We start from the raw sequence: 55,510 nt of genomic DNA, 5'->3' as shown, positions 1-55,510 counted from the left end.
GAGCGCCGACACCGCCGACGACCCCGCGGGCGCCGCCGTATGACGCGGATCCAGCTGGTCTGCACGGATCTGGACGGGGTGCTGCTCACCAGTGCCGGTGGCCTCAGCCACGACACCAGGAAGGCGCTGGCCGACGCCCGCGCCGCCGGCCTCCAGGTCATGGTCGCCACCGGGCGGCCCACCCGGGACGCTCTGGACTGGGCCCTGGAGGCCGGACTCCAGGGCCTGCTCGCCTGCAGCAACGGCGCGGTGATCTGGGACACCCGCACCCAGCGGGTGCTGTTCGACCACTGCTTCACCACCGACCAGCTCAGGCAGGTCTTCGCCTGGGCCGAACGGTCGGTGCGAGGCGGTGTCCTGGGCCTCGACACCGAGCACGAGCTGGTGCTGCAACCCGGTTTCGCCGACCTGGTGCCCGGCTGCTGGCCCCACACCGTCTCGGCCGACCTCATCGGCCGCGCCACTCGCGGCAACCGCGCGGTCAAGGTGCTCCTGGCCCACCCCGAGCTGTCGGCGCCCCGCCTCGCCGACGCGTTCGCCGGCGAGGCGGTCACCGGGCTGCGGGCCACCTTCTCGACCGCGCACTTCCTGGAGATCTCGCCGGAGCACGCGAACAAGGGCGAGGCCCTGCGCTGGGCGGCCGCGCACCGGCGCATCCCCCTCACGGCCACGGCCGCCGTCGGGGACATGCCCAACGACCTTCCCATGCTCCGCGAGGCCGGCCTGCCCGCGGCCGTCGCCAACGCGCACCCCGAGGTCAAGGCGGCCGCCCGTATCCTGCTGCCCAGCAACGACGACGACGGCGTGGCCTCGCTGATCCACGCCATCCTGCGCTGACCGCTTCTGGAGACGCCGATGCCGCAGCTGGAATGGGTGCCAGAGCGTGCTCGAGTCGTTCATGCGTATCACCAACCGGGCCACGAACGGGCTCCGGGTCACCGTCATCGGCTACGGAGCCTGCGGACGCGGCGTCGCCGGCAACTTCGGCCGGGCGCGCGCCCGCGTTTCCGTGCTCGACTCCGGGCCTCGCCCGCTGGGCAACTCGGTGGAATCGATGGATCTCGGGTTCACCCTCCAGGCCCGCTGCCTGGAGGCCATCGCGCCCGGGCTCGTGCCGGCCGGGCAGTGCGTCGTCCCTGTGCCCCCTGAGATCGACGCCAAGGTGGCGCACGCCTACGTAGCCCTCGCCAACGGGGCCCTCGCCAACGGGGCCCTCGCCAACGGGGCCCTCGCCAACGGGGCGAGATGACGTGTTTCAGGGGTGCGGAAGTTCGGCTGTTCGTGCTCGCCCAGGCCACGCCGAGTCCGCTCCAGAGCCGGGAGGCCCGTACGGCGCCGTCGGAGTAGCTGATCACGTCCGCGGCGAAGAGCTCTTCGAGTGCGGTCATGTCGCCGGAGCGGGCGGCGGCGACGAAGGCGGTGAGGAGGCGGCGTTGTTCGGCTTGGGTGACGGGGGTGCGGCGGGCGATGAGGACGCGTTTGCGGGCTCTGCTGACGAGTTGGCGTACGGCGGGTTCGTTGAGTTCGAGGATGTCGGCGATCTGCCGGTAGGGGTAGTCGAACGCCTCGCGTAGCACGTAGGCGGCGCGTTCGGTGGGGGAGAGGCGTTCCAGGAGGAGCAGGACGGCGAACTCCAGGGCTTCGGCGCGTTCGGCGCCGAGGTAGGGGTCGGCGGCGGTGTCGACGGGTTCGGGCAGCCAGGGGCCGAGGTAGGTTTCGCGGCGGACGCGGGCGGACTGGGTGGCGTTGATCGCCAGCCGGGTGGTCGTGGTGGCCAGGAACGCGGCGGGGTCGTCGACGGTGGCGCGGTCGTAGGCCTGCCAGCGCAGCCAGACGTCCTGGACGAGGTCTTCGGCTTCGGTGACGCTGGACAGCATCCGGTACGCGATCCCGAACAGGCGTGGTCGCACACCGGCGAACACCGCCGCCGCCTGCTCCAGATCGGCCACCGCCATCGCCCCCTGCTCCGGCGTCCCCCTCGCCGGAAGTGCGATTCCTCGACTGCTACCCCCCGGACAGCGGGGACAGGCCGGTGGCCAGGTACAGGCCAGGAAGATTCTTCCTGTCACAAATCGCGGCACTACCCGGTCTTGCTCCCGTAACGGCTTTCCATAGACGCTGTCAAAGGAGCACCATGCACTCGCCAGAGCACCGGATCGCCACGTCCGTCCTGGTCATCGGCACGGGAGGAGCCGGGCTGCGGGCGGCCATCGAGCTCGCCGAGCGCGGGGTCGGCGTCCTCGCGGTGGGCAAACGGCCGAAGACCGACGCGCACACCTCCCTCGCGGCAGGCGGCATCAACGCGGCGCTGGCCACGATGGACCCCGAGGACAGCTGGCAGCAGCACGCGGCCGACACCCTCAAGGAGAGCTATCTCCTCGCCCATCCGCAGACGGTGCAGATCGTCACCGAGGGGGCGGCGCAGGGTATCGAGGACCTCGAACGCTGGGGCATGCCGTTCGCGCGCGAACAGGACGGGCGCATCTCGCAGCGCTTCTTCGGCGCCCACACCTACCGGCGCACCGCCTACGCCGGCGACTACACCGGGCTGGAGATCCAGCGCACCCTGATCAACCGCGCGGCGCAGCTCGATGTCCCCATCCTCGACACCGTGTACATCACGCGCATTCTCGTCCGCGACAACGCGGTCTTCGGCGCGTACGGGTTCGATCTGACCGATGGCAGCCGTTACGTCATCCATGCCGACGCGGTGATCCTGGCCGCCGGGGGCCACACCCGGATCTGGCGGCGTACCTCCTCGCGCAGGGACGAGAACACCGGCGACTCCTTCCGCCTCGCCGTCCTGGCCGGCTGCCGCATCCGCGACGCCGAGCTGGTGCAGTTCCACCCCTCCGGTCTCATCGCGCCCGAGAACGCGGCCGGCACCCTCGTCTCCGAAGCCGCCCGGGGCGAGGGCGGAATCCTGCGCAACCAGCTCGGCGAGCGGTTCATGTCCAGGTACGACCCGGAGCGGATGGAGCTGTCCACGCGCGACCGCATCGCCCTGGCCGCGTACACGGAGATCAAAGAAGGCCGCGGGACCCCGGACGGCGGCGTCTGGCTGGATGTGTCGCATCTGCCACGCAAGACGATCATGACGCGGTTGCCGCGCGTCTACCAGACGCTCCTGGAACTGCAGATGCTCGACATCACCAAGGACCCGATCGAGATCGCGCCGACCGCGCACTACTCGATGGGCGGCGTCTGGGTGCGGCCCGAGGACCACGGCACCGGGGTAGACGGCCTGTACGCGATCGGGGAGGCGGCCAGCGGCCTGCACGGCGCCAACCGCCTGGGCGGCAACTCGCTCATCGAGCTCCTCGTCTTCGGCCGCATCGTCGGTCAGACGGCGGCCGAGTACTCCGCGGGCCTCGACGCCCAGCGCCGCTCGGCCGAGGCGCTCGACGCGGCACAGGCCGAGGTGGACGACCTCCTGGCCGCTGACGGCCCCGAGAACGTACGCGCGCTGCAGCGGGCCCTGCGCGACATCATGACGGAGCACGCCGGCGTGGTGCGCGACGAGGGCGGCCTGCGCAAGGGCCTGGCCGAACTGGCCGCGGCGGAGGCGCGCATCGCCGACGTCGGCGTGCATCCGGACCTGGCCGGCTTCCAGGACCTGGCCCACGCCTTCGACCTGAAGTCCGCGGCGCTGGCCGCCCGCGCGACGATCGAGACCGCCCTCGAACGTCGCGAGACCCGCGGCTGCCACAACCGCTCCGACTACCCCGAGCTCGACCCCGCGCTGCAGGTCAACCTGGTGTGGTCCGGTCCCGGATCGGTGGCCAGGGAGGCCATCCCGCCCGTTCCCGCCGAGATCGCGGCGCTCATGCGCGAGGTCTCAACCGCCGGAAAACTCGTCGAATAGCACCGTGCGGCCTTGACGAGGTCTTCATCCAGAAAAAAGGAAAAGATTTCACGGCTGCTGTCACAAGCCTCAAGGCTGCCCTGTCTTAGCTGACGACCGGTCGGCACATGGGTGCCCCGGCGGAGAAATAAGGGGGCACCAATGAAGGTCGTCGTGGTCGGCGGGACCGGTCTGATCGGGTCGAAGGTGGTGGCCATGCTGGGGGAGCACGGTCACGAGGCGGTGGCGGCGGCGCCGAGCACCGGTGTCAACACGCTGACCGGTGAGGGGCTGGCGGAGGTGCTGGCGGGCGCGCAGGTGGTGGTCGACGTGTCGAACTCGCCGTCGTTCGAGCCCGCGGCGGTGATGGAGTTCTTCGAGACCTCCACGGGCAACCTGCTGGCCGCGGAGGCGGCGGCCGGGGTCGGTCATCATGTCGCGCTGTCGGTGGTGGGCACGGAACGGATGCCCGACAACGGCTATTTCGCGGCGAAGATCGCTCAGGAGCAGTTGATCGAGAAGTCGGGGATCCCGTTCTCGCTCGTGCACGCGACGCAGTTCTTCGAGTTCGTACGCGCCATCGCGGAGGAGGCCACGGACGGCGACACGGTGCGGATCGCGCCGGTGCGGTTCCAGCCCATCGCGGGTGAGGAGGTCGCCCAGGCGGTCGGCCGGGTCGCGGTGGGGCAGCCGCTGAACGGCCGGGTCGAGGTGGGCGGTCCCGACGACGTCCGGATGGACGAGTTCTTCCGCGATGCCCTGGCCGCCTGGGGTGATGCGCGCACGGTGGTCGCCGACCCGCAGGCCCGCTACTACGGCAGCGTGCCGGGCGAGCGGACGCTGGTGCCCGGTGAGGACGCGATCCTCGGCACCGTCCACTACCTCGACTGGGCCCGCCGGAACGCCGCCGGCAAGTAGTGCGGCCCAGGCAAGAGGGGTTGTTCCAGGTGCGGCGGCGACGCGGCGACCAACGGGCCCGGCCGTCATGCCCGGCCTCCGGCCCGAGCCTCGACGACTGCCATGACGGCGACCGGACGGCCGGCGGGCGACGCACGCGCCCGCGACGGGACAGGAGTTACGCAGTGACCGCATCGGCGATGGTCGCCGAGTTCGATGATGTCGCCGGCTGGACCGCCGACGCCGTCGAGCAGCTGGGGGAGCGGCACGCCATCCCGGCCGCCTGCCGCGGCAGCGCGAGTCCGGCGGCACTGGCCTGGCTGGCCGAGGCGTGCGAGCTGTCGGCCGGCATCACGCTGCTGGACGTGGGCGCGGGCGCCGGCGGGCCGGCGGCCTGGGCCGCGGAGCGGTTCGGGGTCCGGCCGATCCTGCTGGAGCCGATGCCGGCCGCGCGCCGGGCCGCCGCCCGGCTGTTCGGGCTGCCGGTCGTCGCGGGGGACGGGCGACGGATTCCGCTCCGTACGAGGTCGGCCGACGCCGCCTGGTGTCTGGGGGTGCTGTGCACCGTACAGGACAAGGCCTCGGTGCTCGGCGAGATCCACCGGGTGCTGAAGCCCGGCGCCTCGCTGGGGCTGCTGGTGGTCGTCGCCCGGGGCCCGCAGCTCCTTCCGGTGCCGGACGGCAACCACTTCCCCACCCAGAGGGAGCTTCTCGGGCTGCTCGCCGGCGCGGGATTCGAGATCGTCGAGCAGATCGACCAGCCCGGCGGGGCGCCGCGGTCCTGGTCGCGCCGCGCCGAGCAGGTCGCCGCGATGATCGCGACCCGCCACCGGGCCGAGCCCGCGTACGCGCTGGCGGCTGACCAGGGTGAGCGCTTCACCCGCCTGTTCGCCTCCGGCCAGATCGCTGTACGGCTGATCCACGCGGTCAGCCGGTCTTCCGGACATCCACTCAAGCCACGCATGGAGGAAAGATGAGCGTTCCCAGCGGCGAGGACGACTTCCTGTACGAGCTCCAGATCGAGGTCGAGACCGAGGTGACCCTGGTCGAGTCGAGCCATCCGGAGGAGGTCGCCGAGCTGCCGGTCACCGAGTGGCTGTTCGACCCGACGGACGCCGAGCGCGAGGAGATCGGCCTGCGGGGCCTGCTCGACGCGGTCGAGGCGCTGGAGGACGACTCCCGGCCCGGCGATCACGTCGCGTGACAGGCCCCCTTCCGGCAACCGAGTCAGGACACCGATGAAACACCTGGAACCCCAGCGAACCCGGATCGACACCCTCCAAAGCCTCCGCGAGCACCTGCAGTGGGCGATCGAGCTGGAACACGCGACCCTGCCGCCGTACCTGTGCGCGCTGTACTCGCTCGACCCGGAGCGCAACCCCGAAGCCGTCGAGGTCGTGGGCAGCGTCTTCGTCGAGGAGATGCTGCACCTGGCGCTGGCCGCCAACCTGCTCAACGCCGTCGGCGGCCGTCCGCGACTGGACACGCCGGGGATGCTGCCGCCGCACCCCCGGCCGCTGCCCCACGGCTCGCTGGAGCTGTCCCTGGTGCCCTTCGGGCCGGAAGCCCTCGAGATGTTCCTGCGGATCGAACAACCGGCACCGCCCGGCGCCCCGGCCGAAGCCGACGGCTACGAGACGATCGGCCAGTTCTACGCCGCCATCGAGGAGGGCCTGCGCCACCTGTGCGAACGGCTCGGCGAACGGGCGGTCTTCACCGGCGACCCGGCCCGCCAGGTGAGCGCCGACCACTTCCGCCACACCGCCGGGAACCTGGTCGAGGTCGGTGACCTCGCCTCGGCGCTGGCGGCGCTGGAGGAGATCGTCGAGCAGGGCGAGGGCACCGCCCGCGGCGGCGTCTGGGACGGCGACCAGGACGTCTTCCACCCCGAACGCCAGGAAGTCGGACACTACTACCGCTTCCAGGAGCTCAAGCTCGGCCGCCGCTACCAGCGGGGCGACACCCCCCAGTCCGGGCCCACCGGCGAGACGATCTGGGTGGACCCGACCGGCGTACGTCCGATGCGCCACAATCCGCGGCTGTCCGACCACGAGCCGGGCAGCGCGATCAGGACCGCGCAGGAAGAGTTCAACCACACCTACTGCGCGGTCCTGCACCTGCTCGAACGGGCGTTCAACGGCAGCCCGAAGCTGCTCGGGGCCGCCACCGGCACCATGTACGCGCTCAAGGCCCAGGCCCGGGCCCTGATGGGAATGCCCGACGGAGACGGCACCACGGCCGGCCCGACCTTCGAGTACGTGCCGCCCGAGCTGCGCCGGTGGAGCGTCGGCGACCGGCAGCGGATCGTCGTGCTGCGCGACGGCCCGTACGTCGTGTACGGCGGCGTCCCCCTCAGACGCAAGCGCAAGATCGTCTCTGCCGAGAACAACGACGCGCTGACCTGGAAGACCGGCGAGCCCCTGGAGACCGAGGACACCTACGCGCTGTGCCGCTGCGGTCACTCTTCGTCGAAGCCGTTCTGCGACGGGACCCACGCCGTGATCGGGTTCGACGGCACGGAGAGCGCGGTCATGCGGCCGTACAAGGAGCTGCAGCACGTGCACGACGGGGTGGGCATCTCGGCCCGGCGGGTGGGGGAGCTGTGCGTCCATGCCGCCTTCTGCATCGGGCGCACCAGGCCGATCGCCGCGATGCTCGCCGACACCGGCGACAGCGACGTGCGCTCCACCGTCATGGGCCGCATCGACCACTGCCCCTCCGGCTCCTACAGCTACGCCCTGGAGCGCGGCGGCGAGACGATCGAGCCCGACCTGCCGCAGGCGATCTCGGTCCTGGAGGAAGAGGACGGGCTGGCGAGCGCGCTGTGGGTCACCGGCAAGGTGCCGGTCGTGCGGTCGGACGGCCGGCCGCTGGAGGCCCGCAACCGGATGACGCTGTGCCGTTGCGGCCATTCCGGCAACAAGCCGTTGTGCGACGGCACCCACCGGGAGATCGGCTTCCGCGAGGAACCCCGGCCCACCGAACTGAACGCAGGGAAGGTCCACTCATGAGCGAGCAGCCTGTCATCGTCCTGGTCGGCCATTCGTACGGCGGCATGGTGATCACGGAGACGGCGGCCGGCAACCCGGCCGTCCAGGCCCTGATCTACGTGGCCGCGTTCGCTCCCGAGCCGGGCGAGAGCGCGTTCCTGCTGTCGGGCAAGTTCGAGGGCAGCACCCTCGGCGGCGCGCTGGAGGCCTACCCGGTCGGCTCCGGCGGCAACGAGTTCCGCATCGCCGCGGACAAGTTCCACCACCAGTTCTGCGCCGACGTGGACGCCAGGGAGGCCGCGCTGATGGCCGCGACCCAGCGGCCGGTCACCGAACGGGCGCTCACCGACGTGCCGGTGACGAGCGAGCCGGGCTGGCGTACAAAGCCGTCGTGGTTCGTCCACGGCGAGCGCGACCTCAACATCCCGGCCGCGGCGCTGCGCTTCATGGCCGAACGGGCCGGGTCGCGGGGGACCCGCGAGGTCGCCGGGGCCTCGCACGCGATCGCGGCGTCCCAGCCTGACGCCGTGACCGCCGCCGTCGGCCACGTACGGGGCTGAACGGGGCTCGCCCGGCCGGGGGACGGATCGATGTGGAGAGCGAAGGCGTGGGGGAATCATGCAAGTGGGATCACTGAAACAGGCAAACGCACTCGAACGGGCCGCGTCCGCCTTCGTCGAGCTGCGCCCGCGGCTGTTCGGCATCGCCTATCGGATGCTCGGCAGCGCGGTGGAAGCCGAGGACGTCCTTCAGGAAGTCTGGTTGCGCTGGCAGAACACCGACCGCTCGACCGTCGAGAACCCTCCGGCCTTCCTGGCGTTGATCACCACCCGCCTGGCCATCAACGTCGCCCAGTCCGCCCGTTCGCGGCGCGAGGCCTATATCGGGCCCTGGCTTCCCGAACCGGTGGACACCAGCATGGACCCGACGCTGGGCGCCGAACGGGGTGAAGCGCTCGAACTCGCCTTCCTGCTGCTGCTCGAGAGGCTCACCCCCACCGAGCGGGCCGCGTACGTGCTGCGCGAGGCCTTCGTCTACCCCTATCCGCAGATCGCGGAGATCCTGCAGGTCAGCACGGTCAACGCGCGCCAGCTCGTGAGCCGCGCCCGGAAACGGCTGACCGCCGCACGGCGCGAGCCCATCGACAAGACGGAGCATCGGCGCCTCCTGGCGGTCTTCCTCGACGCCGCCCAGACGGGGAACATCGCCGCCCTCGAAGACCTCTTCGCCGAGGACGTCGTCAGCTCCTCCGACGGCAACGGCATCCGAGGGGCGGCGCGCTTCCCCCTGCTGGGCAGCCGCCGCGTGGCGAAGTTCCTGGCCGCGTACGCGCCGAGGTTCTGGCCAGGCGCCAAACTGACCTGGGTCGAGGTGAACGGGCGCGCCGGTGTGCTCGTCCCCCGCAACCGCACCGACGTCACCCTGCTCACCATCGAGGCCTCGCCGGAAGGCATCCACCACGTCATGTGGATCGTCAACCCGGCCAAACTCGGCGCCTACGACCGCTCACGAGGGGATTAGACGTTCGGCTTCTGTGGGGTGTCACAACTTGAGCGGCTGTCCTGTCTTAACTGCCGACTCCGAAAGAACAGAGGACATCGTGCGGACGACCTCGTTGCCCGGCGGCCACGCCGGCACCTTCACAGCATGGACACAGGCCTGCTCTCCTGGCCGTGAGGGTGGCCGGACATGACCGACGTGAGCGCCGGGACGCTGGCGGAGATGCTCGACGAGCGGCAGCACCTGCTCGAGATCGCCTTGTGGATGTTCGGCTCGGAGAGCACGGCTGACCGGATCGTCCAGGAGACCTATCGCCGCTGGTACGCCCTCGACGACGAGGAACGCGCCGGCATCGCGGTGCCGCGCGCCTGGCTGACGCGGGTCGCCGGAGGCATCTGCCTGGAACTGCTCGCCGCCCCCGGCCCCCTGCCCGGACCGGGTACGCCCGGAGCGCCGTCCCCCGCCCCGGCACCCCGTCCCCAGCCCGCCAGGCGCCCGGCACACCAGCAGGCCAGGCCGGACCAGGGGATGCTCGTCCGGCACGACCGGGTCGCGCGCCGCTTCGCCGCGGCCTGCGACCTGGGGGACACGGCGGCGCTGCGGGCGGTCCTGGCCGCGGACGCGATCGTCGTCAGCGACGGTGGCGGCAAACTGCGCGCCCCCGTACGCCCCACCTACGGCGCGGACGCGGTCGCCCGGTTCGTCACGTCCTTGCTGGCCGGCCGGCCCGGCACCGAGGTGGCCGTCGAGTCCGTGAACGGCCGGACGGGCCTGGTGCTGCGCCAGGCGGGCCGGGCCGTGGCGGTGGTCGGAGTGAGCGTCGCCGAAGCCGAGATCACCGCGGTGTGGATCGTCCTGAACCCCGACAAGTTGCAGCGCTGGCACCGCCCATGACCAGCATGCCCTCACCTCAGGCGCCTCAGGCGTCGCTGAAAGGCGGACCGGTGAACGAACCGATGCTGTCCACGGAGCACGACTACAGCGGCTCCACGTTCAAACCCCTCTATGTCACGCGCGTCGCCGTCAGCGGCGGCAGCTCCGCCCACGGCCGGGCCACCGGCCGGGCCCGCTCCGCCGACGGCACCCTCGACCTGCAGCTGCGGATGCCCGAGGAACTCGGCGGCGACAACCCCGGCCCGAACCCCGAGCAGCTCTTCGCCGCCGGATACGCCGCCTGCTTCCACGGCGCCCTCAGCCTGCTGGCCCGCCGGCACCTCCTCGACCCCGCGTCGATCACCGTGGAGGCGAGCGTGGCCTTCGGTCGCGACCCGGCCGACGGCGGCTACCGGCTGAGCGCCGACCTCGTCGTGACCTGGCCCGGAGCCGACCCCGACCGGGTCACCCCGCTGCTCGCCCAGGCCACCGCGCTGTGCCCGTACGCCAAGATGACCCGCCAGGGCATCCCCGCCACCATCAACCTCGCCACCCCCTGATCCCCTGGGGCGGACAGCGACGACGTGATCTTTGCGGGTGGCCGCTCATGCTGCTATCTTGTCCAACGCAAGACACGTTCGTGACAACAGGAACTCTTCGAGGGAGGTGAGGTTAAATGACCGTCGTGGTGATGGCTGCCATCTGCGGCACTCGGTCCATCCTCACGTCCCCGGGCCTTGGCTGACCTTTCGAGGCGCCTTCCCTGGCACGGATGCGGCATGTCCCATCCGCCGAGGCCCCTTTTCTGCAAAGGGTTCCATTCCGTTGTCATTCGAGCATTCCTTTGACGATGGCCTGTCCGCGTACGGTTGGGACGCAGGGCTCGAACAGTCCTTCGCCTCCCACCGCTCCGCGAGGCTCATTCCCGCCCGCGTGGTCGGCGTCGATCGCGGCGCCTGCGACGTCATCACCGAAACCGGCCCGCTCCGGGCCCGCCTTTCGCTCCCGGCGGTGGCGGATCCGGTCGAGTCCCCGTGCACGGGCGACTGGGCGGCGCTGCGGCCCGGCCCCACGCCCGAGCTGGTCGCGCTGCTGCCACGGCGCGGTGTCATCGTCCGGTCATCGGCGTCGCGTACCTCCTACGGCCAGGCCCTGGCCGCCAACGTCGACACGGCGGTCGTGGCCGTCTCACTCGGCGGCACGCTGAATCCGAGCCGGATCGAGCGGCTGCTGGCGCTGGCGTGGGAGAGCGGCGCCCAGCCCGTGATCGTCCTGACCAAGGCCGACCAGTCGGCCGATCCCGGCGAGGCGGTGACCGCCATCACCGAGCTTGCCCCGGGGGTGGAGATCATCGCCACCAGCGCCGCCACCGGCCAGGGCATGGACGCGCTCACCGCGGCGCTCACCGGCACCGTGGTCCTGCTCGGCCCCTCCGGAGCGGGCAAGTCCACGCTGGGCAACGCGCTGCTGGGCACCGAGGTCCTGGAGACCGGCGACGTACGCGCGCAAGACGGCAAGGGCCGCCACACCACGGTCCGCCGCAGTCTGGTCCCGCTTCCCGGCGGCGGCGTGCTGATCGACACCCCCGGTCTGCGCGGCGTCGGCCTCCTGGACGCCGACGAGGGCCTGCAGCAGGTCTTCGCCGACATCGAGGAGCTCGCCCAGCAGTGCCGCTTCGGCGACTGCGACCACGACTCCGAGCCCGGCTGCGCGGTCCAGGCGGCCATCGCCTCAGGTGATCTGAGCGAACGCCGCCTCGACAGCTACCGCAAGCTCCAGCGCGAGAACGCCTGGGCCAGCTCCCGCAGCGACGCGCGCCTGCGCGCCCAGCACGACGATCGCAAGAAGGCGATCACCCGCTCGCTGCGTGAGACCTACGCCTTCCGGGACCGGCAGCGCCGGTCGTGACCCGGGCAGCGGGCCGCGGCCCGCTGCCCTCTCTTCCGCTGAAGGAACATCTGGCACAGTGCCCGATTTCAACGATGACGCGATCGTCAACGCGTTCTACGACCTGCATCGCGACCTGCCCCGCCAGGGGCCCGGCTCGGATGCCACCACACAGCGGCCGCTGACCTTGGCCGGCCTGCTGCCCGACCGGCCCAGGACGCTGGATCTGGGCTGCGGTCCAGACCGCGCCGCACTGCTGCCGGCCCCCGGCGGCGTCCTGCGTACCGCCACCACCAGCCCCACGACCACTCCCATGACGAGAGACGAGAACACCATGTCGCACACCTGGATCACCCGCGCCGAGACCCCGCAGGACATCCCCGCGATCCGCGCGGTCGCCCTCGGCGCCTTCCCCACGCCGCTGGAGGCCGACCTCATCGAGGCGCTGCGCGTCGATGAGGCCTGGTCGCCCGAGCTGTCCATCGTCGCCCAGGCCCCCGACGGCACCGTGGCCGGGTACGCGCTGCTCACCCGCTGCCACGTCGACGCCGCTCCGGCCCTGGCGCTGGGCCCGTGCGCGGTCCTGCCGGAGTACCAGAAGACCGGCGCCGGCTCGGCCGCCATCCGCGCCGGTCTCCAGGCCGCACGCGACAAGGGCGAGAACCTCGTCCTCGTGCTCGGCCACCCCGAGTACTACCCGCGCTTCGGCTTCACCCCGGCCTCGGCGTACGGGATCCGCCCCTCCTTCGAGGTGCCCGACGAGGCGATGATGGCCCTCGTCTTCGACGACACCATCGCGGTGCCCAGCGGCACCATCGTCTACCCCGCGCCCTTCGGCGTCTGACGCTCACCGAGCCTGCCCGGGACGAACCGCGTCCCGGGCAGGCCCCGCTCCGCTCTCGGCGAATCCGCTGCGCTGTCAGTGAACCCGGCTGGGTGCTCGGCGTTCGCGGTGATTGGGTGTCGGAATGGAGATCTTGGTTTTGGGGGGAACGGCCTGGCTGGGCCGGGAGCTGTCGCGGCAGGCGATCGAGCGCGGCCATCAGGTGACGTGCCTGGCGCGCGGCGAGAGCGGCCAGGTGGCGGAGGGAGCGAGGCTGGTGGCCGCCGACCGGCGCGATCCTTCGGCGTACGAGCCGCTGCTCGACCGGGAATGGGACGCCGTCATCGAGGTGTCATGGCAGCCGGGCTTCGTCCGCGAGGCCCTGCACGCGCTGGGCGACCGGGCCCGGCACTGGGCCTACGTCTCCTCCGTCAGCGCCTACGCCTCCCATGCCGCACCGGATGCCGACGAGTCCACGGCCCTGCTCCCCGCGACCGATCGCGACGAGGTCGACCGCGACCTGTACGGCGAGGCGAAGGCCGCCTGCGAGCTGGCGTCCACGGCGGCCGTGGGCGAGCGCCTGCTCATCGCCCGCGCCGGCCTCATCGGCGGCCCGGGCGATCACAGCGGACGCACCGGCTACTGGGCGGCCCGTGCCGCCCGCGACCGGCAGGGGCCGATGCTGGTGCCCGACGCGCCGCACCTGCCGACCCAGGCGATCGACGCACGCGACCTGGCAGCCTGGCTGCTGGACGCCGGCGAGAAGGGCGTCGCCGGCACCTTCGACGCCGTCGGGCCGGTCGTTCCGTTCGGGGAGTGGATCGAGTTGTCCCGTGCCGCCGGCGGGCACACCGGCCCGGTGGTCACCGCCGAGTCGGCATGGCTGCTGGCGAACGGCGTGGCCGAGTGGATGGGGCCCGAGTCGTTGCCGATGTGGCTGGTCGAGCCGGGCTGGGAAGGGTTCGCGTCCCGGACCGGGGCCGCGGCGCATGCCGCGGGGCTGCGCCATCGTCCCCGGGCCGAGATGCTGGCCGACACGCTGGACTGGGAGCGCGAGCAGGGGCTGGAGCGCGGCCGGCGCGCCGGCCTCAGCGCCCAGCGCGAGCGCGAACTGCTCGACGCCCTCGGCTGACGGCCCGCGCGGGCCGGGGTTCCACCGCGGGTTGAAACTCTCCCGCCGCCCGGCCCAGCACCGTCACCCGGCAGGCGGCGCAAACTCTCCGGAACCGGTTCAACGACAGCCTTGAAGCCATGAGTGCTGACGACTACGAACCGATATCCGGGCAAACTCACACTGCGGCGGGGCTGCCGGGTCCGATGATCGTGCTGGCCGGCGGGGTGCTCGTCGGTGCGATCAACATCTACCTCGCGGCGAGCCTGCTGCCCACCGCGGTGGCCGACCTCGGCGGCGCGGGCTTCTACGCCTGGAACATGACCATCTACCTCGTCGCCATGGTGATCGCGACGATGCTCGCCGGCCGGTTCCTGTCCCGGTGGGGGAACGTCGGCGCGTACCTGCTGGGCTTCGCCGTCTTCACGGCGGGTTCGCTGGCCTGCGCGCTGAGCCCGGCGATGGCGGTGCTGCTGGCCTCGCGCGGCGTCCAGGGGTTCGGGGCGGGGCTGCTGTCCGGGCTGGGGTTCGCCGTCATCCGGTCGGCGCTGCCGCCCCGGCTCTGGACGCGCGGCACCGCGCTGATGTCGGCGATGTACGGCGTCGGCAACTTCGCCGGTCCGGCGCTCGGCGGCCTGTTCGCCCAGCTGGGCTCGTGGCGGCTGGCGTTCGCGGTGATGGCGGCGGTCTCGGCGGTGTGCGGCGCGCTCGTGCCCCGCGTGCTGCCGGGACGCGGACATGACCGGGACCTGCGCCCGCCGGTCCCGGTCGTGTCCCTGCTGCTGGTCATGGCGGCCGCCGGGGCCGTGAGCGTGGCGGGGGTGCTGGCGGGCACGCTCGCGAAGGCGGCCGGCATCGGGGCGGCGGTGCTGCTGATGGCCGGGTTCGTCATCCATGAGCGGGGCAGTGACCTGCGGGTCTTCCCGCAGGCGACGTACCGGAGCGGTTCGTCGTTGAAGTGGGTCTATCTGACGCTGGGGCTGCTGGCCTGCGGGGTCGCGGCCGAGTCGTTCCTGCCGCTGTTCGGCCAGCGGCTGGCCGGGCTGGCGCCGCTGGTGGCGGGGTTCTTCGCCGCGGCCATCTCGTTGGGCTGGTCGCTCACCCAGATCGGCAGCGCGTCGGTGACGGGCGGGCGCGCGGTGCGCCGGCTGCGCGTGCTCGGCCCGGTGCTGCTGGCCGCGGGCCTGCTCGTCCAGGGGTTGCTGCAGCGCGAGGAGACGCCGCTGTGGCTGGTGGCGGTGTGGGTGCCGGTGCTGTTCGTGGCCGGTGCGGGCATCGGGCTGGCCTATCCGCACCTGTCGGTGACCGCGATGTCCAGCACGCGGGATCCGGAGGAGGGCAGGCGGGCGGCCGCCGGGATCGCCACGGTGACGAGTCTGTCGATCGCGTTCGGCACGGCGGTGGCGGGCGTCCTGGTCAACCTGGGCGGCGCGTCGATGCTCGACTCGGCGCGGTACGTGTTGTTCGGGCTCGCGCTCTTGTGCGCGCTCGGCGCCCTGACCGCACACGCGGCCAACCGGACGGACCCCGCGCTCGCCGCCGATCGCGATTGACGCTGCCGTGGGCGGCGTTCTTACCCGATGACATCCGTAGCGCTTCTCCTCCGGGCCGCGTCCGCGGCGAGAATCTCCGACAAATCGCTTGAGGTTCCACCGGGTGGAAGGTGCAGATTCGAGTCATGAACGACGCGACGGGTCTTTACACGATCGGGCAGCTGGCCCGGCGTACGGGGCTGCAGGCGCGCACGATCCGCTTCTGGTCCGATCGCGGCGTCGTCCCCCCTGTCCAGAGGTCGGGGGGCGGCTACCGGCTCTATGACGCGGAGGCGGTCGCGCGGCTGGACCTGGTCCGGACGCTTCGCGATCTCGGGCTTGGTCTCGACGCCGTCCAGCAGGTGCTGGAGCAGCGGGCCACGCTGAGCGACGTGGCGGACCTGCACGTCAAAGCGCTCGACGCCGAGATCCGCACCCTGAACGTACGCCGGTCCGTCCTGCGCGTGCTCGCCAACCGTGACAGCTCTACCAAGGAGATCGCATTGATCAACGCGCTGGCCCGACTGTCGGCACGGGAACGTCAGCAGATCATCGACGATTTCGTCGACCGCGCGTTCGCCGGCGTCGTCGACGAGGACGCCGCGCTGGTCGCGGGCTGGATGCGCGACCTGCCGCCGGACCTGCCCGAGGACCCCACCTCCGAACAGATCAACGCGTGGGTGGAACTGGCCGAACTGGTGGGCGACGACGGCTTCCGGCAGACGGTCCGAGGGATGGTTCTCAGCGGCGAGGACGACAACCGCCTGGAGTACGGCCTCAACCTCCGGCCCTTGGTCCTGGAGCACGCGGGCACCGCTCTGTCGCGCGGCATCGCGCCGGAATCGGCCGGGGCACGACCGATCCTGAAGCGGATCGTCCCCGACGACCTTCCCGCCGAGGAAACCGCCGCTCTGATCATGTGGCTGAACATGGTCGCCGAGCCCCGAGTGGAGCGGTACTGGCAGCTCCTGAGCATCCTCAAGGGCCAGAAACCGTCCCCACCGGCGGTCCCGGCCTTCGCATGGGTGCTGGCCGCGCTGCGCGCCCACCGCTGATCCGTCCGGCACCTCCTTTCGCCGCATCCACAAGGGGACAGCGCCGACCGCTCCGGTGCCGGGACCTCCGTTCACAGCAGCAGCGTGGCGAGATCTTCCCATTGACGCAGGGGCGGCCGGTCCGGTGTGGCCGTGAGCACGTGCAGGCTGACGTGATCCGCGCCGGCCTCGAGGTGCTGGCCGACGCGGCGGGCGACGTCCTCGGGGCCGCCGGTCGCCACCAGCGCGTCGACCAGCCGTTCGTCCAGTGACTCGGGGTCGTCGAAGCCCAGATCGCGCAGCGGCGTGAGCCGGTTGGGCAGGCCGGCGGCCGCGTGGGCGCGGGCCAGCTCGGCCGCGCGGGGCCGAGACGGGTCGAGAACGGCGAGCTGGGTGACCGCGAGCAGCGCCCGCGGCCCGAGCAGGCCGCGGGCGTGGCGGGTGTGGGCGACCGGCATGCCCAGCGGGTGGGCGCCCGCGGCTCGTTCGGCGGCGAGCTGGAGCATCTTCGGGCCCAGCGCGGCCAGGACCCGGGGCCCCGCCGGGACCGGCGGGCCGAACGGGGCGGCGTCCATCGCGTCCAGGTAGGCGCGCATGGTCGCGACCGGCGGGCCGAAGCGATGGCCGCGCACGTCGGTGACCAGGGCGGGGTGGCCGACGCCGAGGCCGAGCAGGAACCGCCCGGGGAACGCCTCGGCGAGGGTGCGCTGCGCGGCCGCGGTGGTGACGGCGTCGCGGGCGTAGATGCCGGCGGCGCCGGTGGCGACGACGGTCCGCCGGGTGAGCGACAGCAGCAGGGCCGCCTGCGCCATGGCCTCGCGGCCGGTCGTCTCGGGGAACCACAGCGCCGGGTAGCCGAGGTCCTCGACGGCCGCGGCAGCTTCGCGCAGGACGGGGGCCGGGTGGCGGTCCAGTTCGCCCGCCCAGATGCCGACCTGTCCGAGTTCGGGTGCGGTCATCGGGCGCTCTGGGCGGTCAGGAAGCCGTCGATCGCGGCCGCTCCGGTGCGGGCCAGCCAGGTGCGCAGATCCATCAGCCCCGGGTGCAGCGCGCGGGCGAAGGAGACGTCGGCGCGCCAGCCGCGTTCGTTGAGCCAGGTGTAGGCGAAGGCGAACTCCTCGCCCGCCCGGGCGATCACCTCGATGGGGATCTGTACGTAGGGCAGCGGCCGGCCGACGGCCTCGGACATGGCCGCGGCGATCTCCAGCGGGGTCAGCTCGTCCCCGGCCAGGTCCACCGCGCGGCCGATCCACTCTTCCGGCTGGGCGAAGGCCAGGGCCGCGAAGGCGCCGACGTCGTCGACGGCCATGATCTGCTGCGGTACGGCCGGCTCGAACGCGGTGGTCACGGCGCCGTCGTGCAGGTGGTAGGCGCCGGTGTAGTTCTCCATGAACGAGACCGGGCGCAGGAAGGTCGCGGGCAGGCCCAGCCGGGTGATGTGCTGCTCGATCCGCCACTTGCTCACCACGTTCTGCGGCAGCTTCTCGGTGTTGTGGCGGCCCGCGCCGGCGACGGAGGCGTAGACCAGGTGGCGCACGCCGGCGGCGTGGGCGGCGTCGGCGACGTTGCGGCCCCAGACGACCTCGTGATCGGCGGTGAAGCCGGCCGGGGTGCCGGGGGAGCCGACGGTGGGCTGCACGCTGAACAGGCCGTAGGCGCCCTCGGCCGCGGCGGTGAGGGAGGCGGGGTCGTCCATCTCGGCGCGTACGAGCCGGGCGCCCGCCTTCGCCAGCGCCCGGGCCCCGGCGGCGTCCGGGTCGCGCGTCACCGCTCGTACGCGCCAGCCGTCGGCGAGCAGCCGGGCCGTCACGGCGCGGCCCTGCAGGCCGGTCGCCCCCATCACGACGATGGTCTTCACGATGCTGTCTCCAGGGGTCAGGGGCCATCCAGCTAACCGGGGTGGCCCTCCGTTTATGGATGAGTACGATATGGAGGGCCACCCCGTTTTTGCAAGCCCGCTGGGAGACCACATGCCGCACGACAGCCGTACGACGTCGCCCGCGCGGCCGATGCGCGCGGACGCGCGCCGCAACTACGACCGCATCCTGGCCGCGGCCGCCGAGGCCATCGCCGAGCAGGGAGCCGAGGCGTCCCTGGAGGAGATCGCCCGGCGCGCCGGGGTCGGCTCGGCCACGTTGCACCGGCACTTCCCGGCCCGGCAGCAGCTGCTGGAGGCCGTCTTCCGGGACAAGGTCGAGGCCCTGTGCGCCACCGCGGCCGACCTGGCCGGCGACCCGGACGCGGGGCACGCGCTGGTGACCTGGCTGGGCGCCGTCGCCACGCACGTCGTCTCCAACCGCGGCCTGGCGGCCTCGCTGATGCGGGGCGCCCACGACGGAGACCCCGCCCTAGGCGCCACCTGCCACACGATGATCGTGAGCGCCGGCGATGACCTGCTGGACCGCGCCCGCCGCGCGAACGCCGTACGGGCCGACGTGGCCATCGTCGACCTGCTCACCCTCGTCAACGCCATCTGCCTGGCCGTCGAACACGAACCCGACGGCGCGGCCCAGGCCCACCGACTGCTCGACCTCGCCCTCACCGGAGTAGGCCCCACGGGGGAGATATGACGCCGGACGGCCGGTGCGGCGTACGTGCCCCCGAACCGGCCGTCATCGCGGAGGTCGCCACCTACGCCTCCTCACCCACAGAGGCCCCCGGCCACGTCAGCCCCGGCGAGACCGGGAACCTGCCCGCGCCCCCCGTCGTATCGGTGAATGGAGGGTTCAGCGGGCCATCGTGCTGCCCACCAAGGCCACCGCGCCGTAGCCAAGGGTGGGGCTGAGTGTGAGGATCCCGGCGATCTGCCCGAGCTCGCCGAGACCGAAGAACGGAGCCACGGGCACCAGCACCACGCCCAAGGCCACAGCGGCAATCGGGCCGGCCATCGCCACGAGCCACCAGAGCGGCAGCCGGGTCAGCCAGGACAGGCCGGCGCCCAGCGGGAAGGAGACCAGCATGCTCAAGGTGAGGGCGGGGTTTCCAGGGTTGTCCTCGTCACCCACGAACGCGCCGATGAAGACGGCGGACGCGACGAGACCCACCACAAGACCGACCAGCGCCGCCCTGGCCGCGATGCAGACGATCTTCTTCATCGGCCCAGTCAAGCACATGGCCCCGTAGACAACGACAAGGCCGCATTAGGCCCGCAAAACCGTCATGGCCGAGCATTTGCGGGCGCAGGCGTCCCGCGAGGACTACTCCTCGATGGCCCGTCTGGCGCACGCGCTGTACGAGCACGGCCTGTCCGTGCCGGAGGTCATGCGCGAATGCTACGGGGTCGACCTGCCGTTGGAGTTCGTCGTGCTCGCCGAGGCCGACCTATGGCGTCCCGGCCTCTTGGTCGTGTGCACCGATCAGCCGTGGCGGCTGGCCGTACCACCGGCCCGCGGCGGCCCGGTGGCCGCGACAAGGTGAAGCGGCGGGGCGACTCCCTGCTGGCGGTCCCAGTCATCCATCTCGAAGAACTGCGCGAGATGGATGACTGGGACCGTGGCGGTGAGGAGGAGATCCTGCAGGCGGCGCGGGAACTGGTCGAGCGGGTCGAAGAACTGCGGCGCCAGGTCACAGCGTGTGAGGCGCTTGATGGTGGTGCTCCACGCGCCCGCCTGCAGATCGACGGAGTGGAGGCGCTGCGGCCGGAGGACGTCCCGCGAGAGCGGCGGGTCGCCGTCAACGAGATGCCGGTCCGTGCCGGCGTCCGAACCTGGTAGCCGCGCCTGCCGGAATGGAGCCACCGGCGCGGTCCGTGGTAGGTACTCTCGGCATGGAATTCTTCTGTTATCACCGTGACCGGTCTGACACCGCGGCGCTGCGCGTCGAGCTGGTGGAAGAGCATTGGTCCTACATGGACCGGTACGCGGCGAAGATGATCGCCCGTGGCCCGACCTTCGGCCGCGGAAGCGAGCGGGCCACCGGCAGCGTGCATATCGTCGACCTGCCGGATCCGGCCACCGCGCGGGCGTTCGTGTTCGATGAGCCCAACTACCAGGCCGGTGTCTACCGGGATGTGATGTTGCGGCGATGGCGCAACGTGCTGGGCCGCACCATGTGGGATTTCCCCGGCGGCAAGGAGGGCGGCAACCGGTATCTGGTGCTGGGCCTCGGTTTCGGGCAGGCGGCCGACCTGGTCCCGCCGGCCGACCGGGACGAGCTGATCGCGTACGGGCCGCTGCTGTCCGACGACGGCGCCACCTGGCTGGGTACGGCGCTGCTGGTCCGGGCGCCGGACCCGGACGTGGCCCGCGCCGTCCTGACCCAGGACCGCTATGCCGACATCGAGGTGCACGACTGGGAGTTCGGCGGGCGGCGGTGATGAGCACGTGACCGTTCTAGGGTGGCGTCATGCTCGTACTGGGGATCGAGGTGCCGGACGACCTGCTCCAACGGTGGCTCGGGTGGTTCGCGCCGCCGGTGCAGCCCTTCGTCATCCCGTCCGATCTCGCCGGCTCCCTCGATCTCGAGGATGACCGGGACCGGCTCACGCCCGAGGTCAGGGACACCTTCTACCTCTACGGCCTGGGCTCGTCGGCGCTCGTGTGGCTGACCGAGGCCGGCGCGCGCCGGCTGCCGGCCTCGGTCAGGCGCAGCCAGCCCGCGCCGCACCGCTGGCCCGGCTCGATCGCCGGGCGTGAGGTCGAGACGGTCGTCGCGTACGTCGAGAAGGGGCGCCGCCCCAGCCGGCACGGCGACGTCGCCCCCGCCACGTGGGACGCCATCGCCTGCGCGCTGCCCGGAGCGCGGCACCTCGCCGGGACCTTCCCCGCCCGGAGCGGCCCGAACTGCTTCGGCACGGTGATGGCGGCCTGCGGCGCCGAGGGCGCGGAGGAGAGGTGGATGCTCCGCGAGCCGTTCGAGGACTGGCTCGCGGAGCACACCGTGAAGGGAGGGCATGACGACGAGCCAGGGACCGTCCTGGTCTGGCGGGGTGCCGATGGAGCCGCGCAGCACGCCGGGGTCACCCTCGGGGACGGCTGGGCGCTTCACAAACCCTCGCAGGGCTGGATGAGCCCGACGAAGGTCCTCGCCTTGCAAGACCTGAAGCACAGCGCCCGAGCCGGCGGACAGCACCTTCACCGACGCCACCTTCGGTGACTTCGTCACCCCGACCTGGTCTAGGCTTCGGTGCGCTTCTCCAGCCGGCTGCCCCGCGGCAGGGTGACGGCCATGATGTTGCTGGGGATGTCCAGCTCGATGCGGTGCCATCGGCCGCGCGGGACGATGGCGGCGGTCCCGGCTGTCAGCCTGATCTCCTCCTCCTGCTGCCCCGGCCGCTCCGGCCGCAGGTAGAGGCGGATCTTCCCGACGAGGCAGGACACGACCTCCTCGGCCTCGGGATGGACCTCCCAGTGGTCGGCGTGGACGTCGGCGCCGGTCTTGGCGTGGAATGCCGTCAGCTGCCAGCCGTCCTGGTCGGCGTCCATCGCCGCCTTCCCGGCGTGGATCTTGCCGCCTTGGCGCAGGTGAACGGAGGACGTGAAGAGATCGATCGGGTTCACAGACATGCCGAGACGCCCCTTTTCTGCGGTGGGTGGATCGCCGGTCATTCCCGGGCGGAGAGCGGAACGCGGTCATCGGCCTGCTCGGCCCGTGCGGGCGGGCCGGTCCTTCTCAGGACCGTGAGGGCGATGAGTACGGCGCCGAGCAGGAGGACGGCGCCGAGGCTCAGGCCGAGCGCGTAACCGTCGTTGAGGGTCTCGGGCGTGCCGGCCCGGCCGGTGCGGTTGTGCGCGACGGTGCCGAGGGCGGCCAGCCCGAGTGAGGCGCCGATCTGGCGTGAGCTGTTGAGCAGGCCGGAGGCGGTGCCGGTCTCGCGGGCCGCGACGCCGACGGTCGCGGTGGAGACGACCGGTCCGAGGCAGAGCCCGAAGCCGACGCTGGCGACGATCGAGGGCCCCAGGACGTCGGTGACGAAGGCGCCGTCCGGGCTGATCATGCCGAACCAGGCGAACCCGGCCGCCGTCAGCAGCCCGCCGATGACCAGAAGAGTACGTGGCGCGAGCCGGTAGCCGAGTTTGACGGCCAGTACGGATCCGGCGACCACGCCGAGCGCGAACGGCAGGAACTCGACCCCGGTCAGGGCCGGCCCCGTCCCGAGCACGCGTTGCAGGTAGAGGGACGCGAAGTAGAAGGCCGCGGCCATGGCCGCGCCGACCAGGAGGTTGTAGGCGTTCGCGCCGGCGACCGAGCGGTTGGTGAACAGGCCGAGCCGGATCAGCGGTTCGCGGGCCGTGGTCCGCTCGACGAGGATGAACGCGGCCAGCAGTACGGCGGCGATCGCCAACGTCGCCACGGTGACCGGTGAACTCCACGCGTACCGGTCGGTGCGGACGATGCCGAAAACCAGCAGGGTCATGCCCGCCGTGGCCAGGACCGCGCCGAGCACATCCGGACGGGCGGCGCGCACCGCAGGCGGCCCCGCGGCCACGGCCCGCCAGGTCAGCGCCAGCGCGCAGGCGGCCATGGGCACGCTCACGAACATCACCCAGCGCCAGCCGGCGTACTCGGTCAGCAGGCCGCCGATCAGGACGCCGAGCGCGCCTCCGGCGGCGTTCGTCGCGCTCCAGATCCCGAAGGCGCGCACGCGTTCCTTGCCTGCGGGGAACGTCGTGGTCAGCAGCGCCAGCGCGGCCGGAGCCAGGGCGGCGGCCCCGATGCCCTGCGCGGCCCGGGCGGCGACCAGCTGACCGGGTTCCTGGGCGAAACCGCCGGCGAGCGAGGCCAGGCCGAACAGGGCGAGCCCGAGCAGCAGGACCGGCTTGCGGCCGTAGCGGTCGGCGGCCTTGCCGCCCAGCAGGAGCAGCCCGCCGAAGGTGAGCGCGTAGGCGTGGATCACCCAGGTCAGGCCCACCGCGCTGAATCCGAGGCCGGCGGCGATCTGCGGAAGCCCGACGTTCACGACCGACAGATCCAGCGACACCATGAACTGCACGACGGCCACCGCGGCGAGGGTGAGCCCCGGCCGGGCATCCGGCTCGGCGGGCACGCTTCGGCCTGCTGATTGTCTACTGGTCAACGCGGCTCAGTCCTTTGAGCCGGAGGGGTCGTCGCGGTTCGGACCCGGCTGTGCGGCGGCGATGCGGGTGGGGAGCCCGGTGGATGTATGGGCTGGGGTCGTCATGACCGTAATCGTCGTTCAACTGCTGCTCGGGGGCGTCCTGCAAGCGAAGTCATCTGCCGCTACCGCCCCGGGACCAGCGACCGACCGGACTACGCCGCCGGGAGTAGTCGCCGCTACAGCACCGCCGGGCGTGCACTGGACACCTGGGGGACGCGCCGCACCGATGATCGCTCACCGCTGCAGGCGATCCGCGACGCCGACCGGATCACGGCGCCGCCACCGACTCACCGCAGTGGCTCGACGGACTCGGCCCGTACCCGCAGGTCCTCTGAGCGGGCCCGCCTCGGTTCGACGCGGGGGAGAACCGCTTCACCTCGGGTGCGGGACCGGCCCGCGCGAGTGGCTGCCCGTGGTCAGCCCTGCCTGCCGCGCCTCTTGCCGAGGAGTATCCCGGCCCCGACCGCGACGACGGCCGCCACCCCGCCCACCACGAACTCCCGCGGCAGCCCGCCACGCGACACCCGCGAACGTTCCGCCACCGCCTCACCCGCCTGGACGGCCCTCTGATACTCCTCCTCGACGATCTCGTTGAATCGCCGGTCGTGACGGTTGCGCTCGCTCGCCCGGAACCAGGCCTGGTTGTGCTCCCAATGCTCTCGGCCCATCCGCGACCTGAACCTCGCGGCCATCGCCATCCGCAGCTCGGCTGTCGGCAACTCCTTGAGCGCGTGGAACGACCGGTAGAGCCCGAGCTGCATGTTGACAAACGCCCACCGCCGCATCTCTTCGGATGCCTCGGCTGTGCCGTCCCACTCCGCGCCCTCCATCTGCAGGAGAGACGGGTCTTCTATCGTGAAACGCATCATCTCCATATGGAGCATCCGCACGGCGGTCTCCGACGAGATGCGTGCCGTCCGCGCCTGAAAGGCCACCGATACGGCCAGCACCAAGAGTGACACCGCGGTGAGCAGCGCGACGACGGAGCCATAGGCGTCGCCGACGTCGGCGAGCGAGGCCCAGTCATCCCCCGTCGCACCGGCGAGCCGGCCGAGGGCGAACGGCGACGCCAGGAGCACCACCAGGACCGCGAGCCCCGCTGCCATCCCACCGGCCCACTTCACGACAGCCCTTGCCATAGCCCCCTCCTGAAGGGTGCGCACCCTCGGTCACACCCACCCGACCGCATCACAGCGGGCCGAGCGGACAACGGGGGCATGACCGACAGCGGGTTGCCATCGATCCACTTTCGCACGAGCGTCCGAAAGGCGTCCGCGAGATGCCTCACGTGCCCGGCGATCCGTCGCTCGCACGGCGGCTCGCACGGTCGAGACCGAGTCCGCGCGGCTGGAACGCGAGCTGAAGAAGATCGAGGCTGACCTTGCCCGCCAGACCGACCTGGTCTCGCGCGGCATCATTCTCGAGAAGGAGTACATCCCGTCCCGGGATCGGCTTCGCGCTGACCGCGACAGGGTTCGGCAACGGCTGGCGGATCTGGCGGCAGGAGTGGGGGGAGGGCGCCCCGGACGCTCGGAACGCCGTGCCGGTGGTCGAAGGGCTCCTGCAGGAGTGGGACGTGCTGCCCGTGGAAGATCGCAGGTGGCTTCTCACAAAGGTCGTGCGGCCGCGTGGGCGCCTGCATTCGGCGTCGCCTTTTGCTTCATATGGTGGTGTGTGGGTGGATCTTGTTTCGGCTGCGGGCCGGTGTGGGGTATCGGTGGGTTCGGTTCGATGGTGGTGGGGGGGAGGGGAGGCCCGCGACTGTGTTCGATCATCGGAGGCGCCGCCTTCTGCGCCTCGATCGTCTGTCGGTGGTGGAACGGGAGGTGCGGGCGCGGATTGGTGGCTAGGGGACGAGCACGTTGATGACGACTCCGATAGGGATGGAGACGGCGACGCCAAGAATGAAGAACAGCCATTGCTGGCGCCGGTCGCCGCGTCGGTTGGCGTGGATGTCGCTGAGGACGATTTCTCGGATCTTCTGGGCTTGCTCGTGGTTGACATCGAGGAAATTCTGATGCTCGTCGACCGCTTCGGCGAGGATCTGGTGGGCGGCTTGCTGGAGTTCGAGGTCGTGTTGCAATTCGGCCATGAGCTGTGAGGCTTCGGCGAACGCGGCGGTGACGGCTTCAACGCGGGGTTTCAGCGGGTGGGCGCGTCTGGCGGCCAGCTGGAGTTGGCGCTGTTTCTCGGCCTTGGAGAGCCTCCACATCCATGCGGCACCGAACGTGCCTAATGCTGCACTCGCCGCGATGACGATCCAGCTTGCAGGAGTGGAGCCTTCCTCGGTGAGGGCACCGCCACCTGCGAGGAGCCCTAGGCACGCGAAGACGATCATCAGGACAGACAGGGCTTCCTTTGATTCCGCTGCCCTGATGGCTTGGCGTTCGCGTGCGAGGGGGTCCCAGGGATCGTCCGGGGGCTGCTTGTTTGCCATGGTTCCATTTGTGCCATGACGTCACGCTGCGTCGATGCCCTATGACTGGATTTCTCGATCCCATCACCGGTCACCGGTTAGTGGCTTTCTGGAACGACTCCTCGCGACGAATGATCTTACATGCCAATGTCTCTTATCATGTAAGATCGTTTTTGTGACCGTTTCCCCCTTACGCCACGACTCGGCCCCCGACGAACAGGGGGTCGCCATCACCGTGTCTCGCCCAGCCGTACGAGGCGCCCCGCCCGCGAGTGATGAGTACGAGCTGGCCGAGCTCATGCGAGCCTCCGGCACGAACCCCATCGTGCTCACCTCCACGGCCGGATGGCTGTCCAGCGAGAAGCGCAGCTCCCCGAAGACGCGCCGCGGCTACTCCCAGGACCTGTCGTTCTGGCTCGCCTACATCCTGGCCCGCGGCCTCGACCCTATGGACATCGCGCCGATCGAGGCCGACCTGTACGGAGCGGCCCTGCGTGACGCGGGCCTTGCCGCCTCGACCCGCGCCCGGCGCATCTCCGCGGCATCGTCGTGGTACCGGTACCTCGTGCGCGCCGGCGCCGCCGCCCGGAACCCGTTCCTCGACATGGAGCGCGCGCAGCGCTCGTCCCTGTCGACCACGCGCGGCCTGGCGAAGGCCGACATGGACCGGATGCTCGCCTGGGCCAAGGCAGAGGCCGACAAGACCGCAGCCGCGCATGAGGATGGCCGGGCCGCCGCGTCCAGGGTCCGGGACAGCGCCCGAGCGTACGCGATGCTGTGCCTGGTCGTTGTGACCGCCTGCCGGGTCGGCGGTGTCATCGAGTCCCGCCTGTCGTCCCTCGGGTGGGACACCGGCCACCGGGTGATCGACCTGCCCGTGAAGGGCCCGGCCGGGAAGACGCTGCGGCTGGCCGTTCCGCCATACGCGAGCGCTGCCCTCGACCGGTACATCACGCTGCGCGGCGGCGACGAGGGCCCGCTGTTCCGCACGGACACCGGTAGGCCGCTCGACCAGCCCGCGATCTTCAGGAAGATCCGCGAGATCGCTCGCAAGGCCGGGGTCCCGCACTGGGATGCAATCTCCCCGCATTCGCTGCGGCACGCGGTTGCCACATACCTGCTCAGCGAGGGCGTGGAGCTCCACGTCGTGCAGGACCTCCTCGGCCACGCGGACCCGCGCACCACCCGCCGCTACGACAAGGAGCAGTCGGCGCTGAACCGATCCCCGGCCTACAAGCTCGGCCAGGCGTTCGCGCAGGGCGAGGCCGCGCACGAGTCCGACTTCCACGACGACGTCGAGGCGGTGGCGAAGTGAGCACCGTCCATGAAGCACATGCCCAGGGGCCTTTCACATGCCCTCACCAGCACCGAAAGGCCCCTTGCCGCCTTGGACAAGGGCCCTCGCCTGCTGACGTGCCGCCTGCATCCAACCCTGCGGATCCGCATCGTAGAGCTCGCACTTCTCCTGCCATCGGGCGAGTCCATCACAGATGTCGTCGGGTGAATGAAGCCACTCGCCTTCGCCTGCCGGGCCGTGCCACACGACGCCGGGACGACTTGGATCACGACAAAGATCGAACCCATGCAGGTACTGCAGAGCCGTGAGGACCAAGGGAGGGCAGTCGGCGGACGCCCCCTCACCCTCCACCCACGGAGCTGCCCAGGCATGCACGGCCTCACGGGTCATGTCACCTGCTGCCAGCGCTCGCCATCGAGCAGCCGCATCCTCGCGGCTTGGCGGTGGCAGCGGCGAGTTGGGATCGCTCATGCGCCCACCATTCCAGCCATGCAAGCCATGGGTCCACGCCGATCAACCTCTTGATCACCCGTGCTCACACCGGCCTCCTTCCGAAGGGCCCTTTCATGTGGTGGCACCCGATCGACTTCCTCGAGCGGGACGGCCGCCGGCGCGGCATGCTCGTTCACCGCGGCTTCTGGTACCACAACGTGCCCCGACTGATGCTGTCGTGCCGCCTCCGCGGGCACCTGCGCAGCGTGCTGCGGCCCGCGTTCGAGCTCGGCGCGACCATCAGCGACATCCGGCACGCCCTCGATCACCGGCCGGCCGGCTCTCCCTGGATCCACACCCACGACCCGCGCTGGTGGCCGAGCGGCACGCCCGCCGCGACGCGTACGAGCGGGCCAACCAGACCCGGGCCATCCCGGAGCCTGCCTCTCCGGCGAGGAGCAGGGGGCAGCGGCTCCGCATCGGCCGTCAGTGGGCGCAGTGCTGCCAGTACTCGGTCAGGGCTCGGCCGACGGGCCGCCGTCCGGGCCCTGAGCTGCGCAGCGCGCCGTGAGGCCGTCAGGCCGTCCTGGTGGCGGGCACAGTGCCGGGCTCGCCGTCAGACCACTCAACTATGCTGTAGGCGAAGTGGCGGCCGTAGTGGCCGGGATCTCCGATGCACTGCCACCACGACCCGAGATACTTCTTCTCCTTTGGCTGCGTGGTGTCCCATGCCAGTCTCAGCGCGTTGCACTTCTCGTCGTTGCTTTCCGCAAGAATCGACTGCGTCCCGAACAGGCCTATAGCGCCCAGGGCAGCGTAGGCGACTGCGATGGCCACTGTCTCATCCACCTCATAATTCTGGGTTTGTTCGGAGGCGGTCTTCTTGACGTGGTTATTCTCGTCTTCAGTCAGGTAGCGCATGGGCGGGGGAAGCGGGACCGGCGTGGGGATCGGGTTCTCGGTCATGTGATCACCATGGCATAGGGGCGTTGCCCCGTCACCATGGCCGCTTCGCGGACGGCGCCCTTTCCCCGGTCTTCTGTGTCGCACCTCGCTGGGCTGCCGCAAGCGGGGTTCAGAAACGCGGCTCGATGCACCTCTGGGGGTTCCGGGCCCATGCAGAAGGGATGAACGGCGAACGCGCGCTGACCATCTCCTGGTGATCACCGCGCCTTTGGGACAGGGCCGCGAACCTCGCGCTTTCGGCTGCCTGGTTCAGCGCCGTGCCTTACCTGCCTGACAAGATCGTCTCGCTCTGACCTGCAAAAAGGGGCCAAGAACCCAAAACAACAATCGAAATCAGTTCAGGCCGGCTTGCTGGCGTGCGCGAGCCCTGCGGCGCTGCTCGCGGATGATGGCCGCCAACTCCTCGACAGAGCGGCCACCCGGAACGTACGCGGCACGGGCCGCCTCTTCAGGGGACAGGGCGTCTCGGCGAGGACTCGACCGGCGGCAGCAAACGCTTCGTCACGGGTTCTCACGATCAACACCATCTCACATCACAAATCGTGCGCCGTCCGGGCGCACAGCGCTTCCCGCGAGGCGCCCATGTCCGGCTATTCCTCTACTCTGGGCCCGGAAGCGGCTGCGGTGGGAGGCTCGAACGGTGGGCGAAGGTGCAGATACGGTCATCACCACCGAACTTTCATGTGTTCTCGAACGCATCACCTACGCCAACGAGGAGACCGGCTACACCATCGCCCGCGTCGCCACCGAACGCTCCGGCTCCGATCTGCTCACCGTCGTCGGCCCGCTGCTCGGCGCCCAGGTCGGCGAGTCGCTGCGGCTGCTCGGCCGCTGGAGCTCCCACCCCCGCTACGGCCGCCAGTTCGAGGTGCGCTCCTACACCACCGTCCTGCCCGCCACCGTCCAGGGCATCCGCCGCTACCTCGGCTCCGGCCTGATCAAGGGCATCGGCCCCAAGATGGCCGAGCGCATCGTCGACCACTTCGGCACCGACACCCTCGAGGTCATCGAACAGCAGCCGCAGCGCCTGGTCGAAGTCCCGGGCCTGGGACCCAAGCGGACCAAGATGATCGCCGCCGCCTGGGAGGAACAGAAGATCATCAAAGAGGTGATGATCTTCCTGCAGGGCGTCGGCGTGTCCACCTCGATCGCGGTGCGCATCTTCAAGCAGTACGGCGAATCGTCCATCTCCGTCGTCAAGACCCGCCCGTACCAGCTGGCCGACGACGTGTGGGGGATCGGCTTCAAGACCGCCGACACCATCGCCCAGGCCGTCGGCATCCCCCACGACAGCCCCGAACGCGTCAAAGCCGGCCTGCGCTACACCCTGTCCCAGGCCGCCGACGACGGCCACTGCTACCTGCCCGCCCCCAACCTCGCCGCCGACGCCGTCAAGATCCTCGAAGTGCCCGCCGACCTCGTCACCACCTGCCTCGAAGACCTCATCGAAGCCGAAGGCGCCGTACGCGAACCCATCCCGGCCGGCGACAACGTCGTACCGGCCGTCTACCTGCCGCCCTTCCACCGCGCCGAGAACTCCCTGGCCTCCGGCCTGCTCTCCCTCCTGCGCTCCGGCCACGACCGGCTCAAAGCCTTCGCCGACGTCGACTGGGAACGCGCCGAGACCTGGCTGCACGGCCAGACCGGCGCCGACCTGGCCTCCGAGCAGCGCCAGGCCGTCCGCCTGGCCCTGACGGAGAAGGTCGCCGTCCTGACCGGCGGGCCCGGCTGCGGCAAGAGCTTCACCGTACGCTCCATCGTCCTGCTGGCCCGCGCCAAACGCGCCAAGGTCATCCTGGCCGCCCCCACCGGCCGCGCCGCCAAACGCCTGGCCGAGCTGACCGGCCACGAGGCCACCACCGTCCACCGGCTGCTGCAGCTGCGCCCCGGCGGCGAGGCCACCTTCGACCGCGACAACCCCCTGGACGCCGACCTCGTCGTCGTCGACGAAGCCTCCATGCTCGACCTGCTGCTGGCCAACAAACTCGTCAAGGCCGTCGCGCCGGGCGCCCACCTGCTGTTCGTCGGCGACGTCGACCAGCTGCCCTCGGTCGGGGCCGGCGAGGTCCTCAAAGACCTGCTCGCCGCCGACGACATCCCCCGCGTACGCCTGACGCAGATCTTCCGCCAGGCCCAGGAGTCCGGCGTCGTCGTCAACGCCCACCGCGTCAACACCGGCAACCACCCCATCCTCCAGGGCATGAACGACTTCTTCCTGTTCCCCTGCGAGGAGGCCGAGGACATCGCCGCCCTGACCGTCGACGTCGTCTCCCGCCGCATCCCGCGCCGCTTCGGCCTCGACCCGCGCCGCGACATCCAGGTCCTGGCCCCCATGCACCGCGGCGCCGCCGGCGCCGGCGCCCTGAACACCGCCCTGCAGGAAGCCCTCACCCCCGCCCGCGAAGGCATGCCCGAACGCCGCTACGGCGGCCGCGTCTTCCGCGTCGGCGACAAAATCACCCAGCTACGCAACAACTACGACAAAGGCGCCGCCGGGGTGTTCAACGGCACCGTCGGCATCGTCACCGACATCCGGCCCGACGAGCACAAGCTCACCGTCGTCACCGACGAGGACGAGGCCGTCGACTACGCCTTCGACGAACTCGACGAGCTCGCCCACGCCTACGCCGTCTCCATCCACCGCTCCCAGGGCAGCGAATATCCGGCCGTCGTCGTCCCGCTGGCCACCAGCGCCTGGATGATGCTGCAGCGCAACCTCCTCTACACCGCCATCACCAGGGCCAAGAAACTCGTCGTCATCGTCGGCTCCCGCCGCGCCCTGGCCCAGGCCGTCCGCACCAAGGGCGCCGGACGGCGGCACACCGGCCTGACCCACCGCCTTTGACGGGTCCCTTTCCCAGGCACAAGTGATTGAAATGTGACCGAACTCTCCCAAATGATTCCTCGTCTTACATGCATCAGCATTAAGGTTTTTGAGGTGCGTTTGATGCCATGGGGGAAAGGACAGTGTTGAACGTTACGCCGGCTTGGAGGAAGCCCGCCACCGCAGTCGCGCTGCTCACCGCAGTCACACTGACGGCCTCGTGCTCATCGGGCACCACCCCCGACGGCGGCAGCGGGGGAGCGGGCGCGCCCGAAGTCACCACGTCCGCCACCCCCCAGGCCCCCACCGTCAAGATCAGCCCCGCCGAGGGCAGCGGCAAGGTCAGCCCCGAAAAGAAGGTCGTCGTCACCTCCGACGGCGGCGGCCTCGACAACGTCACCGTCGAGGCCTCGGGCGAACAGGTCGAGGGCAAGTACAACGCCGACAAGACCAAGTGGGTCTCCAAGACCGCGCTCAAACCCTCCACCGACTACACCGTCAACGCCACCGCCGGCGCCACCACGGCCACCAGCACGTTCACCACCGCCAAACCCGAACGCGCCCTGCAGATCGCCGACGTGACCCCCCACACCAAGGGCGAGACCATCGGCGTCGGCGCCCCCATCATCGTCACCTTCAACCAGCCCGTCACCAGCAAGGCCACCATCGAACGCGCCCTGGAAGTCGAGACCGAAAAGCCCGTCACCGGCGCCTGGCGCTGGATCAACGACACCGTCGCCATCTACCGCACCGCCAAATACTGGCCCGCCCACCAGAAGGTCACCCTCAACGCCCGCATCACCGGCATCAAGGGCGGCGACGGCCTGTACGGGGTCAAGGACTACTCCGCCACCCTCAAGATCGGCGCCCGGCAGATCAGCAAGGTCGACACCAAAAAGCACATGATGTACGTCTACAAAGACGGCAAACGCGTCCAAACCATGCGTATCAGCGCCGGCATGGCCACCACCCGCGAATACACCACCACCTCCGGCGTCCACCTCACCATGGAACGCGGCAACCCCGTCCGCATGATCTCCCCAGGCCGCAAAAAGGGCGACCCCGGCTACTACGACGTCATGATCGACCACGCCGTCCGCATCTCCAACTCCGGCGAATACGTCCACGCCAAGGACAACGTCTGGGCCCAAGGCGTCCGCAACGTCAGCCACGGCTGCCTCAACGCCCGCCCCGACCAGGCCCGATGGTTCTACGACAACTTCCAGCGCGGCGACGTCGTCGACATCACCGGCACCACCCGCGAACTCGAATGGAACAACGGCTGGGGCTTTTGGCAACTGCCGTTCAAGGAGTGGAAGAAGGGCAGCGCCCTGAAGAGCAGCAAGGCCTGACATGACCCACCCCAGCACCCTCCCGCGCATCCGCGACGGCCGCGACGGCGACGTCCCCGTCGTCTTGAGCATGTTCGACAGCGCCGTCGCCTGGCTCACCGCCCAAGGACGCACCGGCCAATGGGGCAGCAGCCCCTTCACCGGCAACCCACGCCGCACCCGCCAGGTCACCGGCTGGCTCGAACTCGGCGGCATGCGCATCGCCGAAGTCGACGACCACCCCGCCGGCTGCCTCGTCGTCGGCGGCGCCCACGACTACGTCACCCCCGCCACCGAACCCGAGCTCTACATCCAGGCCCTGGTCACCGACCGCCGCTACCACGGCCACGGCATCGGCCGCGCCCTGCTCGACCGGGCCGCCACCGAAGCCGCCGAACGCGGCGTCGGCCTGGTGCGCGTCGACTGCTACGCCGGCGACGACGGCCGCCTGGTCGCCTACTACGAAAGCTGCGGCTTCACCCGCATCGCCCCCTTCACCGTGGGGGAGTGGCCCGGCATGCTCCTGCAGCGCCGCATCTGACCCCTGGCCCGGTCGCGGCGGGCCGACCTGCGGGAGCACGCGGTTTGGAGCAGATCTTGATCTGTGTCATGGTGAAGCCATACGCCCGATATCGGAATTCCTGCCGGACAGCGCCTCGGGTGGAGGTTGGATGCCCGCCGACGACGATGGCCCCTCCCCCGACTTCCGGATCCTGGGCCCACTGGAGATCAGCCTGTCCCGCCGAGAGGTCCCGCTTCCCGGCCAGCACGTTCGCTGGCTCCTGGCCGTGCTGCTGCTGTCACGGGGGGAGCCGGTCGCCGAAGGCCAGCTCCTGAGCCACGTCTGGGGCACCTCCGAGGTCAGCCTGCGGGCTCTGCGCACCAGCGTGTCGCGGCTGCGATCGTGGTTGCGCGACCACACGGGGATGACCGAGGCGGTCAAGTACACCAGGTCCGGCGGCTACGTCCTCGACCTGGACGCGCGCCATGTGGACGCGGCCCGCTTCCTCGGCCGCTACCGCGCCGCCGCTCGCGAGCCGGACCCCGCGCTCGGGCTCGACCTGCTGTTGCGGGCGCTCGGGCAGTGGCGCGGGCTCGTACTGGAAGGAGCCCCGGAGGAGGTCCGCGCGCACGCGGGGATCCGCCGGCTGCAGACCGCCCGGGCCGGCTGCGCGGCCAGGGCCGCCGACCTGGCGCTGCACACCAGCCGGCCGGAGGCGGCCCTGCCGCACGTGCGGGAGGTCGCCGCGGACATGCCGTACGAGGAGCCGCTCCAGACCCGGCTGATCAGGCTGCTCGGCGCCACCGGCCGCAGAGCCGAGGCGTTGCGCTGCTTCGAGGAGATCCGGCGCAGGCTGGCCGACGAACTCGGCGTCGACCCCTCCGACGAGCTCCGCGCCACGCACGCGGAGCTGCTGCGCGAGCATCGGCCCGCCCCCGAGCCCGCGGCACAGACCCCACCAGAGCGGGCCCGGCCGGTGGCCGCCGAGCTGCCGATGGACGTGGCGACGTTCACGGGGCGCAGGCCAGAGGTCGAGCACCTGTGCGGGTTGCTCGGAGCGGCACGCCAGGAGGGCCCGGTCGTCGTGTCGATCTCGGGCGGCGGCGGGGTCGGGAAGTCGGCGCTGGCGATCCACGTGGCCCACCGTCTGGCCGCCCGCTACCCCGACGGGCAGCTGTACCTCAACCTGCACGGATCCACCCCCAACACCAGGCCCGTCGAGACGTCCGCGGCGCTGGCCCGGCTCCTGCGCTCGCTGGGGACGGACGACGAGGCGGTCCCGGCCGAGGTCGAGGAGGCCGCGGGCCAGCTACGGTCGCTGACCGCGGGCAAACGCCTGCTGATCGTCCTGGACAACGCGCTGGACGCCGCCCAGATCCGCCACCTGCTGCCCGGCCACGGCGCCGGCGCGGTACTGCTCACGAGCCGCAAGGTGCTCACCGAACTGGACGGCGCCACGCACCTGCGCCTGGAGCTCCTGCCCGAAGAGGACTCCCTGGCGCTCTTCGCGCGCCTGGTCGGCCGTGACCGCGTCCGGGCCGAGACCGCGGCCGCGGAGGCGGTCGTCCGCCAGTGCGATCACCTGCCCCTGGCGGTCTGCATCGCCGCCGCCCGACTCAACGCCCGGGCCACCTGGAGCGTTCGCGCCCTGGCCGACCGGCTGGCGACGGACCGGCACCGGCTGGCCGAACTCCACGTCGGCGACCGGGCGCTGCGCGCCAGCTTCGCCGTCGGCTACGACGAGCTCGACGCCGGCCACGCCCGCCTCTTCCGGCTCCTGGGCCTGCTCGCCAACGCCGACGTCGGCGTGGGTGTCGCCGCCGCCCTGGCCGGCATCCCCGAACGGCAGGCGGAGGATGTCCTGGACTATCTCGTCGACCTCCATATGGTGGAGAACCACGCCCCCCACCGCTACCGCATGCACGACCTGCTCCGCCAGTTCGCCTACGAGCGCGCGCACGAGGAGGACGACGCCGGCCGGCGCGCCGCGGCCCTGCGGAACGTGCTGCACTGGTACCTCGCGACGGCCCGGGCCGTGTGCGTCCGGGTCAATCCGGACGCCGCATGGCGGACCGGCATCGGGCCGCAGGACCTGGCCGTGCCGGGGGCCGGCCTGGACAGCCACCAGCAGATCCAGACCTGGATCAAGGCGGAGACCGCGAACTTCCCCGTGGTCCTGCGCCAGGCGATCGGCGAGCTCGACGACGGCCCGTCGCTGGCGGTCGGCCTGGCCGCGGCGCTCTACCTCCCCCTGGGGTACGAACGGTTGTGGAAGGACCAGTACACGCTGGAGGAACTGGCGGCCGACGCCGCCGGGCGCACCGGCGACCCGCTGCAGTTCGCGGTCGTCCAGGGAGACCTGGGCGACGTGCAGTCCCAGCTGGGCCAGTTGAGCGACGCCATCGCGCGGCTGCGGGACTCCCTGGCCGCCTACCGCCGTCTTCGGCATCCGCGCGGGGAGTCCTCGCAGCTGGACCGGCTGGCCGGCGCCTACGGCCTGCTCGGCCGCTATGACGAGTCCATCGACTGCTACCTGCAGGCGCTGGCGCTCGACCGCAAGCAGGGCGACCGGTTCAACGAGGGGATCACGCTCAGCAACCTGGGCCTGACCTACCAGAAGGCCGGCCGCTTCGCCGAGGCCGTCCAGGCCCACAGCGAGTCCATCGCCATCCACCGCGAGACCGACAGCCCCTTCGGCCTCGGTTGCCTGCTGGGCAACCTGGCCGAGGCCCGGCGGCTCGCGGGCCGGCCCGACCTGGCGGTCCGCCTGTTCCAGGAGGCGCTGCGGGCCGACGACGACGCCGGCCGGTCCGGCACGTACGACGAGGCCGAGCACTGGTGGGGGCTGGGCCGCTGCCACGACGACCTGGGCGAGTCGGAGCCCGCCCAGGAGTGCAGGCGCGCGGCGGGCGCCCTGCTCCACCGTCTGGGGCTGATCGGGGCACAGGAGAGGCAGCTGATCGAGGCCGAGGCGCACCCGTCGACGCCGGAGATCATCCGCAGGAACACCTGACCGCCCGCGTGCGCCTCACTGGCCCGTGCAGCAGGTCGCCGTCCCCGGCTCGACGAGGGTGTGGTAGTTGAGATCGGCCAGATCGGCCTCCGCTCCGTCGGCTGTCCCGCCGGCTGTCCCGCCGGCTGTCCCGCCGGCTGTCCCGCCGGCCGCGCACGCGGGCCCGGCGACGAAGGCGAACCGGCACTCGCCCAGGTGCCGCACCGTTACCCGGGCCGGCAGCAGCGCCCGCTGCGGGTCGAGGGAGCCGCCGCGGAAGGCGTCGCTGAGATAGGTCAGGTCGACCCCGACGTCGATTGTGTCCGGGGCGGCCGCCCCGGCCGCGCAGAGGTTCATCCAGCTCTCGACGCGGACGAGCTCGGGCCCGACGGCGTCGCCGGGGTCCTGCGCGACGAGGTCCTCGTAGGCCGCCCTGGCCTTCTCCCACAGCTCCCGCGACCTGTCCTGGAGCAGCGGCGGGACCAGCAGGTCGTAGAACGCGCCCCGGTCCAGGCCGGTCCGGCGCATGAGCCAGCGGGTCGCGAGGGGGTAATAGCTGGTGGCGAAGCGGCCGTGCAGCTGGATCCGGGACAGGCGTTCGTACTCCCACCTGCGCTGCTCGGCGACCGCGAACACCTCCAGCACCTCCTCGCCGGCGGCCGGGAGCCGGACGGGGGAGCCGCCGTGCAGCAGGTCGTACATCCCCACGGTCGCCTTCTTGGTCCTCAGACGTGCCTGCTCGCGCGAGGGGCGCGGCGGCGGCGCCGGCCGCGTCCCGGCGAGCCAGGAGGCGACCGCCGGCCTGGCCCTGATCTCGGCGATCCTGGCCAGGGCGCGGGCCGGGATCTTCGCGCCGAACACCTCCAGAGTGATCGCCCGCAGGTTGGGGGCGTTGCGGACGACCTCGTCGAGCATGTCCAGGCAGACCGAGATGATGGGCTGGTCGCCGTGCGTGTCGTCGTAGTGGTAGCCGTCCTCGCGCAGGTCGATGCCGCCGCCCGCGACGTGGATCTCGGTGATGTACGGCCACGGCAGCCGGTGGAAGTCGCTCGTGGGCGCGGCGCCCCGGGCGATCTGGTAGCTCAGCACGTGCCCCACGTCGAAGCACATGCCGCAGCCCGTCTCCCGGGTCAGCTCGGCGAAGAAGTCGAAGGCGTGCATGTCGCCGGCGACCAACGTGGTCGGCGGGAACTCCGCGTTGAAGGGGACGCCGAGCCGCTCCTGCACCTCGCGGACGTTGCCGGCCGTGACCACGAGGCTCGCGTCGGTCAGCGGGAACGGCATGAAGTGCGGGTACACGTGCCGCTCGGACATGAGCCAGACCCCGAGGTCCTCGGTGATCCACGGGGTACGGGTCACCTCGACCAGCTCGGCGAGCTCGGCCAGATCCTCGGCCGTCGGCGGGTCGGGATAGACGGGATTGATGTTCGTGCTGTGTACCAGCACCCGTTTCTCGCCGGCCACCTGCGGGATCTTCATGGCGACGAATCCCTTGCTCCTGGCGTTGCGGCGATGCCTGATCTCGGCGTAGCCGGTCGGCCCGCCCAGGTGACGGGCCGACGGGGCGGTGATCTCGAAGTAGTCGATCCGTCCCGGCGAGTCCGCCAGGTAGTCGGCGTGCAGGTCGGACGGGTTGACCCCGACCCCGACGCCGAAGATGGGAAGAGCCTGGAAGTATCCGGGTCCGAACGTGGCCATCTGCCCTCCGTCGTTCACTGTGGGGTGCGCCATTCGTCGAGTCGAAGCAGGCGCCGTAGGTCGCGGGCCGGCCGTGGACGGCCGCAGCGGTCACAGCCGTGACAGGCCACCACCCGCTCGCGCGAGAGGGACAGGCCGGGAATCGACAGGGTGATCACCGCTCCCGCCGCATCCCGGGCCGCCCTTGCCTGTCCGTCCCCGGCCGGGCGCAGCAGCAGGCGGGCCGCCGTCGTGGCCACGTCCGCATGCCGCGGCCGGAACCCGGCCGGGCCGAGGGCCGGGTCGCTGGCGTAGGCCGCGTACCTGGCCCGCGTCCGGTGCCAGCGCGGGTCGTGCTGGACGCGCCGGTCGGCGTAGCAGCGGAAGCACGGACCGCTGCCCGGCCGCACCAGCGGCCCGACGATGATCGAGGCATCCTCCATGACGGCCGGCAGCCAGGCCGTACCGGTGGCGTGCGACAGCTTGTCGGCGCGTTCGCACAGGCCCGGCGCCGGCCGCCACAGCGCCACCACGACGGCCTGCGCCCCGGCGGCGAACACCGCGTCGAGATCGTCGACGGTGAACCGGGCGTCGAGATCGTCGACGGTGAAGCGGGCGCCGGGCGGCCGGTCCCGGAGACGGTCGGCGACCCGGGCGCCGAACGGCCCCTGCCCCACGGCGATCACGCGAACGGTTGCGGCCACGGATTCAGCTCCTCCTCTGCCAGCACCCTGTGGCCCATGCGGGCGGGCGCCTCGTACAGGCGGGGATGGCCCTTGAACTGGGCGCGCGGATGCAGGCTGAGCGGCTGGAGGTCGGGGACGATGACGTTGACCGCGGTCAGTCCCGCGCCGGCCAGTTCGTCGGGGGTGCGGTCGACCACAACGGCCCGCATCCCCGCCGCGGCCAGGCCGCTCACGAGCCGCCGCAATGCGAGGTCGGGCGCGGCCGGCAGCGCGGCCGGCAGCGCGGGCCGCCGGGCGCCCGTCCCCGCCTGACCCAGCAGGAACGCGAACGCCGGCGCCCGGCCTGCCGCGCCCATGTACCGCGCGCCGTCCTCCATCGCGCGGAAATCCGCGGGGGAGTCCGGCGCCGGGCCCGTCGCCCGGCGCAGCTCGGCCCGCATGCCGACGGCCTCGAACAGCGCCTTGTCCGCCGCCGCGCGAAGGGTGCGCCCGGTGCCCGCGCCCACGGCGTGGCAGGCTCGCCGGTCGCGGCGGTCGGCCAGGACGCAGTAGGCGACCGGGACGCCGAGCTCGGTCGAGGCGTCGAACAGGTGGGTCTCGACGGACCGAGCCGCGCACCACTCGATCGTCACCTGTGCCGCCTCGGAGCGGTCGCCGGCCGCGATCCGGGGCAGCGGCAGGCGTTGCAGCCAGGCGAGCGCCGCCGCGTCCCGTTCCACGACCTCGCAGATCCCCTGGACGACCGCCTCCACGGGGTCGGTGTGCACCGCCATGCCCGTCGACATGCGGAAGGTGAAGCCCTCCGCCGGCACCGCGTCCCGCAGCCCCGGGCAGGCCATGACGGAAGGCACCCAGACCTCGCGCCCGGTGACCAGGTCGAGCCCCCGCGACCACCGGATGCGGGCCGCCGGGTCGAAGGGGCGCATCGGGCAGTCCGCGGCGGCGTACTCTGCGGGGGAGCAGCGCGGGTAGCGCGCCGGGTCCAGGCAGTCGCCGCCGAGCTCGTCGGCGCTGGCCCAGATCCGCTCCTCGCCGAGGATGTCGAACCCGGCGTAGCGCTCCGCGCCCTCCGCGATGGCCACGAAGCGCGCCATGGCCGGGCAGTCCCAGGCCCGGCCGCCGCTGAACACGTGGTTCACCGCCGCCAGGCCGCCCTTCTGGATCCGGCCGTAGCTGGAGGTGGCCCGCCCCGGCATGCCGCTGCCGATGCCGGCCACGGCGAACGACAGCCGCTCGGGACTGTCCAGTTCGTGTGCCGCCTCCACCCGGGAGACGACCCCGTACGGGGACAGCAGCACGTTCAGGGAGTCCGGATCCGTCATCAGCCCGCCCGCCCCAGCTCCCCGATCACCGGGCCCAGGCTCCGCATCTCGCAGTCGTGGACGGCGATGTAGCTGAAGCCGTAGCGCTCGCGGCGCTCGAGGATCTGCTCGGCGATCTGCTTCCTGGTGCCGATCAGCAGGAACGGGCTGTCCAGGGCGTCGGCGACGCTGTAGTAGGGATAGTGCGCGACGACCAGGTCCGCCGCGGCCGACCGCCTGTTCCCCGTGATGATCACTTCGTGGACGAGGAGGTTCAGCTCCAGCTCGCCCGCCCGCTCGCCCGCCTGGCCGGTCACGAACCGCACCCGCTCGTCGATCTCGCGCGCCGTACCGAGCCGCGGCCGCCCCCCTGGGCACGGGTAGGCGCCCGCCACCGCCACGATGTCGGCCCGCCGCGCCGCCAGCCGCAGGATCCGGTCGCCGGTGCCGGCGATCAGCAGGGGCGGGCGCGGCCGCTGGGCGCCGGCGTACCTGTCGTCCTGCTCCAGCAGCAGCCGTAGCCGCTCGACCGCGGACTCCAGCCGCGCCAGCCGGTCCCCGAACCTCGCCCACGCGATCCCGGCCTCCGCGGCCTCCCCGGGCAGATGCCCGGCTCCCAGCCCGATCTCGAGCCTGCCCCCGATGAGCCGGTCAGTGGTGGCCGCCTCCCTGGCCAGCAGGTACGGGTTCCAGTAGGCGATGTTGAGCACGAACGTACCCACCCGCATCCGCCCGCCGGTCTCGGCCGCCAGCGCCAGGGCGGGGAAGGGCGCCGTCGCCGACGGCTTGCCCGCCCCGCTGCCCAGATGGTCGGGCACGAGGACGACGTCGAAGCCGTAGGCGTCCGCCTCGCGGCACGTGGCGACGAACTCCGTGCGCGTGCCGACGCTGAACACGTTGCACCCGAAACGAAAATCCCGCATGCCGATCACGTTCCAGCAAAGCGCCGCCGAGGTCCGCCCCTCGACAGCGGGGGAGCGGCCGCAACACCCCTCCGGAGGAGGGTTTCGGGCGCATCGGCCGGCGCGCACGGTTGAACCACACGCCAGCCATGGATCGGATGCCGCCGATGTCACCTCTGGTACGCAGCAGATACCTTCTCCTGTCGCCCCACGAATACCGGACCCAGGCCGGCGAACGGGTGTGCCTGGGCTACTCGTCCAGGACCGGCCGCGTCTTCTCCGTCTCGCCGCGGACCGCGCGCCTGCTGGAAACGGGCGCCCTGGCCGAGCTGGGCCAGGACGTCCGCGACGACCTGACCCGCCGCGAGATCCTGGTGCCCCCTCAGGACGAGCTCGGCTCGGTGCTGGACGGCATCAGGGACACCTCCGCCCGTCCCGGGCTGCGCGGATTCACCATCATGCCGACGGCCTACTGCAACATGGCGTGCAGCTACTGCGGCCAGGAGCATCGCAAGGGCTCGCTGCGGCACGAGCGGATGGAACGGATGATCGCCCGCGTTCTGGCGGCCATGTCGGACCCCGGCACCGGTCACGTCGAGGTCACCTGGTTCGGCGGCGAACCGCTGCTGGGCTTTCGCACCATCGTCGAGATGAGCGGGCGGTTCCTGCCCGCCGCCGCCCGGCACGGCACCCGTTACTCCGCGGCGATCATCACCAACGGCAGCCTCCTCGACGAGCGCCGGGTGGACGTCCTGTACGGGGAGTGCGGGGTGCGCGCCATCCAGGTGACGCTGGACGGCGCCGCCGACACCCATGACCGCAGAAGGAAGATGAAGAACGGCCGCCGGACCTTCGGCAAGATCGTCGCTCTGCTGTCATCGGTGCTGGCCGCCGGCAACCATCCGCAGCTGCGTTTCGACATCCGCGTGAACGTCGATGCCGAGAACCAGGACGACATCCCCGGCCTGCTGCAGACCCTGGCGGCGCACGGGCTCGGGCACCCGTCGGTCGACCTCGACCTCATGCCGGTGCATTCCTGGGGCAACGACGTCTCCGACGTGGAGCTCACCCCGGCGGGCTACGCCGAGCGGGAGGCCGAGTGGCTGGCGCTGGCCCGCTCGCTGGGGCTGCGCTTCCGGCTGCTGCCCACCCGGCGCAGGAGCACGACGTGCCTGGCCACGACCAGGAACGGCGAGCTCCTCGACCCGTCCGGCGCCGTCTACTCCTGCTCGGAGCACCCCCTGGTGCCCCGCGACCGCGACAGCGGCGTGCTCGCCACGCTCGACGAACTCGCCGCCACCGCCCTGCGGCCCGCCGGCATGTTCGACACCTGGTACGACGAGATCGAGCAGGACCAGTGGCCCTGCGCCCGCTGCCCGTTCCTGCCCGTGTGCGGCGGCAGCTGCCCGAAGCTGTGGCACGACGGCGCCCCGCCCTGCCCCAGCTACAAGTTCAACTGGCGGCAGCGGCTGGACCTGGCCGCGCAGTCGAAGGGGCTGGTCCGCTGTGACTGACCCGCCGCCGATCGAGTACGAGCCGGCGCCGCACGCGAGCTGGGCCGACCTCCACGACCTGCCTGGCGGTGTCATCGTCTCGGCACACGGCTGGTACGCCATCCTGCGGGGGCGCATCGGCCGGCAGGTGCGCGAACTGCTGGCCGGCCGGCAGCGGGTCATCCGTTCCGGCCCGGACACCGCCGCCCGGCTGAGCCGGCTCGCCGAGCGGGGCGTCCTGCGTGAGCGCGACCCCGGGGCCGGCGCGACCGCCAGCCGGTCGATCACCGTGCAGGGGAGCGGGGCGGGCGCCGCCCTCATCGAGGACCTGCTGCGCGCCGAGTTGCGCGGGCAACCCCACGAGGTGTACGGCAAGCCCGTCCCGGGCCCGTGCCCGCCCGGCGGGCTGGCCGTGGTCGTCGCGGGGCCGGGCGACCTCCCGAGGGTCAACCGCGCCTTCCTGGCCGCCGGGGCCCCGTGGCTGCTGGTGGACTCGCGGGCGGCGGCCCCGGTGCTCGTCGGCCCGCTGTTCGTGCCCGGCCGTACCGGGTGCCTGGAGTGCTACTGGTCCAGGCGCGCCAGCGCCTACGCCCACCCGGCCGAGTACGGCGTCCTGATGCGCTCGGGCAGGTCGGGACCGGCCGGCCCGTGGCACCTCCACATGATCGCCGGCCTGGCGGCCCGCATGGCGCTGGACTGGCTGCGCGCGGACCCCTCGCCGCCCGGATCGTACGTCGAGGTGCCGACCCGGCCGGGGGCCGCCATCACGCGTCACACCCTCGTGCCGGTGGCCGCCTGCCCCGCCTGCGGGGGCGAGGCGTCATGGTGATGCCCGCGGGCCCGGACCAGGTCCTGGAGCAGGCCCTGGTCTCGGCGCGCACCGGACCCGTGTTCGAGGTCACCGAACACGCCCCGCACACCCACGGCGGCGCGGACTGGCTGGTGATCGCCTCAGGGGTGGCGGTCGATCGGCTGCACGGCGCGTACATCCCGACGAGCGGTGCGGGACGCTCGCCGCACAGGGCGTCGGCCAGAAGGAACGCGCTCTACGAATGCGCCGAACGCCTGGCCCTCAGGGAGCCTCCGGGCCGCGGGCAAGCGCCGGCCGGCCCGGACTGCCCGCTCGCAGGCCGGACCGTCCCGGTGCGCGACCTCGCCTCCGGCGCCATGCTCGAGCGTCCCGCGGGCGACTTCTACCTTCACCCGCCACCCTGCCCCAGGTCCGCCGGCCCCGGCCGGCCGACCTCGAACGGGGCGGCCGCCGGCGACTCCTACTGGAGCGCGGTGGAGCGCGGCCTCCTGGAGCTGCTGGAACGCGACGCCCTCATGACGACGTGGCGCTTCGGCCTGCGCCCGCCGCGCCTGCCCGCCGACGACCTCGTTCCCGATCAGGTCGAAGCGCTGCGCGTGCAGGGCCTGACCCTCACCCTGGCCGACCTGTCGCCCCTGCACGACCTGCCGACCGTCGTCAGCGTCGCCGGCGGGCAGGTGGACGGCCACCAGGTGCGCACCGTCGGCAGCGCTGCGGACCGCACGCTGCGGCGGGCGGCCGCGCGCGCCGCCGTCGAGGCCGGCAGCGTCCACCAGGTCGCCGCGGAACGCCTCAGGCGGGGACGGCACGAGGAGCTCACGTTCGCGGACTTCATCGACCACGCCTTCTACTACCTCGATCCGGACAAGGCCCGGTTGCTCGACCTCCTCGATTCGGGACCCCTCACCACCGCCCGGGCCGCCGCGCCCGGTGACGACTGCGGGCAGGACGCCGCCAGCGAGCAGAACGTGCGCGCTCTGGCCGAGCGGCTGGCCCGCAGCGGCGTCGCGCTCCACGTTGCCGACATCACGCCCGCCTGGCTGCGCCTCCACGGGATCCATACGATCGTCGCCCGCTCCCCGGACCTGTATCCGCTCGAACTGGGACCCGGCAGCCCCGACCTCGCCCGCCGCCTGCGTCGCCACCCCGCCCGCGAGGCCCTGGTCAGCGGGCGGCCCGTCAACCTCGCGCCGATCCCGCTGGCCTGACCCCACTGGAGAGAGGTCCATGATCGCCAACCCTGGCCGTGCGCTCCTGGTGTGTTTCGTCGGCTCCCGCGCCCTGTCGACCTTCGGCAGCTGGGCGTCCGGCATGGTCGTGGTCATCTGGGTCAGGACCCTGACCGGACGCGACGACGCGGCCGCCCTGTCGATGCTGCTGTTCGCTCTGCCGACCCTCGCCTATCCGCTCATCGGCCAGCTGATCGACAGAATGGACCGGCTGGCCGCCCTCGCCGCGAGCCAGGCCGCGGGAGCGGCGATGATCTCGTGCTTCTTCCTCGTCGACGACGGCTCCGACATCTGGATCGTCTACGTCGTCCAGCTTCTGCAGGGCGTCAACGCCGGCCTGGTCTCGGTGGCGGGCGACGCGCTGCTGCCCCAGCTCGCCCCGGCCGGCCGGCTGTCGTCGGTGAACGGGTGGCTGCAGTCGGCGATGCAGGCCGGCCGGCTCGCCGCCCCGGGGACCGGGGTGCTGATCTTCACGATGTCCGGCGGCATCACCGCCGTGATCGTCTTCGACATCGCCACGTTCCTCCTGTCCCTGGCACTGCTCGCCCCCCTCGCGCGGGCGGCCAGACACCGGCCGGCGCGCCCGGAGCCCGAAAGCTACATCCAGTCCCTGCGGCGCGGCACCAGGCTCATCACCAGCCGGCCAGAACTGCGCACGGTCACCCTGCTCAACCTCGGGTGCGGCCTGGCGGCCGGGTTCCTGTCCAGCAGCTGGTTCGCGATGATCACCTCAGGGCTGGGCACGTCACCGGACTTCGCCGGAGTCCTGGCCACCGGCCAGGCCATCGGCGGGATGCTCGGCGGCCCCCTGGGCACCTGGTTCGCCGCCGCCCACCGGATCCGCGGCGCGGGCCTGTGCGTGACGGCCGCCTTCTGCGCGGTCGGCCCCGCCCTGCTGTCGGGCGTCGCGCCGCTGGCGGTGGCGGGCATCGCGCTGGTCGGCCTGGGGACGTCGGTGCTCTTCGTGGTCTACGTCACGGTCGTGCAGAACGCCGTACCGGAACAGCTGCTGGGACGCTCCTTCGCCACGCTCGACGCCTACACCAACCTCGCGCAGGTGGGCGGGCTGGCCATCGGCGCGCTCTGGCTGGGCGCCATGGGCTCCTTCCGACCGATCGTCGTGGCGGCCATGGTGGTACTCGTCCCCGTGGCACTGATCCTCCTGCGCGACGGCTCGGCGCGCGGCGAGGCCGCCGAAGTCGTGGCGCACGCGCTACCCGCGCCCGCCTCGGCCCTGCGCGGCGCGCTGACGGTCGAGACGCCCGCGGTCGGCGGCCTGCACTACCGCCTGCGCGCCCACGACGGCGCCGGTCACCGGTCATGACCGGTACGGCGGCGCGCCCGCGCAGGACCATCCGCTTCGCCCACACCTCCACGGGAGCCACGGTGGACGCGCGCAGCCTGGTGCTGCCCGGCGCGATCTCGCGCCACTGGGCCTGGGGCGAGGCCACCGGCAGGAACGTACGCGTGTGCCTGATCGACAGCGGCGTCCGGGCCGAGGACACCAGCGGCCGCGTCGACTGCTTCGCCGTACGGGAGAGCGGGACCTCCTGGACGGTCGAGCCGGACCAGGACGGCGACAGCGCGGGACACGGGACCACGTGCGCGGCGATCATCCGCCGGCTGGCGCCGGACTGCGACCTGGTCAGCGTCCGCGTCCTGGGACGCAACCTGCACGGCCAGGGCGAGGCGCTGCTCGCGGCCCTGCAATGGGCCATCCGGCACCGCTTCGCCCTGGTCAACCTGAGCCTGTCCACCCGCAAACCGGCCTTCAAGGAACGGCTCCACGACCTGGCCGACGAGGCCTACTTCGCCGGGGTGACCCTGGTGTCGGCCGCGCACAACAGCCCGGTGGACAGCTACCCGTGGCGCTTCCCCTCCGTGCTGTCCGTGGGCTCCCACGATTCGCAGGACCCCGAGCACATCGAACTCAGCCCGGACCCGCCCGTCGAGTTCTTCGCCCCCGGAGTCGGCATCCCGGCGGCGGGACCGCCCGGCGCGAGGCTGACCGTGTCCGGCAACAGCTTCGCCGCCCCCCACGTCACCGGACTGTGCGCGCGCATCCTGCAAAAACACCCGGGGTTCAGGACGGCGCAGCTCAAGCAGGTACTGGCGGGCGCGGCAGGCAATCTCAGGTGAGGAGAGACGTGAGTTACGAGATCCCGGGCGCCCTGCGCCCCACGGTCGGCCGGCTCCTCGACCCGGCCACCCACGACGAGCTGCTGCGCTCGTCGGTACGGCTGGCCCGCCTCGCCTTCCGATCCGGCGCGGCCTCGGTGTTCCTGTACGACCGCCGGCGCGACGAGCTCGTCTTCGAGGCCTCCTCGGGCGCGGGCGAGGACCGGTTGCTGGGCGTGTCCGTCCCCTGCGACCAGGGCATCGTCGGGTGGGTCTGGAACACCGGGGAGACGATCATCGCGCACGATCTGCGGCGCGACCCGCGGTTCAACCGCGAGTTCGCCGAGAGCACCGGATTCGTGCCGAACGAGATCATGGCCGGCCCTCTGGACCTCGACGGCGAGTCGATCGGCGTGCTGGAGGTGCTGGATCCCCGGCTGGACGGTTACGGCGACGCCGCGGCGATCGAGCTGCTCACGGAGATCACCCGCCAGTCGTCGGCGGCGCTGTCCCTGCTGGTCGCGGCCCGATCCCTGGGACCGGGCCTGCGGGCGCAGCAGGAGTCGGACCCGTTGCGGCGGCTGGACGCCGCGCTGGGCCGCCGGGACGGCAAGGGCCGCGAGGCAGCCGACGCCCTGGTCACCGCCCTGGCCGAGCTGCTGGGCGAGCGCGGGTAGGCACGGCATGCACCTGGCCGAGATAGCCGCACTGCGCGCGATCCCCGCCGCCGGGATCCAGCTGGCGCTCACGCAGCGTTGCCCCCTGTCGTGCGCTCACTGCTCGACCGACTCCTCGATGGGCGGGACGCAGTTCCCGGGCGGCCCCTTCCGACGGCTGGTGGAGTCGTTCACCCGCGACGACCATCCCGAGGTCATGCTGATGTCGGGCGGGGAACCACTGCTGCGGGCGGGCCTCGTGGCCGAGCTCGCCGGACGGGCCAGGCAGGCCGGGACCCGCAGCTACGTCCTGTCGGGCATGTACTTCGCGCGATCCGGGCGAGGGCTGCCGGGGCCGATCCGGCGCGCGCTCGGCTCCGTCGACCACCTGGCGGCCAGCCTGGATGCCCACCACGAGCGCGAGGTGGCCAGGGCGGAGGTCTACCGCGCGGTCCACGCCGCGCTGGACCTCGTGCCCGGCGTGAGCTTCCAGCTCACCGGCATCGACGACGACGACCCGTACCTGGCCGAGGCCGTCGCCGACATCAGGCGCGAGTTCGCCGACCGGGTGCCCGTCCTGGTCACCCATCTCCAGCCGACCGGCCGGGCCCGCGCCCTGGCCCGGCCCTCTGCGCCTGTTGCCGGGCCGGCCCCTGGGCCCGCCGTTGGGCCCGCCGTTGGGCCCGCCGTTGGGCCCGCGCCTTGCGACTTCGCCACCTGGCCGCTGGTCGGCTACGACGGCACCGTGTACGGCTGCGCCCGCCAGAGCCTGCTCGAGCGGCATCGCCCCGCGCATCTGGTCCTGGGCCAGGCCGCGGACGGCTGGCCGGCGCTGCGTGCCCGGCGCGAGGCCCGCGCCCTGCTGCGGATGGTCCGGGCGATCGGCCCCGAGCTGACCCAGCGGCGTTTCGGCTCCGGCGAGCGCGCCGGCGGCCCATGCGCGACGTGCATGGGCTTGTCCGAGGAGCCGGCAACGGCGGCGCGCGCGCAGCAGTACCTGGCCGGAGCGGTCGGCCAGGCCGTGGAGAGGATGGCCCGCGCCCTGGCGGAGGATCGTGACCCCTACCGCTTCGTGGCGCGGTGGGGTTCGGCCCGCTACAGCCGCCTGGTCGCCCTGGGATGGGAGGACGCGTGCGCAGACTGACACTGGCCGACACCGAGCGGCTGCGCGCCACACCCGGCGCCAGCGCGCTGCTGTTCATCACCGACCGCTGCCCCGTCGGCTGCCGCCACTGCTCGGTCTCCGCCGAGGCCGACGGCGCCGGCATCACGGACTGGGAGCTGTTCGCCGAGATCGTCGCGGGGATCGCGGCCGTGCCCGAACTCCAGGCCGTCGCGATCTCCGGCGGCGAGCCGTTCGCCGAGCGGCGCGGGCTGTCGCACGCCGTCTCCGTCCTGCGCGATGCGGGCAAGGACGTCGTCGTCTTCACCAGCGGCTACTGGGCGCCGGCCCGGCCGGACTCCTGGATCACGCGGACCCTGAGCCAGGTGTCGACGGTCGTCCTGAGCACCGACCGCTTTCACCAGGTCGGCGCGGCGCGGCCGGCCGCCGCCGCACAGGCGATCATCGACGCCGGCTGCCATCTCATCGTCCAGCTCCTCGCGGAGCCGGGCCCCGAGCCGGGCCCCGAGCCGGGCCTGCCCGGACCCCTTGCCGCCGTGGCTGGCGCCACCGCGGAGGTGAACGTCATCACGCCGCTGCGGCACGGACGCGGCGCCGGCGTCTTCCACCCCACGCCCCGCAGGCGGTGCGCGGACTTCGGCCGCTGCCCGCTCACCCGTTCTCCCACCATCCGCTACGACGGCACGGTCCTGGGCTGCTGCGGCGAGGCCGTCATCGCGGGCGGCGGACCCGCCGCGCTGCGCTCGTTCGCGGGTGAGCGCGGCCAGGTCGCCGCCGCGCTGCGCTCGTTGCGGGCCTCGCCCGTCCTGCAGGTCGTCGGCGCGCACGGCCCCGGCGCGCTCGCCGCCCTCCCGCCGTTCGCCGAGCTGCGGGAAACGCGCTACGCCGACATCTGCCGCGCCTGCTGGGCCGCCCACGACAGCGCCGAGGCCGCGCCCGAGGCCCGGCGCATGGCCGTGGCGCTGGCCGCGACGATTCCCGAGGGGCGCCATGGCCGGTAGGACGACGCCGGGCACCCGGCTGCGCGCGCTGCTCGACCTGCTCGCCCCCGGCCTGGCCCGGGCGAGCGGCCGGATGTTCTGCGGCGACCGCGTCCGGGAGGCGTATCTGTCCTGGCTGGAGGTCTCTTACAGCATGACGCGGGCGACCGTCCCGCTGCTGCGCGCCGCGCTGCAGGAGAGCGAGCGGCGCACGGACCCGGTGGCGCCCGCCCTCGCCTCCTACTACACCGCGCAGATCAAGGACGAATCAGGGCACAGCAGCTGGGTCGTGTCCGACTACGCGGCAGCCGGCGGCACCCCCCGGAACCTGCGCGAACGCCTGGCCGCCCCCGCGGTCGCCCGGCTGGTGGGCGCGCAGTACTACTGGCTGCGCCACGAACACCCCATCGCGCTGCTCGGCCACATGGCCGTGCTGGAGTGGTATCCCCCTGCCGGCGAACTCGCCCGGTCGCTGGCCGGCCGCACCGGGCTGCCCGGCACGGCGTTCAGGACGATCACCGGCCACGCGCTCCTGGACGCTCACCACGGCGACCGGCTCGCCCGCCTCCTCGACACCGGCCTGATCAGCCGCCGCCAGGAGTCCCTGCTCACGCGCAGCGCGCTGACCTCCGTACACGGCCTGGGCGACGTCGTCCGGGAGCTCGTACCGCGCGCAGAAAGGAGCGACCGACCATGACCGACCTGTCCCGCCTCGCCGAACTCGGCTTCGACCTGGAGCTGGCCACCCCCGAGCAGCGCGCGGTGCTGCAGTCGCTGTCGCAGGAGGAGATCGAACTGCTGGCCGAGGTCAAGAGCCGGCTGGAGGAGGCGGCGGGCGACGTCGAGGGCCACATGGACGGTGGTGGGTTCTGCTGGTGAACACCACCCTTGCGCCCAGGAACGACGCCGTCTGCCGCCGCTGCGGCGCCACCGGCCCGCCCGCCGCCCGCTTCTGCATGGCCTGCGGCGTCGCGATCACGGCCACCCAGCCGGCGCAGGCACGCATCCGGCTGGTCACGGTCGTCTTCTGCGACGTCGAACGCTCGACCGAACTCGCCGTACGGCTCGGCGGCGAGCTCTGGAACGACGTCCTGGAGGCGTACTTCACGGATGTCAGCCAGGCACTGCACGCCCAGGGCGGCCGCCTGGAGAAGTTCATCGGGGACGCCGTGGTCGGCGTCTTCGGCGCGGACGGCGAGCACGAGGACGACGCGGTGCGCGCCGTCCAGGCCGCGGGCGAGGCCCTGCGCCGGCTGGCCGCGCGGGCCAAGGCCCTGCGCCGCCGCGGCATCGAGCTGTCCGTACGCTTCGGCATCGCGTCCGGCAGAGTGCTCACCACCACCCGCTCGGCCTCCTTCGCCGTCGGGCCCGTCACCAACCGCGCCGCCCGGCTCCAGCAGTTCGCCCCGTCCGGCGGCGTCGTCCTCGACCTGAAGACCTGGCTGCTGGCCAGACAGGCCGTGCGCTGCCGCCCCCTGGACCCCGTCGAGGCCAAGGGCTTCGCCCAGCCGCTGCGGTGCTGGCTGGTGGAGCAGGGCGGCGACGTCCAGCACGGCGGCCCCCCGGTCGACCAGCCGGTCGACCAGCTGGTCAATCAGCGACGCCTGATGGCCGACCTGACCACGAGGCTGGAGCGGGCGATGCGCGAGCCCGGCCTGTCGACGCTGGCCCTGGAGGGGGACATCGGCGTCGGCAAGACCAGGATCCTGCACCAGCTAGGCCGGGCCCTGGAAAGCCGCGGCCAGGTGCTGTTCGTCACCTGCAAACACGACGGAGACCGGCGCGGGCTGTGGCCGCTCCAGCAGCTCGACCACGAGCTGGCCCGGCTGAGCGGCGGGCAGGTCGGGCCCGCCCGCGACGAACGGGCCGGCCGCTCGGCGCACCGAAGCGCCGAGGAGCTGCGCTGGACGCTGCGCCGCCGCCTGGCCCGGCTGTCTCGCCGGCGCCCCGTGGTGGTGATCGTGGACGACTGCCACAAGGCGCTGGACCAGCTGGCCCAGCTCTGCGGCGGGCCCGACGAGCCCGGTGGCGGCAGCGTCGTCCTCCTGCTGAGCGGGCGCGCACTGCCCGCGCTCCCGATCCCCGAGGCCGACCGGCTGGCCGTGCCCCTGCTCGCGCCCGCCGAGTCCCGTACCCTGCTGGAGAGCCTGTCCGCCCGGTTGAGCCTGTCTGGGGCGCTGCCGCACGCCGATGAGATCGTCCTGCGCAGCGGCGGCAACCCCCTGTTCCTGGAGCAGCTCGCCGCCCTGACCGCCTCAGAGACTGCCCCAGAGACCGGCGCTGCGACCGGCGCTGGCGCCGACCGGCGCGGCCTCATCGCGCCCAGCGCCGAGGCCGCGCTGGGCTCCCGGATCGACCGGCTCGGCCCTCAGGCGGTGCGGATCCTCGGCTGCGCGGGCGCCTGGGGCGGGCAGGTCGCCCTCACCGATCTCCTCGCCACCTGCGGGATGGCCGAGGCCGAGGTGGATGCCGCCCTCGCCCAGCTGGCCGAGGGCGGTCTGGAGCTCACGTCCGCCTTCGTGGGAGAGGTGGCCTACACGCGGCTGCGCCTGGCCGATCGGGCCCGCGTCCACGCCGACATCGCCGAGCATCTGCGGCGGCGCGCGCTGCGCCACCCCGGCGACATCGACTCCGCCGCGTTGCACGCCGAGCACGCCCACCGCGCCTGGCACGACCTCGCACCGGGCGCCGCCGAGGACCGCTCGGCGGCCGCGCGGGCGGCGGGCTGCCTGTGCGCGGCCGCCCGCCTGGCGATCTCCCGCGCCGACGTCTCGCTCGGGCTGGAGCTGGCCGGGCGCGCCCGGCGGCTGCGCATCGCCGGCCCCGCCCTGGAGGCGGAGATCGGCGCCATCGAGACCTACGCCCTGGCGGCCTGCGGCCGTCCGGCCGAGGCCCTGGCCCGGATCAGGCGCACCCGCGCCCGCGTCCCCGCCAGGGCCAACCTCCCCGCGGCGGCCAACCTGCGCGCCAACGAGCTGGCCATCCTCTTCACCCGCGGCACGTGGGACGCCGAACTGCTGCGCCAGGCCCACCGCCTGGCCGAGCTGTCCGGCGACGCCGGGACCCGGGCCCGGCTCCTGCTGCTCGAAGCCCTGCGGGCCGCCCAGTCGGGCGACTACCGGGCCGCGGAGGCGAGCCTCAGAGTCGCCGAGTCCCAGGCCCGCCGGGCGGCCTACTGCTTCGGGGAGAGCGAGATCTTCGGCAACCTCGCGCTGTGCCTGGCCTACGGCGGCACGCCGGTCACGCAGGCGCTCGCCGAATGCGCCGACCTGCGCCGGCGCCTGGCCGAGACCCCGGTCCGCGACGCCGCGGTCGCCTGCCCCATGGCGTTCCTGCTCGCCATGCGCGGCCACGGCCGGCGGGCCGAGAGCCTGCTGGCCGAGGCGGAGTCCGTCTTCGCCGGCACCGGCCATCTCATCGGCAAGGCGGGCGCTTATGAGTTCCGCGGCATGGTCAGGGAGTTGCAGGAGGACCTGCCCGGCGCGGCCGGCTGGCTGGATCGGGCGGCGGCGCTGTATCGCGAGATGGGCCTGGCCGCCGCGGCCGAGCGCTGCCGCATGAAGAGCGCACTGGCCACCGGGGTGGCCCCGAAGGCCCCCCTGCGGCCCGGTCCCCGTGCGCCCTGGGACATGCGTGCCCTGGCCCACCAGGTGGCGGCGTTGCGGCAGCAGCGGCTGGGACACGTGGAGGCCGCGCGCGGGCACCTGGCCGCCGCGCTCCACGAGATCGAAGGCGTCAGGGGAGAGGGGGCCGTCATCATCGCGCTGCGCTCGTGCCTGCGCCTGTCGGCGTCGTTCGGGCCCGAGGCGGACACGGCACGCATCAGGGCCGCGCTCACGGAGGCGGAAAAAAGAAAGACCTGACAACCGGAAAAATGAAAAACAAATCCGCCGGCCACGGCCGGCGGCGCATATTCCCATGCAAATTAAATGACAATTACCGGCCCCAAAATAATTGCAAAACAAATCTCGACCGGCCCATCCATTCATGTTAATCTCAATATAAGAAGCCGAAGACGGTCGGCTGACTTACCACATCAGGAGGACGCGTGACTTCCGAAACCCTGGCCACCGAAGAAGCCGCCGCTTCCATTCCGGCGGACGACCTGGCCACCGCCATCCGCGTGGGCAAAACCCTCGGCGCCGCCCGCGACCGCGGCAACGCCGACGTCGAGGGCCACTCCGACGTGGACCTGTTCGAAGAGGGCGAAGAGGTCTCCGGCCGGTTCGGGCCGACCAACAGCGGCTGCTTCTGCTGCGCCTGAAACGCCGTAACCGAAAAACGTGTGCGGCCCTCCTCCCGGAGGGCCGCACACGGCCTGCGAGGAGCACAGAGGCATGCGCGACAGGTGCACGGAACTCGAACTCGACAACGGACTGCGGGCGATCCTCGCCGAGGACCGCACGATGCCCGTGGTCACCGTGGCCGTCCGCTACGGCGCCGGCGCACGGCACGAGAGCCACTCCGGCCAGGCCCACCTCCTGGAACACCTCATGTTCCAGGGCTCACGCCAAGTCGCCCCCGGAGAACACGTCCGCCTGGTCGAATCCCTCGGCGGCCAGGCCAACGCCCGAACGTCCATGGACTCCACCTATTACGCGCAGACCCTCCCCAAAGACGGGCTGGAACTGGCCCTGTGGCTGGAGGGCGAACGCATGGGCACCTTTCTCGACACAGCCGGACAGGACCGCCTCGACGCGCAACGAAAAGTCGTCGTGAACGAGCGGCTCGAAACAATCGACAACATCCCGTACGGCACCGCCGAAGAACTCCTGCTGGCCCACCTGTTTCCCCCCGAACACCCTTACCACCACCATCCGGTAGGGACCCGGAACGGCATCGAAACCATCTCGCTCGACGACCTCACCGCCTTTTTCGCGCGTTTCTACACCCCCCGCAACGCGGTCGTCGCAGTAGTCGGCGATTTCCCTACCGCCGCAGCCGCGAAATGGGCGAAAGAATATCTGGGACAGATCCCCGCCGCCGCCCCGCCACCCCGGCCCCCGCCCGAACCCGCGTCCGGCGGTCGGCGCCTGGACGTCACCGGCCGCATCCCGTGCAAACTCTTCCTCGGCCACCGCGTCGCCCCCGCCGGCACACCCGCCTTCGACGCCGCCCGCGTCACCTCCGTGATGCTCGGCCACGGCCGGGGCGGCCCGCTGTGGCGCAGGCTCGCCCACGACCGCGACCTCGTCACCGACCTGCGATTCCGGCTGACACCGCTCGTGGGCGGCGCCTCCCTGGGCGTCGCCGAGATCACCCCCCGCCCGGGCGTCACGCCGGCCGCAGTGGAGGAGGCCTACCAGGAAGAGCTCACCGCCTTCGCCTCCGACGGCTGCACCGACACCGACCTGCGCTGGGCGACGACCCGGCTGGAGTCAGGCTGGGCCGCCCGCCTGGAGACCACCGGCGGCCGAGCCGAGGAGCTCACCTGGCACGCCCTCCTGACCGGCGCCGCGGCCCACACCGGCCAGATCCTGCCCCGGTTACGCGAGGTCACGGCAGCCGACGTGCGGCGCTGCGCCGCCGAATGGGCCGACGCGGCCGACCGGGTGGTGCTCACGTACCAGACCCGATCCCCCTAGAAGAGGGCCCATGACAGGAACCAGCCCGCCCCGCCCGCCGCTACCGAAGGCGCAGGACGGCGGCCTGCCGGCAGCCCACAGCACCGCGCTCGACACCGGACTGCGCACCACGTACGTCGACCTGCCCGGCCGCGACGTGGCCGCCGTGCAACTCGTCTTCGCCGGCGGCGGCGCGCACGACCCACCCGGACTCCAGGGCCTGTCGCACGTCCTGGCCCACACCCTCATCCTCGCCTCCGCGACGCGCGGCCGGGAGGAGTTCGCGCTCGCCGTGGAAGGCATGGGAGCCACCTTCACCGCCGGCTGCGACCCCGACGGCGCCCACGTCGACGTCGTCGCCCCCGCCACACGCCTCGTCCCGGCCCTGCGCCTGCTGGCCGAGGCCGTCACCTGGCCCGCCCTCGACGCCCGGCCGATCCGGCAGGTCGTGGAGCGGCGCCTCGTCGAGATCCGGCGGGCCGCCGCCGACCCGCACCACCGAGCCGCGCAACTGTTCGCGGCCGCCGTCCATCCCGGCCGCGGCCACGGCCGGCCCGCCGGCGGGACGACGGAGTCGATCAACCGGCTGCAGCCACAGCACCTCCAGGAGTTCTACGACCACAGGATCGGCCCCCAGCACGCCCACCTGATCGTCGTAGGCG

55 protein-coding genes (2 of these 55 running past the window's edge) are annotated in these 55,510 nt (G+C 72.1%); 41 read left to right on the top strand and 14 right to left on the bottom strand.

Going from position 1 to position 55,510, the window contains the following annotated elements; genetic code table 11:
- Together ACWDRB_RS46735 and ACWDRB_RS46730 are read left to right on the top strand one after the other, a co-directional pair.
- Positions 1-43 carry the final stretch of an MFS transporter gene (locus ACWDRB_RS46735; RefSeq protein WP_449905343.1) on the top strand. The gene continues 1,160 nt to the left of window position 1, outside the view, so the window shows 43 of its 1,203 coding nt (coding positions 1,161-1,203); the start codon falls outside the window, past its left edge; the stop codon is at positions 41-43.
- Positions 40-837 (top strand): HAD family hydrolase, encoded by a 798-nt coding sequence (locus tag ACWDRB_RS46730; RefSeq protein WP_449905341.1) that lies wholly within the window; start codon positions 40-42, stop codon positions 835-837. The genes ACWDRB_RS46735 and ACWDRB_RS46730 overlap by 4 nt, the downstream gene beginning before the upstream one ends.
- Positions 838-1,067: 230 nt before the next feature.
- Here the strand turns inward: ACWDRB_RS46730 and ACWDRB_RS46725 are convergent, their stop codons facing one another.
- Positions 1,068-1,955 carry a sigma-70 family RNA polymerase sigma factor gene (locus tag ACWDRB_RS46725; protein WP_449905339.1) on the bottom strand — a complete coding sequence of 296 codons (888 nt, stop codon included), beginning with the start codon at positions 1,953-1,955 and terminating at the stop codon, positions 1,068-1,070.
- Between the two features lie 179 nt (positions 1,956-2,134).
- On the opposite strand from ACWDRB_RS46725, the gene ACWDRB_RS46720 reads away from it, so the two are divergent.
- The 14 genes from ACWDRB_RS46720 to ACWDRB_RS46655 all read left to right on the top strand — a co-directional run bounded on the left by ACWDRB_RS46720 (position 2,135) and on the right by ACWDRB_RS46655 (position 16,512).
- Positions 2,135-3,865, top strand: a complete 1,731-nt coding sequence (locus ACWDRB_RS46720) for an L-aspartate oxidase (RefSeq protein ID WP_449905337.1) — start codon at positions 2,135-2,137, stop codon at positions 3,863-3,865.
- Between the two features lie 141 nt (positions 3,866-4,006).
- Positions 4,007-4,762 carry an SDR family oxidoreductase gene (locus tag ACWDRB_RS46715; protein ID WP_449905335.1) on the top strand — a complete coding sequence of 252 codons (756 nt, stop codon included), beginning with the start codon at positions 4,007-4,009 and terminating at the stop codon, positions 4,760-4,762.
- A gap of 164 nt (positions 4,763-4,926) precedes the next feature.
- Complete coding sequence (locus ACWDRB_RS46710; RefSeq protein ID WP_449905333.1) at positions 4,927-5,718, top strand: class I SAM-dependent methyltransferase; 792 nt, start codon at positions 4,927-4,929, stop codon at positions 5,716-5,718.
- Entirely contained in the window at positions 5,715-5,945 is a 231-nt protein-coding gene (locus tag ACWDRB_RS46705) for a hypothetical protein (RefSeq protein ID WP_355203670.1), read from the top strand. The genes ACWDRB_RS46710 and ACWDRB_RS46705 overlap by 4 nt, the downstream gene beginning before the upstream one ends.
- Before the next feature lie 34 nt (positions 5,946-5,979).
- Positions 5,980-7,752 (top strand): ferritin-like domain-containing protein, encoded by a 1,773-nt coding sequence (locus ACWDRB_RS46700; RefSeq protein WP_449905331.1) that lies wholly within the window; start codon positions 5,980-5,982, stop codon positions 7,750-7,752.
- Positions 7,749-8,291: an alpha/beta fold hydrolase gene (locus ACWDRB_RS46695; RefSeq protein ID WP_449905329.1), complete on the top strand. Its 543-nt coding sequence runs from the start codon at positions 7,749-7,751 to the stop codon at positions 8,289-8,291. The genes ACWDRB_RS46700 and ACWDRB_RS46695 overlap by 4 nt, the downstream gene beginning before the upstream one ends.
- A gap of 58 nt (positions 8,292-8,349) precedes the next feature.
- Positions 8,350-9,252, top strand: coding sequence for an RNA polymerase sigma-70 factor (locus tag ACWDRB_RS46690; protein WP_449905327.1), 903 nt, complete (start codon positions 8,350-8,352; stop codon positions 9,250-9,252).
- 168 nt (positions 9,253-9,420) lie between these two features.
- Entirely contained in the window at positions 9,421-10,125 is a 705-nt protein-coding gene (locus tag ACWDRB_RS46685) for a hypothetical protein (protein ID WP_449905325.1), read from the top strand.
- A gap of 50 nt (positions 10,126-10,175) precedes the next feature.
- On the top strand, positions 10,176-10,664 hold the full coding sequence (locus ACWDRB_RS46680) for an Ohr family peroxiredoxin (RefSeq protein WP_449905323.1): 489 nt from the start codon (positions 10,176-10,178) through the stop codon (positions 10,662-10,664).
- 265 nt (positions 10,665-10,929) lie between these two features.
- Positions 10,930-12,012 carry a ribosome small subunit-dependent GTPase A gene (gene rsgA, locus ACWDRB_RS46675; RefSeq protein ID WP_449905321.1) on the top strand — a complete coding sequence of 361 codons (1,083 nt, stop codon included), beginning with the start codon at positions 10,930-10,932 and terminating at the stop codon, positions 12,010-12,012.
- A gap of 58 nt (positions 12,013-12,070) precedes the next feature.
- Positions 12,071-12,835, top strand: a complete 765-nt coding sequence (locus ACWDRB_RS46670) for a GNAT family N-acetyltransferase (protein WP_449905319.1) — start codon at positions 12,071-12,073, stop codon at positions 12,833-12,835.
- A gap of 124 nt (positions 12,836-12,959) precedes the next feature.
- On the top strand, positions 12,960-13,946 hold the full coding sequence (locus tag ACWDRB_RS46665; protein ID WP_449905317.1) for an NAD-dependent epimerase/dehydratase family protein: 987 nt from the start codon (positions 12,960-12,962) through the stop codon (positions 13,944-13,946).
- Positions 13,947-14,065: 119 nt separating this feature from the next.
- The gene (locus ACWDRB_RS46660; RefSeq protein WP_449905315.1) at positions 14,066-15,478 is read left to right on the top strand and encodes an MFS transporter; all 1,413 of its coding nucleotides are present in this window, start codon (positions 14,066-14,068) and stop codon (positions 15,476-15,478) included.
- Positions 15,479-15,603: 125 nt separating this feature from the next.
- Positions 15,604-16,512, top strand: a complete 909-nt coding sequence (locus tag ACWDRB_RS46655) for a helix-turn-helix domain-containing protein (protein ID WP_449905313.1) — start codon at positions 15,604-15,606, stop codon at positions 16,510-16,512.
- Positions 16,513-16,583: 71 nt separating this feature from the next.
- Here the strand turns inward: ACWDRB_RS46655 and ACWDRB_RS46650 are convergent, their stop codons facing one another.
- Complete coding sequence (locus ACWDRB_RS46650; protein WP_449905311.1) at positions 16,584-17,450, bottom strand: TIGR03620 family F420-dependent LLM class oxidoreductase; 867 nt, start codon at positions 17,448-17,450, stop codon at positions 16,584-16,586.
- The gene (locus ACWDRB_RS46645) at positions 17,447-18,349 is read right to left on the bottom strand and encodes an NmrA/HSCARG family protein (RefSeq protein ID WP_449905309.1); all 903 of its coding nucleotides are present in this window, start codon (positions 18,347-18,349) and stop codon (positions 17,447-17,449) included. Before ACWDRB_RS46645 ends, ACWDRB_RS46650 begins: the two co-directional genes overlap by 4 nt.
- 112 nt (positions 18,350-18,461) lie before the next feature.
- Here ACWDRB_RS46645 and ACWDRB_RS46640 point away from each other — a divergent pair, with 112 nt between their 5' ends.
- The gene (locus ACWDRB_RS46640) at positions 18,462-19,061 is read left to right on the top strand and encodes a TetR/AcrR family transcriptional regulator (protein ID WP_449905307.1); all 600 of its coding nucleotides are present in this window, start codon (positions 18,462-18,464) and stop codon (positions 19,059-19,061) included.
- A 156-nt stretch (positions 19,062-19,217) separates the two neighbouring features.
- On the opposite strand, the gene ACWDRB_RS46635 is transcribed toward ACWDRB_RS46640, so the two are convergent.
- Entirely contained in the window at positions 19,218-19,586 is a 369-nt protein-coding gene (locus ACWDRB_RS46635; protein ID WP_449905306.1) for a hypothetical protein, read from the bottom strand.
- A 64-nt stretch (positions 19,587-19,650) separates the two neighbouring features.
- On the opposite strand from ACWDRB_RS46635, the gene ACWDRB_RS46630 reads away from it, so the two are divergent.
- Genes ACWDRB_RS46630 through ACWDRB_RS46615 form a run of 4 tightly spaced genes read left to right on the top strand, consistent with a single transcriptional unit; the run spans position 19,651 to position 21,585 of the window.
- A complete protein-coding gene (locus ACWDRB_RS46630) occupies positions 19,651-19,908 on the top strand; it encodes a hypothetical protein (protein ID WP_449905304.1) in 258 nt (85 codons plus the stop codon).
- Positions 19,909-19,967: 59 nt separating this feature from the next.
- Positions 19,968-20,204 carry a hypothetical protein gene (locus ACWDRB_RS46625; RefSeq protein WP_449905302.1) on the top strand — a complete coding sequence of 79 codons (237 nt, stop codon included), beginning with the start codon at positions 19,968-19,970 and terminating at the stop codon, positions 20,202-20,204.
- A 53-nt stretch (positions 20,205-20,257) separates the two neighbouring features.
- Positions 20,258-20,806 (top strand): YciI family protein, encoded by a 549-nt coding sequence (locus tag ACWDRB_RS46620; RefSeq protein WP_449905300.1) that lies wholly within the window; start codon positions 20,258-20,260, stop codon positions 20,804-20,806.
- Between the two features lie 29 nt (positions 20,807-20,835).
- A complete protein-coding gene (locus tag ACWDRB_RS46615) occupies positions 20,836-21,585 on the top strand; it encodes a hypothetical protein (protein ID WP_449905298.1) in 750 nt (249 codons plus the stop codon).
- A 20-nt stretch (positions 21,586-21,605) separates the two neighbouring features.
- On the opposite strand, the gene ACWDRB_RS46610 is transcribed toward ACWDRB_RS46615, so the two are convergent.
- From ACWDRB_RS46610 to ACWDRB_RS46595, 4 genes are all read right to left on the bottom strand, one after another.
- The gene (locus ACWDRB_RS46610) at positions 21,606-21,995 is read right to left on the bottom strand and encodes a cupin (RefSeq protein ID WP_449905296.1); all 390 of its coding nucleotides are present in this window, start codon (positions 21,993-21,995) and stop codon (positions 21,606-21,608) included.
- Between the two features lie 38 nt (positions 21,996-22,033).
- Positions 22,034-23,476, bottom strand: a complete 1,443-nt coding sequence (locus ACWDRB_RS46605; protein WP_449905294.1) for an MFS transporter — start codon at positions 23,474-23,476, stop codon at positions 22,034-22,036.
- Positions 23,477-23,964: 488 nt separating this feature from the next.
- A complete protein-coding gene (locus ACWDRB_RS46600; protein WP_449905292.1) occupies positions 23,965-24,687 on the bottom strand; it encodes a DUF6082 family protein in 723 nt (240 codons plus the stop codon).
- 707 nt (positions 24,688-25,394) lie between these two features.
- Positions 25,395-25,985, bottom strand: a complete 591-nt coding sequence (locus ACWDRB_RS46595) for a hypothetical protein (protein ID WP_449905290.1) — start codon at positions 25,983-25,985, stop codon at positions 25,395-25,397.
- A gap of 154 nt (positions 25,986-26,139) precedes the next feature.
- On the opposite strand from ACWDRB_RS46595, the gene ACWDRB_RS46590 reads away from it, so the two are divergent.
- Positions 26,140-27,279, top strand: a complete 1,140-nt coding sequence (locus ACWDRB_RS46590) for a tyrosine-type recombinase/integrase (protein WP_449905288.1) — start codon at positions 26,140-26,142, stop codon at positions 27,277-27,279.
- Between the two features lie 33 nt (positions 27,280-27,312).
- Here the strand turns inward: ACWDRB_RS46590 and ACWDRB_RS46585 are convergent, their stop codons facing one another.
- Complete coding sequence (locus ACWDRB_RS46585; RefSeq protein ID WP_449905286.1) at positions 27,313-27,732, bottom strand: hypothetical protein; 420 nt, start codon at positions 27,730-27,732, stop codon at positions 27,313-27,315.
- A 334-nt stretch (positions 27,733-28,066) separates the two neighbouring features.
- Between ACWDRB_RS46585 and ACWDRB_RS46580 the strand changes: the two genes are divergently transcribed.
- Positions 28,067-28,264: a hypothetical protein gene (locus ACWDRB_RS46580; protein ID WP_449905284.1), complete on the top strand. Its 198-nt coding sequence runs from the start codon at positions 28,067-28,069 to the stop codon at positions 28,262-28,264.
- Positions 28,265-28,269: 5 nt separating this feature from the next.
- On the opposite strand, the gene ACWDRB_RS46575 is transcribed toward ACWDRB_RS46580, so the two are convergent.
- On the bottom strand, positions 28,270-28,659 hold the full coding sequence (locus ACWDRB_RS46575) for a hypothetical protein (RefSeq protein ID WP_449905282.1): 390 nt from the start codon (positions 28,657-28,659) through the stop codon (positions 28,270-28,272).
- Between the two features lie 640 nt (positions 28,660-29,299).
- Here ACWDRB_RS46575 and recD2 point away from each other — a divergent pair.
- From recD2 to ACWDRB_RS46555, 4 genes are all read left to right on the top strand, one after another.
- The gene (recD2, locus tag ACWDRB_RS46570; RefSeq protein WP_449905280.1) at positions 29,300-31,504 is read left to right on the top strand and encodes an SF1B family DNA helicase RecD2; all 2,205 of its coding nucleotides are present in this window, start codon (positions 29,300-29,302) and stop codon (positions 31,502-31,504) included.
- Positions 31,505-31,626: 122 nt separating this feature from the next.
- Positions 31,627-32,835: an Ig-like domain-containing protein gene (locus tag ACWDRB_RS46565; protein WP_449905278.1), complete on the top strand. Its 1,209-nt coding sequence runs from the start codon at positions 31,627-31,629 to the stop codon at positions 32,833-32,835.
- Position 32,836: 1 nt separating this feature from the next.
- The gene (locus tag ACWDRB_RS46560; RefSeq protein WP_449905276.1) at positions 32,837-33,355 is read left to right on the top strand and encodes a GNAT family N-acetyltransferase; all 519 of its coding nucleotides are present in this window, start codon (positions 32,837-32,839) and stop codon (positions 33,353-33,355) included.
- A 130-nt stretch (positions 33,356-33,485) separates the two neighbouring features.
- Positions 33,486-36,329, top strand: coding sequence for a BTAD domain-containing putative transcriptional regulator (locus tag ACWDRB_RS46555; protein WP_449905274.1), 2,844 nt, complete (start codon positions 33,486-33,488; stop codon positions 36,327-36,329).
- Between the two features lie 15 nt (positions 36,330-36,344).
- On the opposite strand, the gene ACWDRB_RS46550 is transcribed toward ACWDRB_RS46555, so the two are convergent.
- The 4 genes from ACWDRB_RS46550 to ACWDRB_RS46535 are packed head-to-tail and all read right to left on the bottom strand — an operon-like array spanning position 36,345 to position 40,895.
- Entirely contained in the window at positions 36,345-38,006 is a 1,662-nt protein-coding gene (locus ACWDRB_RS46550) for a multinuclear nonheme iron-dependent oxidase (protein WP_449905272.1), read from the bottom strand.
- A gap of 14 nt (positions 38,007-38,020) precedes the next feature.
- Positions 38,021-38,689: a TOMM precursor leader peptide-binding protein gene (locus ACWDRB_RS46545; protein WP_449905270.1), complete on the bottom strand. Its 669-nt coding sequence runs from the start codon at positions 38,687-38,689 to the stop codon at positions 38,021-38,023.
- A complete protein-coding gene (locus ACWDRB_RS46540) occupies positions 38,668-39,993 on the bottom strand; it encodes a YcaO-like family protein (protein WP_449905268.1) in 1,326 nt (441 codons plus the stop codon). Before ACWDRB_RS46540 ends, ACWDRB_RS46545 begins: the two co-directional genes overlap by 22 nt.
- Entirely contained in the window at positions 39,993-40,895 is a 903-nt protein-coding gene (locus ACWDRB_RS46535) for a TIGR03621 family F420-dependent LLM class oxidoreductase (RefSeq protein WP_449905266.1), read from the bottom strand. The genes ACWDRB_RS46540 and ACWDRB_RS46535 overlap by 1 nt, the downstream gene beginning before the upstream one ends.
- Positions 40,896-41,041: 146 nt before the next feature.
- Between ACWDRB_RS46535 and ACWDRB_RS46530 the strand changes: the two genes are divergently transcribed.
- From ACWDRB_RS46530 to ACWDRB_RS46465, 14 genes are all read left to right on the top strand, one after another.
- Positions 41,042-42,388: a radical SAM protein gene (locus ACWDRB_RS46530; RefSeq protein ID WP_449905264.1), complete on the top strand. Its 1,347-nt coding sequence runs from the start codon at positions 41,042-41,044 to the stop codon at positions 42,386-42,388.
- Positions 42,381-43,196, top strand: a complete 816-nt coding sequence (locus tag ACWDRB_RS46525; protein ID WP_449905262.1) for a TOMM precursor leader peptide-binding protein — start codon at positions 42,381-42,383, stop codon at positions 43,194-43,196. Before ACWDRB_RS46530 ends, ACWDRB_RS46525 begins: the two co-directional genes overlap by 8 nt.
- Complete coding sequence (locus tag ACWDRB_RS46520) at positions 43,190-44,386, top strand: YcaO-like family protein (protein ID WP_449905260.1); 1,197 nt, start codon at positions 43,190-43,192, stop codon at positions 44,384-44,386. The genes ACWDRB_RS46525 and ACWDRB_RS46520 overlap by 7 nt, the downstream gene beginning before the upstream one ends.
- A gap of 19 nt (positions 44,387-44,405) precedes the next feature.
- The gene (locus ACWDRB_RS46515) at positions 44,406-45,731 is read left to right on the top strand and encodes an MFS transporter (RefSeq protein ID WP_449905258.1); all 1,326 of its coding nucleotides are present in this window, start codon (positions 44,406-44,408) and stop codon (positions 45,729-45,731) included.
- Positions 45,728-46,546, top strand: coding sequence for a S8 family serine peptidase (locus ACWDRB_RS46510; RefSeq protein WP_449905256.1), 819 nt, complete (start codon positions 45,728-45,730; stop codon positions 46,544-46,546). The genes ACWDRB_RS46515 and ACWDRB_RS46510 overlap by 4 nt, the downstream gene beginning before the upstream one ends.
- An 8-nt stretch (positions 46,547-46,554) precedes the next feature.
- Positions 46,555-47,202 carry a GAF domain-containing protein gene (locus ACWDRB_RS46505; protein ID WP_449905254.1) on the top strand — a complete coding sequence of 216 codons (648 nt, stop codon included), beginning with the start codon at positions 46,555-46,557 and terminating at the stop codon, positions 47,200-47,202.
- Between the two features lie 7 nt (positions 47,203-47,209).
- A complete protein-coding gene (locus ACWDRB_RS46500; protein WP_449905252.1) occupies positions 47,210-48,325 on the top strand; it encodes a hypothetical protein in 1,116 nt (371 codons plus the stop codon).
- A complete protein-coding gene (locus ACWDRB_RS46495; RefSeq protein WP_449905250.1) occupies positions 48,313-49,305 on the top strand; it encodes a hypothetical protein in 993 nt (330 codons plus the stop codon). The genes ACWDRB_RS46500 and ACWDRB_RS46495 overlap by 13 nt, the downstream gene beginning before the upstream one ends.
- Positions 49,295-49,981, top strand: a complete 687-nt coding sequence (locus ACWDRB_RS46490) for an iron-containing redox enzyme family protein (protein ID WP_449905248.1) — start codon at positions 49,295-49,297, stop codon at positions 49,979-49,981. The genes ACWDRB_RS46495 and ACWDRB_RS46490 overlap by 11 nt, the downstream gene beginning before the upstream one ends.
- Positions 49,978-50,163: an aroma-sacti cluster domain-containing protein gene (locus ACWDRB_RS46485; protein ID WP_357737174.1), complete on the top strand. Its 186-nt coding sequence runs from the start codon at positions 49,978-49,980 to the stop codon at positions 50,161-50,163. The genes ACWDRB_RS46490 and ACWDRB_RS46485 overlap by 4 nt, the downstream gene beginning before the upstream one ends.
- Positions 50,160-53,147 (top strand): AAA family ATPase, encoded by a 2,988-nt coding sequence (locus tag ACWDRB_RS46480; protein WP_449905246.1) that lies wholly within the window; start codon positions 50,160-50,162, stop codon positions 53,145-53,147. Before ACWDRB_RS46485 ends, ACWDRB_RS46480 begins: the two co-directional genes overlap by 4 nt.
- A gap of 185 nt (positions 53,148-53,332) precedes the next feature.
- Positions 53,333-53,548: a hypothetical protein gene (locus tag ACWDRB_RS46475; protein ID WP_366329502.1), complete on the top strand. Its 216-nt coding sequence runs from the start codon at positions 53,333-53,335 to the stop codon at positions 53,546-53,548.
- A gap of 73 nt (positions 53,549-53,621) precedes the next feature.
- A complete protein-coding gene (locus ACWDRB_RS46470; protein WP_449905243.1) occupies positions 53,622-54,869 on the top strand; it encodes a M16 family metallopeptidase in 1,248 nt (415 codons plus the stop codon).
- A 10-nt stretch (positions 54,870-54,879) separates the two neighbouring features.
- A protein-coding gene (locus tag ACWDRB_RS46465; RefSeq protein WP_449905241.1) for a M16 family metallopeptidase crosses the window boundary here: on the top strand, positions 54,880-55,510 show its beginning. The gene runs 764 nt beyond the window's last position; 631 of the gene's 1,395 nt are visible here — the first part of the coding sequence; the start codon lies at positions 54,880-54,882; its stop codon lies off the right edge, out of view.

The sequence above is a fragment of the Nonomuraea sp. NPDC003707 genome, assembly GCF_053587055.1.
The sequence above is the reverse complement of the archived record's forward strand: the minus strand, read 5'-3'. Positions and strand labels throughout refer to the sequence as shown.

What these genes read in the sequence shown, in the direction of transcription:
- ACWDRB_RS46550 (WP_449905272.1), bottom strand. Translation starts at nt 38,006, where the DNA reads ATGGCCACGTTCGGACCCGGATACTTCCAGGCTCTTCCCATCTTCGGC.
- ACWDRB_RS46665 (WP_449905317.1), top strand. Translation starts at nt 12,960, where the DNA reads ATGGAGATCTTGGTTTTGGGGGGAACGGCCTGGCTGGGCCGGGAGCTG.
- ACWDRB_RS46630 (WP_449905304.1), top strand. Translation starts at nt 19,651, where the DNA reads ATGGCCGAGCATTTGCGGGCGCAGGCGTCCCGCGAGGACTACTCCTCG.
- ACWDRB_RS46470 (WP_449905243.1), top strand. Translation starts at nt 53,622, where the DNA reads ATGCGCGACAGGTGCACGGAACTCGAACTCGACAACGGACTGCGGGCG.
- ACWDRB_RS46705 (WP_355203670.1), top strand. Translation starts at nt 5,715, where the DNA reads ATGAGCGTTCCCAGCGGCGAGGACGACTTCCTGTACGAGCTCCAGATC.
- ACWDRB_RS46595 (WP_449905290.1), bottom strand. Translation starts at nt 25,985, where the DNA reads ATGGCAAACAAGCAGCCCCCGGACGATCCCTGGGACCCCCTCGCACGC.
- ACWDRB_RS46730 (WP_449905341.1), top strand. Translation starts at nt 40, where the DNA reads ATGACGCGGATCCAGCTGGTCTGCACGGATCTGGACGGGGTGCTGCTC.
- ACWDRB_RS46635 (WP_449905306.1), bottom strand. Translation starts at nt 19,586, where the DNA reads ATGAAGAAGATCGTCTGCATCGCGGCCAGGGCGGCGCTGGTCGGTCTT.
- ACWDRB_RS46685 (WP_449905325.1), top strand. Translation starts at nt 9,421, where the DNA reads ATGACCGACGTGAGCGCCGGGACGCTGGCGGAGATGCTCGACGAGCGG.
- ACWDRB_RS46700 (WP_449905331.1), top strand. Translation starts at nt 5,980, where the DNA reads ATGAAACACCTGGAACCCCAGCGAACCCGGATCGACACCCTCCAAAGC.
- ACWDRB_RS46615 (WP_449905298.1), top strand. Translation starts at nt 20,836, where the DNA reads ATGCTCGTACTGGGGATCGAGGTGCCGGACGACCTGCTCCAACGGTGG.
- ACWDRB_RS46620 (WP_449905300.1), top strand. Translation starts at nt 20,258, where the DNA reads ATGGAATTCTTCTGTTATCACCGTGACCGGTCTGACACCGCGGCGCTG.
- ACWDRB_RS46520 (WP_449905260.1), top strand. Translation starts at nt 43,190, where the DNA reads ATGGTGATGCCCGCGGGCCCGGACCAGGTCCTGGAGCAGGCCCTGGTC.
- ACWDRB_RS46535 (WP_449905266.1), bottom strand. Translation starts at nt 40,895, where the DNA reads ATGCGGGATTTTCGTTTCGGGTGCAACGTGTTCAGCGTCGGCACGCGC.
- ACWDRB_RS46540 (WP_449905268.1), bottom strand. Translation starts at nt 39,993, where the DNA reads ATGACGGATCCGGACTCCCTGAACGTGCTGCTGTCCCCGTACGGGGTC.
- ACWDRB_RS46655 (WP_449905313.1), top strand. Translation starts at nt 15,604, where the DNA reads ATGAACGACGCGACGGGTCTTTACACGATCGGGCAGCTGGCCCGGCGT.
- ACWDRB_RS46610 (WP_449905296.1), bottom strand. Translation starts at nt 21,995, where the DNA reads ATGTCTGTGAACCCGATCGATCTCTTCACGTCCTCCGTTCACCTGCGC.
- ACWDRB_RS46660 (WP_449905315.1), top strand. Translation starts at nt 14,066, where the DNA reads ATGAGTGCTGACGACTACGAACCGATATCCGGGCAAACTCACACTGCG.
- ACWDRB_RS46560 (WP_449905276.1), top strand. Translation starts at nt 32,837, where the DNA reads ATGACCCACCCCAGCACCCTCCCGCGCATCCGCGACGGCCGCGACGGC.
- ACWDRB_RS46515 (WP_449905258.1), top strand. Translation starts at nt 44,406, where the DNA reads ATGATCGCCAACCCTGGCCGTGCGCTCCTGGTGTGTTTCGTCGGCTCC.
- ACWDRB_RS46725 (WP_449905339.1), bottom strand. Translation starts at nt 1,955, where the DNA reads ATGGCGGTGGCCGATCTGGAGCAGGCGGCGGCGGTGTTCGCCGGTGTG.
- ACWDRB_RS46490 (WP_449905248.1), top strand. Translation starts at nt 49,295, where the DNA reads ATGGCCGGTAGGACGACGCCGGGCACCCGGCTGCGCGCGCTGCTCGAC.
- ACWDRB_RS46695 (WP_449905329.1), top strand. Translation starts at nt 7,749, where the DNA reads ATGAGCGAGCAGCCTGTCATCGTCCTGGTCGGCCATTCGTACGGCGGC.
- ACWDRB_RS46640 (WP_449905307.1), top strand. Translation starts at nt 18,462, where the DNA reads ATGCCGCACGACAGCCGTACGACGTCGCCCGCGCGGCCGATGCGCGCG.
- ACWDRB_RS46575 (WP_449905282.1), bottom strand. Translation starts at nt 28,659, where the DNA reads ATGACCGAGAACCCGATCCCCACGCCGGTCCCGCTTCCCCCGCCCATG.
- ACWDRB_RS46485 (WP_357737174.1), top strand. Translation starts at nt 49,978, where the DNA reads ATGACCGACCTGTCCCGCCTCGCCGAACTCGGCTTCGACCTGGAGCTG.
- ACWDRB_RS46555 (WP_449905274.1), top strand. Translation starts at nt 33,486, where the DNA reads ATGCCCGCCGACGACGATGGCCCCTCCCCCGACTTCCGGATCCTGGGC.
- ACWDRB_RS46530 (WP_449905264.1), top strand. Translation starts at nt 41,042, where the DNA reads ATGTCACCTCTGGTACGCAGCAGATACCTTCTCCTGTCGCCCCACGAA.
- ACWDRB_RS46720 (WP_449905337.1), top strand. Translation starts at nt 2,135, where the DNA reads ATGCACTCGCCAGAGCACCGGATCGCCACGTCCGTCCTGGTCATCGGC.
- ACWDRB_RS46510 (WP_449905256.1), top strand. Translation starts at nt 45,728, where the DNA reads ATGACCGGTACGGCGGCGCGCCCGCGCAGGACCATCCGCTTCGCCCAC.
- ACWDRB_RS46690 (WP_449905327.1), top strand. Translation starts at nt 8,350, where the DNA reads ATGCAAGTGGGATCACTGAAACAGGCAAACGCACTCGAACGGGCCGCG.
- ACWDRB_RS46600 (WP_449905292.1), bottom strand. Translation starts at nt 24,687, where the DNA reads ATGGCAAGGGCTGTCGTGAAGTGGGCCGGTGGGATGGCAGCGGGGCTC.
- ACWDRB_RS46715 (WP_449905335.1), top strand. Translation starts at nt 4,007, where the DNA reads ATGAAGGTCGTCGTGGTCGGCGGGACCGGTCTGATCGGGTCGAAGGTG.
- ACWDRB_RS46625 (WP_449905302.1), top strand. Translation starts at nt 19,968, where the DNA reads ATGGATGACTGGGACCGTGGCGGTGAGGAGGAGATCCTGCAGGCGGCG.
- ACWDRB_RS46500 (WP_449905252.1), top strand. Translation starts at nt 47,210, where the DNA reads ATGCACCTGGCCGAGATAGCCGCACTGCGCGCGATCCCCGCCGCCGGG.
- ACWDRB_RS46585 (WP_449905286.1), bottom strand. Translation starts at nt 27,732, where the DNA reads ATGAGCGATCCCAACTCGCCGCTGCCACCGCCAAGCCGCGAGGATGCG.
- ACWDRB_RS46650 (WP_449905311.1), bottom strand. Translation starts at nt 17,450, where the DNA reads ATGACCGCACCCGAACTCGGACAGGTCGGCATCTGGGCGGGCGAACTG.